The organism is Dyella silvatica, from assembly GCF_026283955.1.
GTDB lineage: Bacteria > Pseudomonadota > Gammaproteobacteria > Xanthomonadales > Rhodanobacteraceae > Dyella_C > Dyella_C silvatica.
In genome coordinates, this window is sequence record NZ_JAPDPE010000015.1 from 1 (window position 1) to 57671 (window position 57671).

Genomic DNA, 57671 nt, shown 5'->3' on the forward strand with positions numbered 1-57671 from the left:
CATGGCACCGGAACCAGCCTGGGCGATCCGATCGAGATCGCGGGATTGAGCAAGGCGTTCGGCCACTGGACCCAGGACAAGCAGTACTGCGCGATCGGCTCGGCCAAATCGAATATCGGTCACTGCGAGAGCGCGGCGGGCATCGCCGGCGTCACCAAGGTGCTGCTGCAGCTGAAGCACCGGCAGTTGGCGCCGAGCCTGCACTCCAGCGTATTGAACCCGAACATCGACTTTGCCGGCACGCCGTTCGTGGTGCAGCAGACGCTGTCGCCGTGGGAGCGACCGGTGGTCGTAACGGATGGCGTCAGCAAGACCTACCCGCGTGCCGCGGGCATCTCCTCGTTCGGTGCGGGCGGGGCGACTGCGCATGTAGTGATCGAGGAATACGAAGCACCGGCACGAGCTCATGTGACGAGCCAAGGCCCGGCCCTGGTGGTGTTGTCGGCGCGCAGCGAGGAACGGCTGCGTGAACAGGTAGCGCAGCTGGCTGCGTTCCTGGAAGGGCATGAAATTGATGCAACGCTGCATCTCGATGAGCTGGCCTACACACTGCAGGTCGGCCGCGAGGCGATGGACGAGCGTCTGGGTATCGTGGTTCACACGCTGGACGAACTGCGCGCCGCGCTGGCCGGTTATCTGGATGGCGAGACCAGCGGCGAGCAAGAGATCTACCGCGGCCAGGTGAAGCGGACCAAGGACGTACTCAGGTCGCTGGCTGGCGACCCGGGGATGGATACCTTGCTGTCCGGCTGGGTCGCGCAAGGCCAGCACGGCAAGTTGCTGGACCTGTGGGTGAAGGGCCTGCCGGTGGCGTGGGCGATGCTGTACGGCGCGTTGCGGCCGCGACGGATCAGCCTGCCGACGTATCCGTTCGCGCGCGAGCGCTACTGGCTCGATACCCGTTCGCAACACGTGGCGGCGTCCGCTGCCGCGGTGCTGCATCCGCTGCTGCACCGGAACACTTCCGATGTGGCCGGCCTGCGCTTTACCACGCGGCTTTCAGGCCACGAGTTCTATCTGGCCGATCATCTGGTGCGTGGAACGTGCGTCCTGCCGGGGGCCGCGCAGATGGAGATGGCGCGTTGCGCTGCGCGTGAAGCGCTCGGCGACGACCACGGCTTGCAGCTGCGGGATATGGCGTGGACGCGCCCGGTGACCGTGGGCGCGGATGGCCTCGATCTGCATATCGCGCTCTATCCGCAAGCCTCCAGCGAGCTGCCGTTCGAGATCTATAGCGACGGCGGCCACGGCGAGGCGGTGGTGTACAGCCGCGGCACGCTGGCGGTCACCGAGTTGCCGATGGCGGCAACGCACGATTTGTCTGCGCTGCGTGGCGATTGCTCGGCCGTCCATCTGGCGGCGGAGCAGTGCTATGCGCTGTTCGGGCAGATGGGCCTGGACTATGGGCCGACCTTCCAGGGGCTGGCGGAACTGTGGGTGGGGCCGAGACAAGTGCTGGCGCGCATTGCGCTGCCAGCCACCGCGCCGCGGGAGGGTTATGGGCTGCATCCCAGCCTGCTCGATGCGGCCTTGCAGGCCACTGTCGGTATGCAAGTCGATACGGCGACCGGCAAGGCCGACACCACGCCGGTGCTGCCGTTTGCGCTGGACGTGCTGGAGATGCTGCGTCCATGCACGCCTTCGATGTGGGCGGTAGTGCGCCCAAGCAGCGGTAGCAACGCCGGTGACGCCGTGCGCCGGCTCGATGTGGATCTGTGCGACGAGCAAGGTGCGGTATGCGTGCGTCTGCGCGGTTTCAGTCTGCGACCGATGCTGGGAGCGCCGGCGGTAGCCAAGCCGTCGTCCGCGGCGCCGATCCAGACACTTATGTTTCAGCCCGCATGGCATTCGCGCCCGGCCGCGAAGGGTGCGAACCCTGGCTATGCCAGGCATGTGGTGCTGTTGGGTGTGGATACGCATATCGCACACGTGCTGCCGGATGCGATCTGCGTGCGGCTGCCGACTGGACCCGATGCTGCTAAGGGCTATATGGAAGCCGCGGGCGTCCTGCTGGAACAGCTGCAGAACTGGAACGGCCAGAGCGGAACCTTGTTGCTGCAGGTCGTCGTTCCCGATCGCGGTGTGCAACAGACCCTGCGTGGCCTTGGCGGCATGTTGCGTACAGCGCAACTGGAAAACCCGCGCATCGCCGGCCAGATCATCAGCGTCGAGCCGGGCCAGGATGTCGCCCAGGCGCTACTGGACAACCGCGGCGACGACGCGCAGCAGGTGCGCTACATCAACGGCGAGCGGCAGCTGGCGGGATGGGATGCGCATGAGGATGTCGCCGAGGCACCTATGCCGTGGAAGGCACAAGGTGTCTACCTGATCACCGGTGGTGCCGGTGGGCTAGGCCTGATCTTCGCGCGAGAGATCGCGCGGCGGGTTCGCAACCCGGTGCTGATCCTGAGCGGCCGTTCGGCGCTGAGCGAAAGCATTAAGGCCAACCTCCGCGAGCTCGAAACACTGGGTGCGGTGGTGCGCTATCACGCGGTGGATGTCACCGACGCGACGGCGCTAACGGCGCTGGTGCACGGTATTCCGGAGGAGTTCGAAGGCCTCGACGGCATCATCCACAGCGCCGGCGTGCTACGCGATGGCTATCTGGCCGGCAAGACGCAGCAGCAGTTGCGCGACGTGCTGGGCGCCAAGGTGGCCGGCACACTGAATCTGGACGAAGCCAGCCGCGACATGCCGCTGGATTGCTTTATCACCTTCTCGTCGATTGCCGGCGCGCTCGGCAATATCGGGCAGGCCGACTACGCCGCGGGCAATGCCTTCATGGATGCGTTCGCGCACTACCGCGGCGAGCTGGTAGCCAAGGGGCAGCGCCGCGGGCGCACGCTGTCGGTGAACTGGCCGTTGTGGGACGAGGGAGGCATGCAGGTGGACGCCGCGACGCGCGCCATGCTGGTGCGACAGTTGGGCATGCATGCCTTGGCGACCGATAGCGGCGTTGCGGCGCTGCGCCGGGCATGGGCCGGCACGCAGCACCAGGCGCTGGTGATGGCGGGCGATGCCGCGCGCATCCGCCAGGTGCTTTCGGGTCAGCCGGAGGCAGCGGAGGCCCAGGCGCCTCGGGATGAAGCCGCCGCTGTGGCGCAGCCGTCGTCGGACCAGCTTGTGCGCGAACTGGTCGGCGTGGCTGCGGCACTGATCAAGGTCAAGCCGCAAGACATCGACGACGAGACGTCCCTGAGCGAGTACGGCTTCGATTCGATCACCTTCACCGAATTCGCCAATGCGCTGAACCAGCGGTATGGGTTGGAGCTGAAGCCGACGGTCTTCTTTGAATACCCGCTGCTGGCAGGGCTGGCTGAGCATCTGGCGCGCGCGTACCCGGCGATCGCCGGCGCAGCTGCCAGCGAAACCAGCGTAACCAGCGTAACCGCGCGCGTCGCGACGGCGGCCATAACGACGCCGGTGGTGGAGTCCACGCCGGTCATGGCATCCCAGCGTCGCGCCGCGCGGGCGTGGGGTCGCCCGGTGGAGTCCGGCAAGCAAGTGCCTGTGCCTGTCATCGAGGAGGCACCGACCGTCGTGGCGCCGCCGATACCAGCAGGGATACCGCGCGTGTCGCGCGACGCGGCGTTGCCGCTATCGTTCGCGCAACAGCGCCTGTGGTTCCTCGACCAGTACGAGTCCCGCCGCGAGATCTATAACCTGGCCGCCGCCGCGCGCCTGACGGGGCGGCTCAACGTGGACGCGCTGGCGCGCACGCTGAATGCAATCGTGCGTCGCCATGAAGCGCTGCGCACCACGTTTGCGCTGGCGGGGGACGAGCCGGTACAGCGCATCGCGGCAGCGCCATCGCTGGCGCTGCCGGTGATGGACCTGAGCCACCTGCCACCCGCGCAACGCGAAGCGGAGGCGCGCCTGCGCTTGCAGGAAGCGGCGGTCGCTCCCTTCGAGCTGTCGACAGGGCCGCTGATCCGCCCGAGTCTGCTCAAACTGGCCGACGACGAGCATGTCCTGCTGCTGGCGATGCACCACATCGTGTCGGATGGATGGTCGATGGGCGTGGTGGTGCGCGAGATGGCGGCCCTGTACGCCGCCTTTGTCGAAGGGCGGCCGTCGCCGCTGCCGGAGCTGCCGATCCAGTACGCCGACTTTGCGCACTGGCAGCGGGCCTGGCTGCAGGGCGAGGTGCTGGAGCGCCAGTTGAATTACTGGAAGCGGCAACTGGCGGACAGCCCGAGCCTGCTGGCGCTGCCGACCGACCGGCCGCGTCCGCCGCAGGCCAGCCACGCTGGTGCGACGGTGCCGTTCGCGATACCGGCGGCACTGGTGACGCAACTGCAGTCGCTGGGCCGGGCTACGCAGAGCACGCTGTTTATGGCACTGAGCGCGGCCTTTAATGTGCTGCTGGCGCGCTATTCAGGGCAGAGCGATATCTGCATCGGCACGCCGATCGCCAACCGCAATCGCGCGGATATCGAAGGCCTGATCGGCTTCTTCGTCAATACGCTGGTGTTGCGCACGCAAGTGGATCTGCAACGCGGCTTCACCGAGCTGCTCGGGCAGGTACGCCAGCACATGCTGGAGGCCTATGCCCACCAGGATGTGCCGTTCGAGCAGTTGGTGGAAGCGCTGCAGACGGAACGCCATACCAGCTACACGCCGCTGTTCCAGGTGATGCTGGTATTGCAGAACATGCCGACGGACGAGCAGTTGCTGCCGGGGCTGTCGCTAAGCTTGAAGGAAAGCGAGAGCGTCACCTCGAAGTTCGACCTGACGCTGACTCTTGCGAAGGGGCGGAATGGCCTGGAGGGTTGCTTCGAGTACAGCACGGAGCTGTTCGACGCCGGCACGATCGAGCGGATGGCCGGCCACTTCAGCCGCTTGTTGCAGGCGATCGCGGCCGCGCCGGAACGCCCGGTGGGCGAGCTGGCGATGCTGGGCGAAGCCGAGCGTCAGCAACTGCTGTATGCGTTCAACGAGACGGGCATGGTGGCTCCGCCTAGTACGCCTGACGCGCGCATGCTGCACGAGCTGTTTGAAGCGCAGGCGACGCGGACGCCGCACGCTGTCGCCGTGACCTACGAGGACGCGTCGCTGTCCTACGCGGAACTCAACGCGCGGGCCAACCGCCTGGCACGCCATCTGCGCGGCCTGGGCGTGGGACCGGACGTGCTGGTGGGCCTGTGCGTGCCGCGCTCGGTGGACATGATCGTGGGCCTGCTCGCCGTACTGAAGGCCGGCGGCGCCTATGTGCCGCTCGACCCGGCGTATCCGGCCGACCGCCTGAGCTACACCCTGGCCGACAGCGCGCCGGTGGCGGTGCTGGTCAACGGCTGGGAAAACCTGCCGCCGGCGGTACAGGACATGCTGCTGGCCGCGGCAGCGCCGGTGCTGGATCTGCGCAGCGGCGCACAGGCGTGGGCGAAGGCGGACTCCAGCAATCTCGACGCCGCATCGATCGGCCTGCAAGCGCATCACCTCGCCTACATCATTTATACCTCCGGCTCCACCGGCCAACCCAAGGGCGTGATGGTGGCGCATGGCAATGTGATGCGGCTGCTGTCGTCCACCGATCATTGGTACGGCTTCGGGCCGCACGACGTGTGGACCTTGTTCCACTCGTTCGCCTTCGATTTCTCGGTGTGGGAAATCTGGGGCGCGCTCGCCTATGGCGGCAAGCTGGTGGTGGTGCCGCAGGCGGTGACGCGTTCGCCGTCGGAGTTCTATGACTTGCTATGCGAGCAGGGCGTGACCGTGCTCAACCAGACGCCGAGCGCGTTCCGGCAGTTGATCGCCGCGCAGGGCGAGCAGGGCAAGGCGCATCGTTTGCGTTACGTGGTGTTCGGCGGCGAGGCGCTGGAGCTGAGCGCGCTCAAGCCCTGGTACGAGCGGCCGGTGAACGCCGCTACGCGCCTGGTCAATATGTACGGCATCACCGAAACGACTGTGCACGTGACCTATCTGGCGCTGGAGCCGTCGGATGCGTATCGCGTCGGCCCCAGCCCGATCGGCCGGCAGATTCCCGACCTGCAACTGTATGTGCTGGACGCGCATCGCCAGCCGGCGCCGATCGGCGTGGCGGGCGAGCTCTATGTGGGCGGCGCGGGCGTGGCGCGCGGCTATCTCAACCGGCCGGAACTCACGGCCGAGCGCTTTATCGTCCATCCGTTCGTTGATGATCCGCAGGCGAAGCTCTACAAGACCGGCGACGTCGGCCGCTGGCTGGCGGATGGCAGCGTCGAGTACCTCGGCCGCAACGACGAGCAGGTCAAGATTCGCGGCTTCCGCATCGAGCTGGGCGAGATCGAGGCGCGCGTCGCCGATCATCCGGCGGTACGCGAGGCGCTGGTGCTGGTGCGTGAAGACCAGCCCGGCGACAAGCGGCTGGTGGCCTACGTGGTGGCGCGCGACGGGCGGGCCATGCCCGACGAGGCGCAGTTGCGCGCCGCGGTGGGTAAGCACTTGCCTGAGTACATGGTGCCGAACCATTTCGTGGTGCTCGACAGCTTTCCGCTGACGGCCAACGGCAAGCTCGACCGCAAGGCACTGCCGGCGCCGGATACGACGCGCAGCGAGGCGGCCTATGTCGCGCCGCGCACGCCGGTGGAGGAAGTGATTGCCGGTATCTGGGCGGAAGTGTTGAAGCTGGACAAGGTCAGCGTCCACGACGACTTTTTCGCCCTGGGCGGCCACTCCTTGCTCGCCATTGCGATGATCGAGCGGATGCGCCGCGTGGAGCTGTCGGTGGATATCCGCCAGTTCTTCGCCGAGCCCACCGTGGCGGCGCTGGCCGTGGCGTCGAACAAGGGCGGCAGCGAGATCGCGGTGCCGGCCAACGGAATTCCGGTCGGCTGCACGCGGATCACGCCGGACATGGTGACCCTGGTGCAGCTCAGCGACGAAGAGCTTGCCGCTATCGCTGAACATGTGCCGGGCGGTGCGGCGAATATCCAGGACATTTATCCGCTGGCGCCGGTGCAGGAGGGCCTGCTGTTCCATCACCGCATGGCGGAAGAGCGCGATGCGTACCTGATGGAGATGCTGTGGGCGTTCGACACGCGCGGCCTGCTCGACCGATTTGTGGCGGCGCTGGAGACGGTGATTGCGCGGCATGACGCCTTGCGCACGGCCATGCATTGGGAAGGCCTGGCCGAACCGGTGCAGGTGGTGTGGCGACAGGCACCGCTGCCGCTCGAAGAGGTCAGCCTGGACCAGAGCGGCGATGTGGCGGCGCAACTGAGCGAGCGTTACAACCCGCTGAACTATCGCCTGGATGTGCGGCAGGCGCCGCTGATCCGCTGCTTCGTGGCGGAGGATGCGCAGCAGGGCCGCTGGCTGATGCAGGTGATGCTGCATCACCTGATCGACGACAACACCTCGCTCAAACTGCTGATGGGCGAGTTGAAGGCCATCCTCGAAGGGCAGGGCGGCACGCTGCCCGAACCGCTGCCGTACCGCAACTTCGTGGCTCAGGCTCGACTTGGTGTAAGCCAGGCGGAGCATGAGGCGTTCTTCCGCCCGATGCTGGCGCATGTCGACGAGCCCACCGCACCGTTCGGCCTGCTGGATGTGCAGGGTGACGGCACGGAGATCGCCGAGGCACAGCTCAAGGTCGAGACCTTGCTGGGGCGGCGCCTGCGGCAGCAGGCGCGCAAGCTCGGCGTGAGCACGGCCAGCCTGATGCATCTGGCGTGGGCGCAGGTGCTGTCGCGCCTCTCGGGGCGGCAGGACGTGGTGTTCGGTACGGTGCTGTTCGGCCGCATGCAGAGCGGCGAAGGTGCGGACCGCGTGCTGGGTATCTTCATCAATACCTTGCCGGTGTGCATTCCCATCGGCACGAAGCCGGTGCTCGACGGCGTGCGCGATACGCACGCGACCCTGACCCGGCTGCTGCGACACGAGCACGCGTCGCTGGCGCTGGCGCAGCGCGCCAGTGGCGTGGCGGCGCCGACGCCGCTGTTCTCGTCGCTGCTCAACTATCGCCACAACGCCGGTGCCGATGCGTCCGCCATCGACGTGCTGGAGGGCCTGCGGCCGATCAAGGTAAAGGAACGCACCAACTATCCGTGCCTGGTGTCGATCGACGATTCGGGCGACGGCTTCGGTATCGCGGTGCAAATCCCGGGCGAGGAGCGCGCGCGGCGGGTGTGCCAGTACATGCATACCGTGCTTGGGGAACTGGCCGACGCGCTGGAGAACCAGCCGGAGGCCTCGATCGACAGCCTGGAGGTGATGCCGGTCGCCGAGCGGCAGTTGCTATTGGATGATTGGAACGCTGCGACGGTGGTGGCGTCGTCAACCGCGACGCCGGCCATCCAGGCTTTGTTCGAAGCGCAGGTCGCGCGCACGCCGGATAGCGTGGCGCTCATGCATCGCGGCACCGCGCTGAGCTATGCCGAGTTGAACCGGCGTGCCAATCGCCTGGCGCACCATCTGCGGCGACTGGGCGTCGGTCCGGATGTGCTGGTGGGTGTATGCATGGCGCGCACGCCCGACCTGGTGGTGAGCCTGCTCGCGGTGCTGAAGGCGGGCGGTGCCTATGTGCCGCTGGACCCGGCCTATCCGGCGGGGCGCATCGCCACGATGCTGCTCGATGCGCAGCCGCGAGTGCTGCTGACGCAGGAAGCATTGCAGCTGGAGTTGCCCGTGGTGGACGGGATGACGGTGATTCGTGTCGATGCCGCCGGCGCGTTGTGGACCGGCGAGCGCGACGACCATCCTTCATCCGTTACCCGTGGCGATCACCTGGCTTATGTGATCTACACGTCGGGCTCGACCGGCAAACCCAAGGGGGTGGGGATTCAGCACCGCAACGCGGTGGCCTTTATCGATTGGGCTCAGGCCACCTTTGACCGCGACAGTTTGAGCAAGGTGCTGGCCTCGACCTCGGTCTGCTTCGACCTGTCCATCTTCGAGCTGTTCGTGCCACTCAGTCAGGGCGGTGCCGCCTGGCTGGTCGACAACATCCTCGACTTCATGGAACACGCCGACGCGTTGCCGGTGACGCTGGTAAACACGGTGCCTTCGGCCATGGCGGAAGTACTGCGCGGCCGCGGGCTGCCGGCGTCGGTGAAGGTGGTGAACCTGGCCGGCGAGGCGTTGGCGAACACGCTGGCGCAGGCGTTGTATCAGCAGCCGTCGGTGGAGCAGGTCTACAACCTGTACGGTCCGTCGGAAGACACGACGTATTCGACCTTCACCCTGGTGGTGAAGGGATCGACCACGCCGGTGTCGATCGGTCGACCGATTGCCGGCACGCAGACCTACATCCTCGATGCGCAGTGGGAGCCGGTGCCGCTGGGCGTGGCCGGCGAGCTGTTCATTGCCGGTGACGGCCTGGCGCGCGGCTATCTGCAACGGCCGGAACTGACAGCGGAGAAGTTTGTCCCGAACCCCTTCAGTGCCGTGCCGGGTGCATGCATGTACCGCACCGGCGATCTGGTCCGCTACCGGGCGGATGGCGAGATCGAGTACCTGGGCCGTATCGATCACCAGGTGAAGGTGCGCGGCTTCCGCATCGAGCTGGGCGAGATCGAGTCCGCGCTGCAGGCGCTGGCCAGCGAAGTGGTGGTGCTGGCGCGCGAGGACCATGCGGGCGACAAGCGTCTGGTGGCTTATCTGGTCGCGCACGAAGGGCAGACGTTGCCTGACGAGGCCGGTCTGCGGGCGCTGCTGTCGCAGACGCTGCCCGAGTACATGGTGCCGAGCTATTTCATCGTGCTGGAACGGATGCCGCTGACGCCGAACGGCAAGGTCAACCGCGGCGTGCTGCCGGCGCCGGACATGACACGCAGCGAGGCGGGTTATGTCGCCCCGCGCACGCCCGCGGAAGAAATCATGGCGGGCCTGTGGGCGGAAGTACTGAAGCGGGATCGGGTCGGCATGCACGACGACTTTTTCGCACTGGGAGGTCACTCGCTGTTGGCAACGCAGCTGGTGTCACGCGTGCAACGTGCCTGGCGCGTCGAACTGCCATTGCGTGCCTTATTCGACGCACCCACGGTGGCGGCATTGACGCGTCGGGTGGCCGATGCCGATAGCGGGGCCGGCGCGCCGCCGCTGCAGCCGGTAGGACGCGATACGCCATTGGCGTTGTCGTTCGCCCAGACGCGCCTGTGGTTTCTCGATCAGCTCGATCGCCAGAGCGCGCTGTACAACATCCCGCTGACGTTGCGTCTGTCCGGCGATCTGGATATCGATGCGCTGGGCCGTACGCTCGATGAGATCCTGCTACGCCACGAGGCGCTGCGCACACGATTTGCTGAGCAGGACGGCTCGCCCGTGCAGATCGTGATGCCGGCCACGGCCTTGCTGCTGGCCGTGAGCGATCTCTCCGAGCTGCCATCGAGGGAACGGCAGGTGGAAGCGCACCGCCTGTTGATGGAAGAAACGCAGACGCCGTTTGACCTGGAGTCCGATCTGCTGATCCGCGGCGCACTGCTGCGACTCGATGCGCAGGAGCACATCCTGCTGCTGACCATGCACCATATCGTGTCGGATGGCTGGTCGATGGGCGTGGTGGTGCGCGAGATGGCGGCGTTGTACCAGGCCTTTACCGAAGGCCGGCCGTCGCCGTTGCCGGCGTTGCCGATCCAGTACGCCGACTTTGCGCACTGGCAGCGTGAGTGGCTGCGCGGCGAGGTGCTGGAGCGACAGCTGAGTTACTGGAAACGGCAGCTGGCCGATAGCCCGAGTCTGCTGGCCTTGCCCACGGACCGGCCGCGGCCGGCGCAGTCGAGCCATGTCGGCGCGACGCTGCCGTTCGCGGTGCCGGCGGCGTTGGTGTCAGGCCTGCAGGCGCTCGGCCGACGGACCCAGAGCACGCTGTTCATGACGCTGTGCGCGGCCTTCAACGTGCTGCTGGCCCGCTATTCGGGGCAGAGCGACATCTGCATCGGCACGCCAATCGCCAACCGCAACCGCGCCGACATCGAAGACTTGATCGGGTTCTTCGTCAACACGCTGGTGCTACGTACCCAGGTGGATCTGACGCTCGACTTCGATGGCTTGCTGCAGCAAGTGCGACAGCACACGCTGGATGCGTATGCGCACCAGGACGTGCCGTTCGAGCAGCTGGTCGAAGCGTTGCAGCCGGAACGCCACACCAGCTACACGCCGTTGTTCCAGGTGATGCTGGCGCTGCAGAACATGCCGATAGGCGAGCTGACCCTGCCGGGCGTGTCGATGAACCTGCTGGAAAGCAACGGCGTCACCGCCAAGTTCGACCTCATGCTGACCCTGACCGAGGGCAGGGAGGGCTTGCAGGGCTGCTTCGAGTACAGCACCGAGCTGTTCGATGTGCGCACGATCGAACGCATGGCGGGGCACTTCACCCGTCTACTGCAGGCAATCGTGGCCGAGCCGGGCCGCCCGCTTGGCCAGCTGGCGATGCTGGACCAAGCCGAGCGTCACCAACTGCTGTCTGCGTTCAACGACACCGCTACGGTTTATCCGGAGCTGGAGCCCAACACGCAGACGCTGCATGAGTTGTTCGAAGCCCAGGCGTCGCGGACGCCCGAGCAGGTGGCCGTGGTGTACGAAGGCGAGTCGCTGACCTATGCGGAACTCAACCTTCGGGCCAACCGTCTGGCGCGTCATCTGCGTACGCTGGGCGTCGGTCCGGATGTATTGGTGGGGTTGTGCGTGGAACGGTCGGTGGCGATGATCGTCGGCCTGCTAGGTGTGTTGAAGGCCGGCGGTGCCTATGTGCCGCTCGATCCGAGTCACCCTTCGGATCGCCTGGCAGCCATCGTGGACGATGCGAAGCCGGCGGTGATCCTGACGCAACAGCCTGTGCGCGATGCGCTGCCAGCGGCACCAGGTTCACCGGTGTTCTGTCTGGATAGCGACGCGGATGCATTGGCTGCTTACAGCGACAGCCATCTGGATCACCACGCCCAACCGCACAACCTGGCCTATGTGATCTACACCTCGGGCTCGACTGGCATGCCCAAGGGCGTCATGGTCGAACACCGTTCCATTCTGAACCTGTGGTCGAGCCTGGAGCGCGTGGCCTTTGCCGCATGCGGACAAGCGGCGAGGGTGGGTCTGAATGCATCGGTGACGTTCGATGCGTCGGTGCAATCGCTGACCCAATTGCTGTCGGGACGGACGCTGGTTATTTTTCCGCAATCCTTGCGCACGGAGAGCGCCGCGCTCCTCGCCTATATCCGGCAGCAGCAACTAGCGGCTTTCGACTGCACGCCGGTGCAACTGGAGATGCTGGTTGATGCGGGATTGCTGGCGTCACCTGGCCACGAAGCGGCACTGAAAACCATCTTGGTGGGTGGCGAGGCGCTGTCGTTGTCGCTTTGGCAGCGCTTGCGGCAGGCGAGCGGGATCGATTTCTACAACGTCTACGGCCCGACCGAATGCACGGTGGATGCGACCGCTTGTGCGTTGCGTGACGCTGGCGACTGGCCAAGCATCGGCGGGCCGCTCGGCAATATGCGCGTGTACATTCTCGATCAGCACGGGGAGCCGGTGCCGGTGGGGGTGGCAGGTGAGATCTACATTGGCGGTGACGGTGTGGCGCGCGGATATCTGAACCGTCCGGAGCTGACGACGGAGCGTTTCCTGCCGGATCCCTTCCTCGCCGACCCGCAGGCGCGGATCTATAAGACTGGCGATCTGGGGCGTTGGCACACCGACGGAAGCATTGAATATCTTGGGCGTAACGATTTCCAGGTAAAGATCCGTGGTTTCCGCATCGAGCTCGGCGAGATCGAGGCGAAGTTGACCGCGTGCAGTGGAGTACGCCAGGCGCTGGTGCTGGCGCGCGAGGACAGCGTCGGCGATAAGCGGCTGGTGGCGTACCTGGTGGCGCACGAAGGGCAGGGCTTGCCCACGGAGGCACAACTACGCGCGACTCTCTCGCAGACGTTGCCCGAGTACATGGTGCCAAGCCACGTCGTGGCACTCGAACGCATGCCGCTGACAGCCAATGGCAAGGTCAACCGCGCTGCGCTGCCGGCGCCCGACATGACGCGCAGCGAAACGGGATACGTTGCGCCGCGCACGCCGATCGAAGCGACCATGGCGGGCCTGTGGGCCGAGGTGTTGAAGCTCGACCGGGTCGGCGTCCATGACGACTTCTTTGCGCTGGGCGGACATTCGCTGCTGGCGGTGCAACTGGTTTCGCAGTTGCGCAAGCGCGCCGGGATCGAGATGGAGCTGCGTCATCTGTTCTCGCATCCGACCCTTGGCGCCTTGGCGGCCTTTATCGATTCGAGCAAGGTTTCGTCGCGGCATCCAAACCTCGTTCCCATTCGCACGCACGGGCGATCGACACCGCTGTTCCTGATCCATCCGATTGGCGGCGAAGTGCAATACGCCTTCGACCTGACCAGGCACCTGGATGCCGACCAGCCGGTCTACGCACTGGCGGCCAGCGGCATCGCCGCCGGCGAAACGCCGCATGCAAGCATCTGGAGGCCATGCGCCACGTGCAAGCGTCTGGTCCGTACCTGGTGGCGGGCTGGTCGCTGGGCGGCATGATCGCGTACGAGATCGCCAGCCAGTTGCTGGCCGCGGGCGAGGAGGTGGGCTTTGTCGGCATGATCGACACCGGCAGCAGTCCGCACCTGCGGGAGGAACTGCTGGCGAGCGAAGCCGACTTCGACGAATGCCACGCGCTGATGCGCTGGATCGCCGATCTGCAATCGCCAGGCGGCGACGTGCGGCAGCATCCCGCACATGCCGAACTGATGACCTGTGCCGAACGCGGCGATGTCGACGCCATGATCGCGGTGTCCCAGCGCGAAGCCCTGCTGCCGGCGCACCTGGACATGGCGCTGATGAAGCGCGTGCTGGCGGTCTACCGCGCGGGCGCCACGGCGGCGGTGGAGTACGAGGCGCCGCCTACGGCCACGACGGTGACTTACTTCGCCGCCGATCGCGGCGAAGGCGAGGACGTGTCGTTCGGCTGGGGCGAACTGCTTGGGGAGCGCCTGGAAGTGATGCGCATCGGCGGCAGCCATGCGTCGATCGTCAAGGCGCCGCGCATCGAGAAACTGGCGCGCGAGATCGCGCGGCGACTCAGGCGCCGCTCGCCAAGCGCCGAATTGTCGTCGGTGTAGCAGGGTGTTGAGAGGCTGTTTCTCAACAGCCTGCTAGCCACCATCACACAGGTTTCAGGACAACACACTTGCACTGAGGGGAAGTCATCATGAATTCGAACATCGAAGCCGCCGAACTGAACATGGAAGAAGCGGACGAACTCAAGTACTCGCGCACGGTCGAGGATCTGCCGGGCCCGAAGGGGATTCCATTCTTTGGGAATCAGCTGCAGATGCTCGGCAGCCAGTGGCACGTGACGTTGTCGAACTACATCCGCGAGTTCGGGCCCATTTATCGCATGAACGAGCTGAAGGTGGGCGGTGTGTTCACTGCGGAAGGTGAGGACTGGCGCAAGCAGCGCAAGCTGGTCACGGGCGGACTGAGTGTCGAGGTGATCCGGAATTTCTTTCCCACCATGGGCATGATGACCCAGCGCATGGTGGACCGCTGGAAAGCCACCCTGGCCGACGGCAAGCGCGTCGACCTGCGCCGCGACTTGAAGGCCTTGGCACTGGACATCATCGTCGGCATCGCGATGGGCTATGACCTCAACGTGGTCAGCGACGACAGCCACCCGTTGCAGCACGACCTGGACAGCCTGATGCGCCGCCTCGCCAGCCGGGGCACGTCGCTATACCCCTATTGGCGTCGTTTCCGCCTGCCGGTGGACCGCGCGGCCGATCAGTCTGCCCATGATGTGGAACAGACCGTGCTGAGGCTGATCGGGGAGACACGCGAGCGAATGAAGCAGCGGCCGCAGCTGCGCGAAGATCCCACCAACATGCTTGAGGCCATGATCGTCGCCAGCGAAGACCCCGAGTCGGATTTCAGTGACCAGGACCTCGTCAGCAATGCCATCGCCAGCGTGGTCGGCGGCATCGACACCACGGCCAATTCCATCGCGTGGATGATCAACCTGCTGGCGCAGAACCCCGAGACGGCCAGCAAGCTCACCGCCGAAGTCGATGCGGTATTGGGCGATGCGCGGATGTCGCGCGAGTGGGAGCAGATGAAACTGTTGCCGTACCTCGACGCCGCGCACAGCGAAACCCAGCGGCTGCGCTCGTCCACACCTTTTCTGGGCCTGATCGCCAAAGCCGACTGCGTGGTGGCCGACACTTTCCTGCCGAAGGGTATGGTGATCTTCGTGCCGACGACTTTCGGCGACGGGCTCGACGAGACACAGTTCCCACAGCATGAGCAGTTCCAGCCGGAGCGCTGGATCTTCGAGCACAAACCGCAGAAGGACGAAGACCCTGCGCGCAAGGTGTTTCCGTTCGGCGGCGGTCAGCGCCTGTGCCCCGGCCGCTTCCTGGCGTTGATCGAGGTCAAGGTGGTGGTGTCGGCGATCATGCGCAACTTCGAGCTGGAGTTCGACACCACGGCACCGCCGGTGCAGCAGGTGATGACCTTCTTCATGGGCCCGAGCGCCGTGCCAGTGCGGCTCAGGTCGCGGACCTGATGGCGATGGATACGGCCTTGAAGTCGAATGACGGCGCTACCTATTTCCAGGTGGGCAGGAAAATCCTCAGCGTCTCCGCGCCATTGATGGGGGCGATGCTGGGTAACCTGATCATGATGCTGATCGATCGCATCTGTCTGGCCAGATATTCGACCGACACGCTGGAGGCGTCGGGGCCGGCCATCCATACGGCGATGGCGATCGTTACTTTCTTCACCGGGTTCGCCGGGTTCTCGCGATCGTGCGTGGCGCAGGCGTTCGGCCGATCGGGGCAGCGGCAGGCCGCCTATCAGGCCGCGCTCGGCATCCTGGTGGGCGCTGCGCTGGCGCTCATCCTGTGCCTCATGGCACCGCTCATGGAGTGGATTCCGTCACTGAGCAATCGGCCTCCGCCGATTACCCGGCTGGAGTCGCAGTTCTTGTTCTGGTCGGCGTTCTTCGGTGCCGCCATGACTTTGAACATGGCGCTTTCGGCTTACTTCAGCGGCATCGGCCGGACCCGCGTGACGCTGGTTGTCGGGCTGATCGGCCAGGCCGTGGTCATCTTCATGATCGTCGGCCTGGTATTCGGCAAGTACGGTTTGCCGGAGCTCGGTATGCGGGGCTCGGCGATCGGAACCTTGATCGGCACGCTGACGATGACGGTTTGCTACGTGGCCTGCATGCCGCGCGAGGTCTGGAGGGATCTGGGTGGCTTGCTGTTCCGGCGTGGAAGGCGCATCGGCGGTGAGTTGATCCCGCGTATCAGAAAAGGGCTCGCCATCGGCAGCTCCACCGGGCTTACCAATCTCGGCAGCGCGGCCTTCGTGTGGATCGTCGCCGGCCTGGGCGCTGCCGGGCTCGCGGCCAACAACGTCAACCTGACAGTGAACTACCTGGGCGGCGTGCCGCTGATCGGCCTGGGCATCGGGTGCGGCGTGCTGTGCGGAAATGCCATCGGCGAAGGCGACTACCCACAGGTAACGCGGATCCTCTTCGTGACGATGGGGATCGAGCTGTCGTATCTCGCGGTCATCTCGTTTCTCCAGATCGTGACGCCCCTGTTCCTGCTCAACCCGTTCGGGCTGATCGACAAGGGGGAGGAGATTCAGCGGGTATCCGTCGCGACAGTGCGAGTGCTATGGCTTTATTCGCTCGCGTTCGCGTTCTCCATGACCGGAGGCATGGTGTTGGAGAGCTTCGGCCTGACGAGGTTTCTGTTCCTCACCAGGGTCGTGCTGATGTGGGCGATCAGTATTCCCACTACCTACGTGCTGATGACCGGCCACATCGGAGACGCGAGCTTCCTCCCGACATGCTGGGTGGTCGGGTCGATATTCGAAGGGGCGATCGGCGCGATGTACTTCTGGCGGATCAGGATGGCGGTGAGGCATCGGCAGAACGGGATTCTGTTGGCGCAAGAGGCCGCTTTGTGATGCCGAAGACAGACCACCACGGCATCAGAAGCACCGTTGCGAGAAAAGGCGTGACCGGTCGTCCCGTGAAGCGCGTCCTTGCGATAAATTTTTGAACATAACGTCGTTTATTTCATTCACCGGGGGCAATCGTATGACGGGAAACCGAGATGATTTTTCGCAATCAGTAAAGACTGTCTTGGCCGGTCGTGCGGGCTGGAAATGCTCGTTTCCGCAATGCAATCGCTCCACGGCGGGGCCGGCTGTTGAATCTCATGATAAATGGATAAAAAACGGAGTCGCAGCTCACATCACCGCCGCTGCGCCTGGAGGACCGCGATATGATGCATCCATATCACCGGATCAACGCAGTGATATCTCGAATGCCATATGGATGTGTCCTACTCATGGAAGCTTGATCGATAAGGAGCAAGCCGCTTATACGGTCGAAGAAATAAAGAGCTGGAAGATCGAAGCTGAAAGTCGTGCCGCACGCGAGCTAGAGCGCAGCAGCGCCACACATCCATCGCAGGCGACCTCCCCGTACTCGTCCAAAGATATCGCAACACTAGCAAGCTACAGCGGGGTTATGTCTTATCAAGTGATTGAGCTTATAAGAGGCGAACGGTTTGGGAGTTTCGTCAGACACGATGTGACGAATCCGCTCTACCAGATTCTCGAGATGAAGGGCAATCCACGCTACAAGTTCCAGAATTCCGCCCTTGAAAAGCTTCGACAAAATCTGGCCTCAGAAGTAGAGGCATTCTTTACGCATTTTGGCCAACAAAGTGCAGGCCTACCTTCAGGTTACGAGTACATTAATGTTTCAGAATTCAGTAGGAACGACCCAGAGAGTCGCTCTTACTGGGAGGAACAGATATACGAGACCCAGAGGTTGGCGCAGGGATTGTGCTCCACCGCAATGCGGTTGCTTGAAATCAAAGAGAACAATTAATCGCACAACTTCAGGCGGTCAATGCTGCTTGAGAGACAACATGCTGTAGTACGAGGGTGAGCGGCCGCAAACCGATTGAGATAGCCAGATGAGCGTCTCGACAGCCATTCGAATGAATGACTCTTTCTGGCTGATTTCGGGCTTTGGGCAGGGCGATTAGCCCGTGTTATCGGGGGTGGGGCAGTCGCCTGCCTCAGACCAAGCAGACATCCTCGTCGCTACAGACTGCCCGCCGGGTGAATGGATTAACCCGACGCACCGAGCGAAGGCTTGTCTGAATTCAACGTATTACGGCGCCCTTGGCGACCGCAGGTCGCGCATGTATAACGGCCCCCTGGATCTGCATATTCGATAGTTAACTGACAGGAGTCGCTCTCCATGCAACTTGATGGTTTAACAACGCCAGAGAAGATCGACCAAAAGGTCGCTTCTTTCTGTCGCCGCCTCAGCAGCCAAGCTCCGTTTTACGTCAACGTAGAGCCTGAGCTTTGGTCGCGGCAAAGCACCTGCGAAATGAACGTCCAGAAGCTCATAGAGCAAATTGGCGGATCTCCGGTGATCGGTTACAAGATCTGGTACTTAAAGAACAAGTACATTGAGGCGGAGCGCCACGTAATTCACTTTCTTGACGGCGCCTACCGTGATCCAACGTTCAACACTGATGGAGAAATGACTGTCCTCTTCGTTCCCGACAAGAACTCAATAACCGGATATGACGCCCGTCCGCTGAAGGTTCGAGAAGGTTTTACTCAGCGCGCTCGCCAGTTCGTTGCAATCAAGGATCAGGAAGAGAAGTTCGCTGTACAGCTGAGCAATGAAGACTCGTGGGATCGAATGCTTACTTATGAACGTTGGCTCGCAGGCGAGCGAATGGCGAACATGTGGCTGGAGCCAGTCAGCTAACAAATCATTCAAGCCGACGCTGCTTCGCGGCGCTGGCTTAACTCAAGTGTTCGGTGTCCGCTCCGTGGCCGCAAGCCGTCGTTCTAACGAAGACTCGAACCCGATGATTTGCTCTTCGGTAAATCGCTTCTTCACTTCCAATCTCCATCGGCTGAGAGATTGGACTCCAAATAGCGGCGCAACTCAAAACCGGGAGGACGTCGGCGCTGACGACAGTCGCTGATGCGCGTCGCAGATTAGAGAGGGTTATCTGGGGTATGGCAAAGGCCGTCTCGACCCAATACACGTTTTCCGTTGGCTCTCTACGTCTTTGCGTATCGCCGCGGGTGGTTTTTTTACTTCAGCTGGCATGTAACCCGATCTAAATCACTATTTAGACGCGCGTGTGTTCGATCCCATATCGCATTGCGTCTGCGAGAATATCAATGTCTATATTTTTTAGTGTTCGGAACTTGATACAGTACCCAGTCACTTTTGCCTGGCCGATATTTTTCCCATATTTCTCGGCTAAGTACTTTTTGTCTTTTATGCCCATAATGTAGACAGAGATGCCAGTTGTGTTTGCACTGATGCCAATCTGATAAAACTCTCTGGTTTTTTCATCGGCATACTTTATAGTCTGCGCCCCGTAACCTATATTTGGATTAGAAACAACCTGGCCATTTTCATCTTTGCCATCGAGAAACCATAATTTACAGGCAGGCATGATTCCAAGAATGATGTCATGCAGATCTTGCATATCACTTCGCCTTGGCTCTGGCTGAGCTGCGATATAGTCCTTGATTTGGCTGCGTACGTTCATGCGAGAATCTCTGCCTGGTCATCTGTCCGAAGAATTCGAACATCCAAGAGGGTACTCCAATTAAGGGAGAGGCATTTTCACTGGCAGTTTAATTAGTCACCTGGGCTACTCCCGAGATTACGGCACTTCCAGCCGATAATTTCCGCCAAGGGGCTGGCTATGGGAAAGAGATCGCTCCGCATAACTTCAAAACGACGTTTAAGAGTACGAAGCGATTAGGGAGCGTTATCGGGGGTGGCTGATTCCTTACCTGAGCCGGGATAAGCCGGCGGCATCGCGAAGGCGGTGGCATCCATATCCGGTGCAGACGTTGGATATCCAACGAGATAGTACGCATGGATCGCATTCGCCGTTCTGACGGCTCGGCAATGCCGAGCATTGCTATTGGCTCGCTAGCGCGCGTTGGATGTCGACATCCCAGATGGCCGGCTGGCCGAGACGCTGACCAATGAGCTGAGCAAGGGCATGAATCTTGGGAGATCCCCGACGAGACGCTTTGTAGACAGCAGAAATCACACTGCCTGTAGGCACATACGGCGAAAGGATGGAGATCAGGCGCCCGTCAATCAATGCATCTGCCACCTGAAACGTCGGCATGATGGCGATTCCCAGGCCGGCCAGCAGCGCGTCCTCGAGCTGATAGCCGCTGTTGGTGCGCAGGCGGCGACGTATGGCGAACCGCTGTAAGACACCATCCACGGGCAGGCTCCAGTGCATGCCTGGCTGGCGGAAGCTGTACATCAATCCCTGGTGCGCGTTGAGCTCGCGAGGATGAAGGGGCGTGCCGTTTTGCGCTAGATACGCTGGGCTGGCACAGATGACATGGCGGTTCTCCGTGATGGTTTTCGCCACCAGGGTGGAATCCTGCACGACCCCCATACGAATGGCTAAATCGTAGTTCTCATCCATCATGTTGACGTAATCGTCGCTGCCTTCAACGTCGAGGCGGATATCAGGGTAGGTCGCGGCGAACTCCGTGAGAATGGATGCCAGGTACCGCTGGCCAAAGACAATCGGCGTCGCGATACGCAATGGGCCACTGAAGCCATCGTGGGCGGCCTCGAGCGTTTCCTCTGCTATCTGCACTTCGTCCAGGATGCGGACCGCACTGTCGTAAAAGCGTTGGCCGGCGTCGGTCACCTTCAAACGCGTACCCCGCTCGATCAAAGGCGCCCGGAGGCGAGTCTCCAGGCCGTGGATGCGCTCGCTGACCACCGATTTGGCCGTACCCAGACGTTTGGCGGCCTCCGTCAGGCTTCCTGCATCGACGACCGCGATAAACGTACTCATCTCTAGAAATTTATTCATCGGTGCTCTTCATCGGCCTTCGACTCGGCGGTCAGTCAATAGTGTGCTGCTTTGCGTTCGGATTCGCCGAACAGCGGTGTCGTGCATCTCTGGCTATGCCCGCCTCGACGCGGTTCTTAGATTGGCAACACAGCGCAGCCGCGCTTTTCGATGGAGGACACTATGAAAAACGCAGACGAACATTTTGACGGCTCCCGTCGCCGTATGCTTGGCCAAACGCTCGCACTTTCGGCGGCCGCGGTCGCTGCGGGTATCGGCCTTCCGGGCCATGCGAATGCAACGTCCTTGAAAAAGGCCCGAGGCAATGCACCTGGCGGGTCCAGTCGCGACTACGATGTCATTGTCGTGGGCGCCGGTTCCGCCGGTGCGGTTTTGGCGGCACGTTTGAGCGAAGACCCCGATCGTCGTGTGTTGCTGCTTGAGGCCGGCAATAACTATGCCCCGAATGCTTATCCGGATTTGGTGAGTAAGTCGGACCTGGTGGGTGCCAACCTGGATCCAAGGTTTGAGTGGGGGTACAAGAGCGAACCTTCGTACGTCGGCCACCCGATCCATGCGATCCGTGGCAAGGTTGTCGGCGGTAGCTCCGCTATCAATGGCGCGGTGGCTGTACGTGCGCGGCCCGAAGACTTCAGGCGCTGGAATCTACCTGGCTGGGGTTACAGCGACCTCTTGCCTGATTTCAAGCGCCTCGAGAGTCGCACCGGGGGTGCGGATGCCATTCATGGCCGCAGCGGACCATTCCCGGTTCATCAGCTGATACGTAGTGATGTCACGCCATTACAACGCGCATTCATGGATGCGACGGTTGCCAATGGCTACAAGACCATCGCAGATTTCGACGGCGCAGACGCTAACGGCGTTGGCCCATATCCCATGAACATAGTCAACGGCGTGCGCGTCAATACTGGCATGGCGTACCTCACGGATGCCGTTCGCTCCCGCAGAAATCTCACCATCCATTCCGACGGCTTGGTGGATCGCGTGATGTTTGAAGGCAAACGCGCCGTCGCTGTGCGCCTGGCCAACGGGCAGATCGTTTATGGAAGCCACATCGTGCTTTCCGCCGGCGTTTTCGGCAGCCCGGCCATCCTGATGCGCTCAGGTATCGGTCCTGGGGAACAGTCGCGTCGGCTGGGTGTGCCAGTGAAGGCCGATCTCCCGGTAGGCTTGCGCCTTACGGAGCACCCGTTTTACTTCAACGCCTATGCGGTGAAGCCCGAGTTGGCCGGGGCACAATCGCCGGTTATTGGCGCTAAGCTCTGGACGCGGACATCGACTGCGACGCCGGGTGACCTGGATCTACACATCACGGCCACGCATCTGTTTCCGCACGATCAAAGTCCCACCAAGCTTGGCTTTGTACTTGCCGTGGCGCTCACTCGGCCCCTGTCCCAAGGCATGTTCTGGATCGACAGCCTCGACCCGGGCGCCATGCCCCGCATCGACTACAACTTCCTATCGGCGCCGCAAGACCGAGAGCGGCTTCTCGAGGGCGTCAAGCTTGCTCGAAAAATTGGCAAGACGTCGCCTTTCAGCCAGTTCGTCCACAGCGAACTCAATCCGGGGCCGCAGGCGGAGACCGATGAGGCCATTCTGGCGTCTATCCGCAACACGCTGGACTCCTACGAGCATGCATCGGCCACCGCACCCATGGGGCGGGAGAGCGATCCTGGGACCGTCGTAGATCTCTCCGGCCGAGTGCTCGGCCTGGTGGGCCTCAGCGTCATGGATTCCTCGGTCTTCCCGGACGTGCCGTCTGTCGCCACCAACGTTACGACGATTGCATTCGCCGAGCACTTTGCCGCGGCATTCCGCGCGTAACTCGCGACCTTCGCACTCGTCGAAAACCCATTACCCGGCATGAACCCCCATGCCGGGTCTACATGAGAGGAATGACCCCATGAGTGATACACACTCCTTATTTGCGTCTAAAGATGCCTGGAGCGGACAGATCTACAGCAATGGCTGGAAAGCTGCCGGCCTGGGACGCGAACCGGTGCTCGACAAAGCGACTGGCCAGGTCATGGGTCAGTCCGGTGTTGCTTCCATGGAAGACGTGCACGCGGCAACGGTGGCGGCACGTAAGGCCCAAAAGGCGTGGGCGCGTCTCCCGGCACCGAAGCGCGGCGACATCGTTCGTGAGTTTTCGCGCCTACTGCTCGTGCACGGCGACGAGATTGCCGCCGACCTTGTGCGCGAAAGCGGATCCATTCGCGCGAAGGGCCGGTGGGAAGTGCACATGGCAGCCCGTGAGATCCTCGAAGGCGCCGCATTGGCCAGCCTGCCGTCTGGAGTGCTCGCTGCGTCGGCGGAAGAGGGGCGTCGTAGCGTGGCACGCCGCATTCCGGTAGGTGTTGTCGGAATCATTACGCCGTGGAACTCGCCGCTACTGCTGGCTGTGCGCGCGGTCGCCCCCGCGCTCACCATGGGCAACGCCGTCATTCTTAAGCCGGACTTGCAGGCTCCTATCGCGGGCGGCTATGCCCTCGCACGCCTACTCGAACTGGCGGGCCTTCCAGACGGACTATTTCATGTGCTGCCGGGAGCGGCGGTTACCGGCGATGCGCTAGTTCGCGAGCCCGGCGTGGATATGATTTCGTTTACGGGCTCCACTCGGGTTGGCAAACAGATCGGTTCGATTGCGGGTGGCCTGTTAAAGCGCGTGTCGCTTGAGCTCGGCGGCAACAATCCTTTGATCGTTCTGGAGGACGCTGACGTCGAGCGCGCGGCGAGTGCCGCCGCTTGGGGTTCCTTCTTTCATCAGGGCCAGATCTGCCTGACGACCGGGCGTCACCTTGTGCATGAAAGCATCGCGGAAGCGTACGTGCTGGCGCTTGTTCGCCATGCCAAGCAGCTTGTGGTGGGCAATCCCTCTGATGCCGAAACTCAGATCGGTCCTGTCGTGAATGAGCGCCAAGCAACGAGCGTGGACCGCATCGTTAGCGAAACGCTGGCCAAGGGCGCCACCCTTCATGCAGGCGGTTCGCGCGAAGGCCTGTTTTTTACCCCGACGGTGATTAGTGGCGTCGAACCAGGCATGCCTGCGTTTGATGAGGAAATTTTCGGTCCGGTCGCTGCGATTACCGTCTTCAAGACCGACGAAGAGGCCGCCGCGCTGGCTAACCGTAGCGAGTACGGGCTCTGCGCTGCGGTCATTTCCCCGAATCTCGCTCGCGCGCAAGCCATCGCGGACGAACTTCATAGCGGCGTGATCCATATCAATGACCAGACCGTGCTGCACGAGGTCTACGGCCCGATTGGTGGCGTAGGCGACTCAGGCAATGGTTTCAACCACAGCACACTGACCAACGCCGATCAATTCTCTGAGTGGCAGTGGATCACCACACGCTCCGTCGTTCCCGACTACCCGTTCTGATCCATCGCCGTCTCCCGGGACCGCCCCGACCCGGGAGACATGAAGGACTAGTATGACCAACAATCCAGGGCCGATCCCGAAAGGGGCCTTCCGAGTCTGGCACGCCCCCTGGCAATAAGGAGATGAGGCGAAGAGAACGCGCCTGCCGATGGGCGCGCTTCACTCTTGGCGTGACGATAGCCATGCTGGCTTGCGGTGCGGGCATCAGGGTAGGGCGATTAGCCCGTGTTATCGGGGGTATGCAGAGTCGGTGCCAATGAATCGATCGATCTGCGCTCGCGTCGCCGTGCACGGTCGGCACGATCACGATCACGAGGTCGGCGAAGCCGAGCACGAAGCCGAGCACGCCGAGGCTCGCCGGCCGCTCGCCGTCCGGGAGCAACGCGGCGCCGATCGTGATCCAGAACGGCACGGCCGCGGTGAGCAACGCGACGAGGCCGGACGCGATGCGGTCGGAGGCGATCATCGACAGCGCGCTGCCGCCGACGAACGACGAACAGCAGGCTGCCCGAGATCGCGAGATCGAGCCAAGTCTGGCGTGGCGCGAACCCGCCGCCGCGCGCGCGACCACGCGAGCAGAATCGCGCCGGCGAACGCCATGCGCGCGCCGCTGGTCAAAAACGCCGTGAGCCCGCCGTGCATGGCGACGCGCTGGCCGAGGAACACCGAGCCACCAACGAGGTACATCGCGGCGAACGCGAGGATGATCTGGACGCGGGACGGCGTCACCGCAATGGGGCGAGCACGAGGTTGCGGGCGATCACGATGCGCTGGATCTCGCTCGTGCCCTCGTAGATGCGGGTGACGCGCACGTCGCGCAGTGCGCGCTCGACGGGAAAGTCGCGCACGTAGCCGTTGCCGCCGTGGATCTGGAGCGCGGCGTCGCACACCTTCCACGCGTGCTCGGTCGCGAACAGCTTGGCCATCGCCGACGCCTGCGAGTACGGCTTGCGCGTTTGCTTGAGCGCGGCGGCGCGCAACGTCATCAGCGACGCCGCGTCGAGCCAGGTCGCGGCGTCGGCGAGCATCGCGCCGATCGCCTGGTGCTCGATGATCGGCTGACCGAACGTCCGGCGCTCGCTGGCGTAGCGCAGGGCGGCCTCGAACGCGCCGCGCGCGATGCCGATCGCCTGCGACGCGATGCCGATCCGGCCGCCGTCGAGGGTGAGCATGGCAAGCGCGAACCCGCCGCCGACCGCGCCGAGCACGGCGTCGTCGCCGACCTCGACGCGATCGAAGACGAGCTGTGCGGTCGATGTGGCGCGCAGGCCGAGCTTGTCCTCGAGCCGCGCGACGGTGATCCCGGGCGCATCGCCGGGGACGACGAACGCGGTGATGCCGCGGCCTGGTCCGCCGGGCGCGGCGGGCGGCTGCGTGATCGCCCATACGACGAGGCAGCTAGCGCGATCGCCGGCGGTGATCCACTGCTTGGTGCCGGAAATCTGCCAGCCGTGCGCAGTCCGGGTCGCGAATGTCCGCATCGCGGACGCATCGGAGCCGGCGTCGGGCTCGCTGAGCGCGAGCGCGCCGATCGCCGCGTCGCCGGAGATCAGGCGCGGCACCCAGCGCGCAGCGAGCGCGGGGCTGCCGCGGGTCGCGATCAGCTCGCCGACCATGTTGGTGAGCGAGCACAGCACCGCGACCGAGGCGTCGCCGCGGGCGAGCTCCTGCATCGCGAGCGAGTACGCGATCGCGCCGGCGTTTGTGCCGCCGAACGCCTCGGGGACGGTGATGCCGAGCAGGCCGAGCGCGCCGAGCGCGCGCAATTCCGTGGACGGAAATTCGCCATTCGCGTCGCGTGCGGCGGCGTGCGGCGCGAGCACGCGATCGGCGAATTCGCGCGCCGTGCGCTGGATCAACTGCTGAGCTTCGGTCGGCGTGAAGTCCATGTATTTATTGTGGCATCGCGCGCAATTGATCTTGCAATAGGTACTTCTGGATCTTGCCGGTCGCGGTGAGCGGCATCTCGCCGACGACGTGCACGCGATCGGGCCAGTACTGCGCCGACATCCCGGCCGCGCGCAGGTGATCGCGGACGTCGCTGAGCGACGGCGCGTGACCGCGCGCGACAATCACCGCGCACACCCGCTCGCCGACCTGCGGATCCGGATCGGCGACGAGCGCGACCATCGCGACCTGCGGGTGGGCGGCGAGCGCGGCCTCGACCTCGAGCACCGGCACCTTGTAGCCATTGCGCACGATCACGTCCTTGATCCGACCGACGATGCGGATGCCGCCGCGGCCGTCGTCGCGTACGAGATCGCCGGTGTCGAACCAGCCGTCGGTGTCGACCACCGCCGCGTACAGCTCGGGGCGCTGGAAGTAACCGAGGCACTGGTTCGCGCCGCGCACGCGGAGGCGGCCGCTGCCGTCGTCGGCGCGGTCGGCGATCTGGACCTCCATCCACGCGCACGGCCGACCATCGCTATGCGCCGGCCAGTCCGGCGGATCGTCGGGCGCGGTGAACGTGGCGCCGCCGATCTCGGTCATCCCCCACAGCGCCTGGACGCGGACGTCGAGCACTTCGCGCACGGCGCCGATCAGGTGTGGCGGCACGGCGGCCGAGCCGGTGACGATCACACGCAGGCTCGCGAGCGAGCGCGGCTTGTGCCGGTACGCATCGACGAGGCCGCTCACGTAGTTGGGGATCGCGTAGATGAAGCTGATGCGGTGCTTCTCGATCATCGCGAGGCCGCGATCGGGGTCGCCGAGATCGGCGAACACCGCAGTCGCGCCGGCGTGAAGCGGGACGAGGAAGTTGTAGAGAAAGCCGATCATGCCGGTCATGCCCGACGGCGAGTGGACGACGTCGGCGGCGGTAATCCCGGCGCTCTCGCTGACCGCGCGCACGATCGCGTACAGCGTGTTGTACGCGTGCACGACGCCCTTGGGCTCGCCGGTGGTGCCGGAGGTGTACATGACGAGGAAGACCTCGTCGGCGGCGGGGGCGCGGCGATCGAGCTCGGCGGCGGGGAGCGGTGGCGCGGCGGCGAGCCAGGCGGCGAAGTCGAGCTCGTCGGGGTGGCCGCCGTCGAGGTCGATGAAGATCCGGTGGCGAAGCGCGGGCAAGCTCGGCGCGAGCTCGCGTAGCAAGTCGCGGTGCGAGAACCGCATCCACGTCGCCGGGCCGACGTACGCCACGGCCTCGGTGCGCGCGAGGATGAATTCGACCTCGCGCCGGCGGTAATCGGCCGGGATCGGCGCGACCACGGCGCCGATCCGCGCGCACGCGAGCGCAGTCGCGGTGAACTGCCACCACGTCGGCAGCTGGAGCGCGACGATGTCCTCGCGGCCGACGCCGAGCGCGATCAGGGCGGCGGCGATGTGATCGACCTCCCGCGCGAGCTCGCCGTAGGTGATCGCGACCTCGTCCTTGGCGAACGCGCGCGCGGCGATCACGGCCGGCTGATCGGGCGTGCGCGCGGCGGCGGCGCGCAGATCGTCGACGAAGGTGGTGTCGCGCCACCAACCGTTAGTGCGGTAGCGGGCGCCGTGGTGGTGGGCGGGCGTATTGACGAAGCGGGCGGTCATGTCGGGGCGGCTCCTGCGTCGCGCTCGCGGATCAGCTGATCGCAGTGCGCGGTGACTTGCTCGAGAGTGTTGAACATCTCCGCGATCTCGATCTGCACGCCGAGATCGCTGGCGATCCGGTTGGCGGCATGGACCGCGCGGATCGAATCACCGCCCAGGCTGATGAAGTCGTCGCTTGGCTCGATGGTGGGGACGTTGAGGATCTGCATCCAGTACTTGGCGATCGTGTCCTGCGTGGTCATGGCGCGGTGCTCCGGGTCCGAGTGTCGATGAGGGTGCGGATCCTCGCGCCGAGCGTGGTGACGTGCGGCGGCGCGATCATCGACAGATGATCTCCGCCGGCGACTTCGACGTGTAAGGCGCCGCGGTCGCGCCACGCGTGATCGAGATGGGAGGTCGGGCTGCCCGGGAGCGCGTCGGCGGCCGAGAAGAAGTCGATCGCGCCGCCCCACACCGGCGCGGTGTACGCGCGCAGGGCGCGGATGTTGTTCTCCCACACCGCGACGTGGCGACGGCCGTGCGCGAGGCTGGTGAACGGCAGGGCGACGCCGGCGGCGTGCGCGGTGTCGAGCGTGATCTGGAGTTGCTCGTCGAGCGGGCGGCCGCGCAAGGCGTCGGCGGCGAGCCAGCGCCGGGTCTCGAGGTGGAACACGAGCAGGTCGGCGGAATCGAGCTCGATAACGGGGAGCGCGCCGGGGCCGGGCGAGTCGAGGAGGGCACACAGGGCGACGGAGTCGCCGGCGGCGGTGAGCTGACGCGCCATCTCGTACGCAACCGTGCCGCCGAATGACGCGCCGACGAGGAGGAACGGGCCGCCGGGGTGGACGCTGCGCGCGAGCGCGAGGTAGTGGCTGGCCATCGCTTCGATCGAGGCGTGCGGCGGCTCGTCACTGTCGAGGCCGCGCGCGTTGAAGCCGTACATCGCGCGCTCGCCATCGATCGCGCGTGCGAGGTCGCGGTAGGTGAGCGCGCTGCCGCCGCCGCCGTGGATGAAGTAGATGGGTGACTTGGGGCCAGCTTGCAGGCGGATCAGGCAGCTCGCGGCGGTGTCGTCGGCGAGCCGGGCGGCGAGCTCGCTCACGCTCGCGGCCTCGGCGAGCGACTTGAGCGCTACCGGCCGGCCGAGCACGGCCTCGAGCCGCGACCGCAGTGCGACGAGGAGGAGCGAGCTGCCGCCGAGCGCGAAGAAGTTGTCGTGCGCGCCGACCCGATCGACGCCGAGCACTTCGGCCCAGATCCGCGCGATCGCCTGCGCGAGCTCGCCGTCGGGCGCGACGTAGCCACCGCCGCGCTCGTCGCGGTTCGCCGACGGCGCGGGCAGGGCGGCGCGATCGATCTTGCCGTTCGGCGTCACCGGCATGTGGTCGAGGGCGACGATCGCGCTCGGCAGCATGTAGCGCGGGAGGACGGCGGCGAGCCGATCGCGGAGGTGATCGACATCGACGGGTGGGGCGACGTACGCGACGAGGCGCGGATCGCCGGTGTCGTGGCGCACCATCGCGATCGCCGCGGTGACATCGGGGTGGGCGAGCAGCTCGGCCTCGAGCTCGCCGAGCTCGATCCGGAACCCGCGCAGCTTGACCTGGTGATCGGCGCGGCCGTGAAACTCGATCGTACCGTCGGCGCGCCACGCCGCGAGGTCGCCGGTCTTGTACAGGCGCTCACCGGGCGCGAGCGGATCGTCGACGAAGCGCTCGGCGGTGAGCTCGGGGCGATTCCAGTAGCCGCGCGCGACGCCGGGGCCGCCGATGAAGATCTCGCCGCGCACGCCGATCGGCGCCGGCTGGCGCGCGCGATCGAGGATCCGGATCGTGGTGTTGGCGACCGGGCGGCCGATCGGGATCGACGTCGCGCCGGGCTCGACGGCGCGCACGGGGTGCCAGGTCGCGAGCGTGGTGGCCTCGGTCGGCCCGTAGACGTGGAGCAGGCGGCGCGGCCCGACGGCGAGCACGCGGCGCACCGCGGCGACGTCGCACACCTCGCCGCCGAACAAAAGGTGATCGACGGTGCGGAACGCGTCGGGCGCGAGTGCGGCGAGCTGATGAAAGAGGGCGGTGGTGATGAGCAGCACGGTGAGCCCGCTCGCGACGATCTCGCGCGTGAACAGCTCGGGCGACAGCACGACGTCGGGCGCGAGGCCGTGCAGGCGCGCGCCGTTGAGCAGGGCGCCCCAGATCTCGAACGTCGCGGCGTCGAACGACGTGTTCGAGACGTGGCCGACGACGTCGCGCGCGGTGAGCTGGAGGTAGTCGGTGGCGAGCACGAGACGGGCGATCGCGCGCTGCTCGATGCACGTGCCCTTGGGCCGGCCGGTCGATCCCGACGTGTACATCACGTGCGCGAGGTCGCGGTTGGTCGTGGTGATCGGCGGGTTGGCGCTGGAATGCGCGGTGAGGTCGGCGGCGGTGAGCCAGTCGCGGCTGATCACGACCTTCGCGCGCACGTCGTCGGTCATGTACGCGAGGCGCTCGGCGGGGTAGGCCGGATCGAGCGGCACGTACGCCGCGCCGGCCTTGATCGTGGCGAGCACGGCGACGATGAAGTCGACCGAGCGGCCGAGGCACACGCCGACGCGATCCTCGCGGGTCACACCGAGCGAGATCAGGTGGTGGGCGAGCTGGTTGGCGCGCGCGTTGAGCGCGGCGTAAGTGAGCTCGGTGTTGGCGAACGTGAGGGCGAGTGCGTCCGGTGTGCGGACGACCTGGGCTTCGAACAGGGCGTGGAGGGAGAGATCGTCGGGGAACGGCGAGATCGCCTCGCCGAACGCGCGCAGGGTGGCGTGCTCGCGGGCGTCGATCATTGGGGTTTGATCGAGCGCGCGATCGGGGTCGGCGATCAGTTGGCCGAGCAAGATCTCGAAGTGCGCGGCCATGCGCTCGATCGTCGGGCGATCGAACAAGTCGGTGTTGTACTCCCACGTGGTCGCGAGGCCGTCGTCGGTGAGGTGGGCGAACAGGGTCAGCTCGAACTTCGCCATCCCGGGGTGGACGTCGAGCGGGCGCGCGGTGAGCCCGGGCACGCCGAGGTCGGCGGCCTGCGCGGTCTTGACCGCGAACATGACCTGGAAGATCGGCGTGGTGCGCGGATCGCGATCGGGCTTGAGCGCGTCGACGACGCGATCGAACGGCAGGGTCTGGTGCGCGTACGCGGCGAGGCAGGTCTCGCGCACACGCGCGACGAGCTGGCGGAACGTGAGCTCGCCGGCGGTGTCGACGCGGAGGGCGAGCGTGTTGACGAACAGGCCGATGAGGGGCTCGAGCTCGCCGCGATCGCGGCCGGCGATAGGCGAGCCGATCACGACGTCGGGCTGGCCTGTGTAGCGAGCGAGCAGGGCGCCGTACGCGGCGAGCAGGGTCATGAACTCGCTCACCGATTCGCGCTGCGCGAACGCGCGGGTGGCGAGCGCGATCGACGCCGGAAGGACGCGATCGATCACGGCGCCGCGCCCGGTGCGCGCGGCCGGGCGTGGCCGGTCGAGCGGGAGCTCGATCACCGGCGGCGCACCGGCGAGCTGTGCGCGCCAGTAGGCGAGATCGTCGGCGAGCCGCGCACCGGTGAGCTGCGCGCGCTGCCAGGCGGCGAAGTCGGCGTACTGGATCGCGAGCGGCGCGAGGGCCTCGCCGCGGTACGCCGCGCCGAGCTCGCGGAGGGCGACCCCGATCGACCAGCCGTCGCACACAATGTGGTGCATGGTGAACAGGAGGACGTGGTCGTTCGCAGAGACGCGGAGCACGCGGACGCGGATCAGCGGGCCGGTCGCGAGGTCGAATGGCTGCTGCGCCTCGTGGGCGGCGCGCGCGGCGAGCGCCGACTCGTCGACAGTCTCGACCGCAAGCGTCACGCCGGTCGCGTCCGGCGCGATGACCTGCCGCGGCTCGCCGTCGAGCTCGACATACCGGGTGCGCAGGACGTCGTGGCGGTCGATCACGCGGCGGAGCGCGGCGGTGAGCGCGGCGAGGTCGAGCGCGCCGGTGAGGCGAAGGAACCACGGCACGTTGTACGTGAAGCCGCCGGGCTCGAGCTGCGCGAGGTACCACATGCGCTGCTGCTCGAACGACAGCGGGAGCGCGCCGGCGCGATCGACGCGCGGGATCGCGCGATCCTCGGTCGGCGAGATCGTCGCGATTGTCGCCGCGAGGTCGCGGATCGTCGGCGCGTCGAACAGCGCGCGGAAGGGCAGCTCGATCGCGAGCGCCGCGCGCAGCCGCGATACGACCTGGAGGGCGAGCAGGGAGTGGCCGCCGGCCGCGAAGAAGCTCTCGATCACGCTGATCCGCTCGATTCCAAGCACGGCCGCCCACACCGCGGCGACCTGCGCCTCGAGCGCGGTGTTTGGCGCGACGTAGTAGCCGCCGTCGCGCTCGTCGCGGTTCGCCGACGGCGCGGGCAGGCTGGCGCGATCGATCTTGCCGTTCGGCGTCACCGGCATGTGATCGAGAGCGACGATCGCGCTCGGCAGCATGTAGCTCGGCAGCACGCCGGCGAGCTTGCCGCGCAGCGCGTCGACGTCGAGCTGGGTGCCGTCGCGCGGCACGACGTAGGCGATCAGCCGCGGCTCGCCGCCGTCGCGGCGCACGATCACGGTCTGCGCAGCGAGCGGCGTGGCGGCGGCGAGCTGGGCCTCGATCTCGCCGAGCTCGATGCGGAAGCCGCGAATCTTCACCTGGAAGTCGTTCCGGCCCAGGTATTCGATCGCCCCGTCGGGCAACCAGCGACCCAGGTCGCCGGTCTTGTAGACACGCCCCCCTGGCTGGAACGGATCGTCCAGGAAGCGCTCGGCGGTCAAGTCCGCGCGATGCAGATAGCCGCGTGCCACACCGGCTCCACCTAGATACAGCTCGCCAGGCACACCCATCGGCACCAGCTGGCGATGCTTGTCCAGAATGTAGATCTGCGTGTTGGCGATCGGCTGACCGATCGGCACCACCCCCTCATGCACATCTGTACGGCAGACCCACGAGGTCACCTCGATCGCTGCCTCGGTCGGACCGTACAGGTTGTGCAGCTCCACCGCCGGCAGCTTGGCGAAGAAGCGCGTCTGCAGCGCATAGGGCAAGGCTTCGCCGCTGCATAGCACACGACGCAGACTCCGGCAGCGTTCGACCGGCGCATGCTCCAGGAAGACCTGCAGCATGGACGGCACGAAGTGCACGGTGGTGATCCGCTCTCGCTCGATGATCTCTGCCAGGTACTGCGGGTCCATATGCCCGCCCGGCTGTGCCATGACCAGCCGGGCACCGGACAGCAAGGGCAGCAGCAGCTCCCATACCGACACGTCGAAGCCGAACGGCGTTTTCTGCAGGATGCGGTCGTCGTCGCCCAGTTGGTACGCATCGCGCCCCCATAGCAGGCGATTGACCACACCGGCATGTTCGTTCATCACTCCCTTGGGCTGGCCGGTGGAGCCGGAGGTGTAGATCACGTAGGCCAGGTGCTTGGCGGTCAAGCCGAGATCCTGTTTGGCCAGCGGCGTAGCCGGGTAGTCGGTGAGCAAGGCGGCTTCGGTATCCAGACGCAGCACCGGCATGGCCATCGTCGGCAAGCGTGCTTCCAGCTGCGCCTGGATCAGCACCACGGACGGTGCGCTGTGTTCCAGCATGTAAGCCAGGCGATCGGCGGGATAGCTTGGGTCCAACGGCACATACGCGCCGCCGGCTTTAAGAATGCCCAGGATGCCGATCACCATCGCCAGTGAGCGTTCCACGCACAGGCCTACTCGGCTGTCCGGGCCAACGCCCTGCGTGCGCAGGTAATGCGCCAGTTGATTGGCTTGTGCGTCCAACTCACGATAGGTCAGTGCACGGTCTTCGTACGTCAGCGCGATCGCGTCCGAGCTGCGTGCGACTTGTGCTTCGATCAGCTCATGCAAACAGACGTCGCGCGGATACTCATGCTCGGTCGCATTGAGCGTATGCAAAAGATGATGCCGTTCGGAGTCGGCGAGCAGCGATGGCGCCGCGGGCGGCTGATCGGGTGCGGCGAGCAGCGCGGCGAGCAGGGTGTCGAAGCCGTCTGCCATGCGCTCGATCGTCGCGGCGTCGAACAGATCGCGGTTGTACTCCCACGTCGTCTCCAGCACGTCGCCGGTGGTTACGAACAGCGACAGATCGCACCGCGCCATGCCGGGGTGGAGATTGAGCGTGCGCACGGTGAGCCCGGGGATCGCGAGCAGATCGCCAACGGTGGGAAGGACCGTGAACATGACCTGGTAGATCGGCGTGTGGCTCGGCGTGCGTTCGGGGGCGAGCGCGGCGACCAGTTGATCGAACGCGAGATCCTGGTGCGCGAACGCGGCGAGGCAGGTCTCGCGCACGCGGTGCACGAGGTCGCGGAAGCTGGGTGCGTCGGCGTCGACGCGGATCGCGAGCGTGTTGACGAACATGCCGATCACGCCGTCGAGCACGGGGTCGTCGCGGCCGGCGATCGGAGTGCCGATCACGACGTCAGGTTGGCCGGCGTAGCGCGCGAGCAGCGCGGCGAACGCGGCGAGCAGGGTCATGAACTCGGTGGCGGCTTCGCGCTGGGCGAGCGCGTGCACGCCGGCGAGCAGCGCGGGCGCGTGGCTGCGGGTGATCGCGGCGCCGCGCGTGGTCTGCACGGCGGGCCGCGGGCGATCGGTCGGTAGTTCGATCAGCGCCGGCGCGCCGGCGAGCTGCGCGGTCCAGTATGCGAGCTGCGCGGCATCGGGCGCGGCGGCGCGCTGCCAGGCCGCGAAGTCGGCGTACTGCACGGCGATGGCGGGCAGCGCGTGATGCTGGTAGGCGGCGCCGAGCTCGCGGGCGAGGATCGCGAGCGACCAGCCGTCGAACACCAGATGGTGCGCGGTCACGATCAGCATGTGATCGTCGTCGGCGACGCGCAGCAGGCGTGCGCGCACCAGCGGCCCGGCGGCGAGATCGAATGGCCGGCGGGCCTCGGCGATCGCGGCGAGATCGGGGGCGTCGGTAGGTTCGGCGACCAGTGCGATCGGCGACACGCTGGCGTCGGCAATCTGGCGAGGCTCGCCAGCGACGTCGACGAACCGCGTGCGCAGCGCGGCGTGGCGCGCGATCACGCGATCGATCGCGGTGGCGAGCGCGGGCACGTCGAGCGCGCCGCGCAGGCGCACGAACCACGGCACGTTGTACGTGAAGCCGTCGGGCTCGAGCTGGGCCAGGATGTACAGGCGCTGCTGCGCGAGCGACAGCGGCTGCGGCTGGCCGGCGTCCACCGGCGCGATCGCGCGCTGTGCCTTCGATGCGGCGGCGCCCTCGATGCGGCGCGCCAGCTCGGCGATCGTCGGCGCCTCGAACAGCGCGCGGACGGGCAGATCGATCGCGAGCGCCGCGCGCAGCCGCGATACGACCTGGGTGGCGAGCAGCGAGTGGCCGCCGGCCTCGAAGAAGTTTTCGATCACGCTGATCCGCTCGATTCCAAGCACGGCCGCCCACACCGCGGCGACCTGCGCCTCGAGCGCGGTGTTTGGCGCGACGTATTCGCTGTGATCATCGTCGGGCCTGGGCAGCGCCTTGCGATCGACCTTGCGGTTCGGCGACAGCGGGATCGCGGGCAGGACCACGATCGCCGCCGGGATCATGTAGTCGGGCAGGCGGGCGCGCAGGTGATCTTTGATCGCCGCGGTCGTCGGCGCCGCGTCGGCGCACGTCACGTAACCGACGAGGCGCGGCACGCTGCCGTCGTGGCGGACGATCACCGCTGCCTCGCGGACCGCGGGGTGGCTGCCGAGCGCGGCCTCGATCTCGCCGAGCTCGATGCGGTAGCCGCGCAGCTTGACCTGATCGTCGGCGCGGCCGAGGAACACGAGCTCGCCGGTCGCGAGGTACTTCGCGCGATCGCCGGTCTTGTACATGCGCTCGCCGGCGCTGGCAAACGGATCATCGACGAAGCGCTCGGCGGTGAGTTCTTCGCGGCCGAGGTAGCCGCGCGCGACACCGGTGCCGGCGATCCACGCCTCGCCGGGCACGCCGATCGGCACCGGCTGACGATCGGCGTCGAGGACGTAGATCCGCACGTTGGCGATCGGCCGGCCGATCGACGGCAGCGTATCCCACGTCGATGGTGCACCGGTGAGCGGGAGCTCGCTCGCGAGGTGGGTCTCGGTCGGCCCGTACTGGTTGTACAGCCGGCACGCCGGGAGCTGGGTGAACAGCGCGGCGATCGCCGGCGTGATCCGGAGCTGCTCGCCGGCGGTGATCACCTCGCGGAGCGCGAGACCCGCCGCGGATCGGCCGTGCGCGGCCTCGGCGAGCTGATGCAAGGCGACAAACGGCAGGAACAGGCGCTCGACGCGCGCGGCGGCGAGCCGGCGGAGCAAGGCGTCGGGATCGCGGCGCTCGTCCTCACTCGCAAGCACGAGGCAGCCGCCGTTGGCCCAGGTCGCGAACAGCTCCTGAAACGACACGTCGAAGCTCGGCGACGCGAACTGCAAGGTGCGCATCGGCTCGGGCGAGCGCGCGGCCTGCCACGTGATCAAGTTGAGCACCGCGCGGTGCGGCATCGCCACGCCTTTGGGCTTGCCGGTCGATCCGGACGTGTAGATCACGTACGCGAGGTCGTCGGCGCTCGCCGTCTGGCGCTCGAACACGCGATCGATCAGGCGATCGATCGGCGGCGGGGCCTCGACGAGCAGGATCTCGGCGGCGCTCGCCGCCAGGCTGGCCACGACGGCCGATTCGCTGATCAAGACCCGCGCCGCGCAATCGCGGACCATGAACGCGAGCCGGTCGGCGGGGTACGACGGATCGAGCGGCACGTATGCCGCGCCGGCTTTGAGCACGGCGAGCACCATCGTCGGGAACGCCACGCCGCGCGACAGCGCGAGCGCGACGCGCGCGCCGGGCCCGCAGCCGCGCGCGCGCAGGATCGCGGCCCAGCGCTCGGCGCGCTGATCGAGCTCGCGGTACGTGACCGGCTCGTCGCCGGCGAGCACCGCGATCGCGTCCGGCGTGCGGCGGGCCTGTGCGTCGAACAGCTCGGCCACGTGCGCGACCCGCGGCGACGGCGTATGCGTGCGGTTCCACGCGTAGATCACGCGATCGCGCTCGGCGGCGCCGAGCAAGGGCAACGCAGCGAGCCGATCGTCGGGCCGCGTAACCGCGGCCTCGAGCAGGATGCGGTAGTGATCGATCATGCGCTCGACGGTCGGCGCGTCGAACAGGTCGGTGTTGTACTCGACCCAGCCGGCGAGCTCGCCGTCCTGCAGCTCCCACGACACCGTGAGATCGAATGTCGCTGTGCCGGCGTCGAGCAGTGTCGGCGCGAGTGTCGACTCGCCGAGCTCGACGTGCGGAAACGACGTTTGCAGGCCGAACATGACCTCGAAGATCGGCGTGCGGCTGAGGTCGCGCGTCGGCTTGATTGCGTCGACGAGCTGCTCGAACGGCACGTCCTGGTGCGCGTATGCGTCGAGGCACACCGCGCGCACGCGCTGGACGAGGTCGCGAAAGCTGCGCTCGCCGTCGACGTCGACGCGGAGCACGAGGGTGTTGGCGAAGAAGCCGACCAGGCCCTCGAGTTCGTGGCGGTTGCGGCCGGCGATCGGCGCGCCGGTCACGACGTCGGACTGGCCGGTGTAGCGCCAGAGCAGAGCGTCGAACGCGGCGAGCAATGTGATGTACAAGGTCGCGCGCTCGCGACGACCGAAGTCGATAAGCGAGGTGACCAGGCCGCGCGGCAGGCGCGGAAACAGCCGGGCGCCGCGCCCCGAGCGGGTCGCGGGCCGCGGGCGATCCGACGGCAGATCGAGGCCGTCGGGGATGCCGGCGAGCTGCGCGCGCCAGTACGCGAGCTGCGGCGCGAGCGCATCGGCGGTCATCCAGCCGCGCTGCCACAGCGCGAAGTCCGGATACGTCACCGCGAGTGCGGGCAGACTAGCGCCCGCGCCACGGTAGAACGCCGCCGCTTCGCCGATGAGGATGCCGACCGACCACTGATCGCACACGCTGTGATGCGCGACGACGATCAGGGCGTGATCGCCGCTGTCGATCGCGAGCAGGCGCACGCGGACGAGCGGCCCGGCCGCGAGGTCGAACGCGCGCTGCGCCATGTCGCGCGCCACCACGGCCACGTCCGCTTCGCGGACCTCGTCGATCGGCATTGCGAGCACGAAGTCGTCGTCGACGACCTGCCGCGCCTCGCCGAGCACGTCGGTGAAGTGTGTGCGCAGGGCGGCATGGCGGTTCACCACCGCCTGCAGCGCGTCGCGCAGCGCCGCACGGTCGAGGCGACCGCGCAGGCGAAACATCACGCTCACGTTGTACGCCGCGCTCCCCGGCTCGAGCTGCTCGATGAACCAAAGCCGCTGTTGCATGAACGACAGCGGGACCACCGTGTCCGGCGCGTGGGCGGCGAGGGCCGGCGGCACGAAGCGCGGGGAGTGGGCGCGGCTCACGCCTGGGCGTGCTTCGGGGCGTGCTCCGGGGCGTGCTCGCGGCCATCGAACGCCGCGTCGAGCGCGTCGAAGAACGCGATCCACAGCGACCACATCTCGCGCGCAGCCTCGTGGATCTTGTGGATCTCGATCTCCGACAGCTCGGAAACGATCGCCTCCTGTGCGCTCTCGATGTGGCCGGGCTCCTGCTGTGCGTGGATCGTCACCCACGGTAGCTGCTTCGCGCCGGTCACCCGGCGCACCGACACGCCGATGCCCGACACCATCGCGAGGTCGGCGACCTCGGTGCCGTACAGAAAGCCCAGGCCGGTCCAGCAGTCGGTCGCGGCCTCGCTGTAGCGCTGGACCAGGCGCTCGGTCGCGGGCAGCGGCGCGGCGGCGTTGACTGCCTCGGCCGGAAAGCCGACCGCGGTCATCGTGTCGACGTACACCCGCTCGTGGGCGCGGTCGGGCTTGCCCTCACCGAGCTCCTCCCACAGTATTTTGGATACGGCGGTCTTCATCTCGATGTCGCGCAGGTTCGAGACCAGGCGCGACAGGAAGGTCGGGAAGAAGTGGAGTGGGTGCCACCATTGACCGAGGAAGCGTGCGACCTGGCCACGATCGAGATCGGGGCTTTGCTTCACCCGCGCGAAGAACCGATGGTTGATGAGCTCGGCGCGAAGAGTGTCTTTCATCAGCGCCTGTCGAATCGTTGGGATCATTGCTGCTTCTCCTTCTCGAAAGCGTGAAATGAACAAAGTAGTCAGGGCTTGTCCGCGACGACCACGCCCCATGCGAACTCGCCCTGATCGATCGCGACTTGGATCTCCTGGCACGACGCGGCAAAGCCGAGCATCCAGTCGCGCGCGGCCGGGTTGGCGGTCTCGGCGGCGCGCGCGGTCGCCACCTTGCCGAGCACCTGGTACGTGCGCGCAAGGTGCGGCGACAGCTCGCGCGCAAGCCGGACCCGGAAGCCGGCCTGCTCGAGCGCTTGCTGGTAGCCGACGAGCGAGTAGCCCGAGGTCCAGCGCACGCGGTCATACACGTGCTTGCGCGCGCGCTGGCCGATCTCGAGCGTGGGCTGCAGGAAGTCGGAGATCGCGAGCCGACCGCCAGGTGCGAGCACGCGGAACATTTCGGCGTGGCTGCGTGGTTTGTCGGGGATCAAAAACAACGCGTCCTGGCTCACCACGTGGGTGAACTGGCCATCTTCGTACGGCAGCTGGGTCGCGCTGCCGTGACGAAAGCTCACGCGCTTGGCGACCGCCGGCGGCAGCTCGTCGCACTTTTGCGCAGCGAACTTGACCCGCTCGAGGCTGAGGTCGAGGCCCTCGCACTGGCACGCGAACCGGCGGGCGAGGGCGAACACGAAGTTGCCGCAGCCGCAGCCGACGTCGAGCACGCGCGATGTCGCCGTGATCTCGGCGTCGTCGCCGAGCAGGCGCGACGTGGCGTCGGCGGCGGCGTGGTAGTCGGTCGTGTTGCCGTCGGCGAAATAGCCCGTGTGCAGGACGCCTTCGCTGTCCCAGAAACTCAGGTAGTTCTGCGTGCTCGCGTCGAAGAACTGCTCGACGTCGCGCTCGGTGAAGGTGGGGGTGGCAATGGCGGTGGCGGTGGCGGTGGCGGTGATCATGCGTGCCTCAAGATGGGAGAGAGGATCAGGTGACCGCGGTCGGATCGACGGCCGCGAGGTGATCGGGCAAGCCACCGGCCGCGCACGCGCCACCGTCGACGAGCTGCACCGTGCCAGTGATGAAGCCGGCGCGATCGCTGGCGAGGAAGGCGGCGAGTGCGGCGAATTCGGCGGGATCGCCGATCCGGCCGAGCGGGATGTGGCTGGCCTGCGCGCGCACGCTGGCCTCGTGATCGCCCGCGTAGCGCGGCGCGAGCTGGGCGGCGAGCCGCTCGACTGGCCCGGTGCGCAGGTACGCCGGCGCGAGCACGTTCACCGTCACGCCCGATGCGCCGAGCTCGGCGACCAGGCCTTGCGCGAATCGCACCAGCCCCGCGCGCGCCACGCCGGAGAGTGTGTAGTCCTTGACCGTGCGGACCACGGTCTCTGACGCGATGATCAGCAAGCGCCCCCAGCCGCGCGCGCGAAGGTGCGGCAGTGCGGCCAGCGCGAGCTGGATCGCCGGGAATAAGGACGTCTGCGCCGCGTCGCGGTAGGCGTCGATCGCGAAACGCAGCGGCGGCCCCGACGGCGGCCCGCCATTGTTGGTCACCACGATGTCGAGCCGACCCAGCTCCGCCGCCACGCCATCCACCCACGCGCTAATCGCGTCGTCGTCACGCACATCGACCTGCGCGCTCAGCACGCGGCCTTTGCCCAGCGCGCGCAAGTTGCGCTCCGCCGCAGCGAGCCGGTCGGCGTTGCGCCCGCAGATCGCTACATGCGCGCCTTCGTGCAGCAGCTCGTGCGCGATCGCATAGCCGAGCCCCGCCGAGCCGCCGGCGATCAGCGCGACTCTATCTTGCAGACCGAGGTCCACGTTCGCTCCGAGGCAGGGGTTGAGGATGAGAGTGGGTGTGGTCGGAATCGACGCGGTCACTGGAGGTCGCGTGGTCGCGGGAATGGGAATCCGCGTTGGCATGCGTGGGCGCGGCGTCAGCAGGTGCGTGCGTGGTTCTGCGGGTAAGTGGGTATCCGTACTTCCGCATGAGTGGCCATGGGTAGCTCATCGAGCCATTTGCTGTCATCGGGCCGGATCACCGTCGGGCCGGAGCGGAAGCGATCAGGATTGCCGGTTACCGTATGGTTCGGTTGCAACTCGGCGACCCGACCGCGCAGCGGCAGCGTGCTTGGATCGCCGCCGACCAGCTCGACGAGGGTGCGCAGCACGGGAGCCGGCTCACGGATGAAGTCTTCATAGCGCACGAACAGCGAGCGCTCCGGGTAACGTGCGACGAGCGCACGCGACGCGAGGTTGAAAGTGAGCCAGTACGCCGTGCTGCGAAATGCCGACAGCGTGTAGGCGTAGTCCTTTTGCCGCATCCACGAGTGCGCGGTCGCACGCGGATCGCGCACGAGGTGCACGTAGTACGCCTCGATGCCCTCGACATGCTCGAGCAACGCCGCCTCGCCGGGGATCTTCGTGCTGTCGACGATCACCTCGCAGCCGGTCGCCTCGACGATCGAGCGGTACGTGCGCGCCATCGCCTGGGCGTGCTGCCGACGATCTTCCGCAGCGATGCCATCGCGCAAGGCGCGCCAGGTGTGCCGAGTGCGAATGCTCCGCGCCTGCCGCGCGCACACTTCGCGCGCGTGGGCCTCGCGCGCGTGAGCCGCTGGCTGCTCGCGCTCGAGCACGCGCGACCAGATCGGACACGCGACCAGATCGCGCCCGCAGCCGCACTTGGTGTTCGAGCCCTTGCCGTACGCGTTCTTCCACAGGAAGTGGAGCTCGCCGACGTGGAAGAAGCCTTCGACCTCGTTGAGCAAATTGCCAATGATCGTGCTGCCGTTACGGCACCAACCATTGATCGATAACACCTTGATCGTCATGCTTTGATCGTCATGTTCAGGTGAGGGCAGCGATCGAGAAGTGGGTGGGCAGGTGGATGGCGAGCGCGGTCGTGATCTCGCCGCGCACGGCGAGGCCGTCGCGCGCGAACGTGCCCTCGGGCGGGCGGTCGAACGCGATCGTCGAGCGCTGGCTGTCGAAGATCGTCGCGCCGGCGTAGAAGTCGCCGACGATCGCCTGGCCGGCGTTGATCATCCGCGTGCGCACGATGCGGATGCCCAGGCTGGCGAGCCCAGTGAGTACGTCCTGGCGCGGGAACAGGTACTGGAAATAATCGGCGGGGTTCATCACGATGCCATCGGCCGAGCCGCCCATCTGCTCAACGTGCTCGCATGCGGCGAGCAGCGAGGTGACCGGGTCGGCGAGCGCGGGCAGGCGCCGGAGGTCGGGCATCTCGAGCAGGCCGCGCATATGATCGCCGCCCTTGCCGAGCGCGAGCGATTGATTCTCGGCGGTGCCAAGGCGGACGAGCAGGCGAAAGTCAATGAAGGTGGCGAGTGCGACCGGATCGGCGAGCAGGGCCTCGGGGATCTGCACCCACGCGCGGGTCGGTTGGAGCGCGACCTTGCCGCACTGAAAGTCGAAGCCGGCCTCGAGGCGGAGCGCTTCGTCGCGCACGCGCTTGGCGGCCTCGGCGGGGTGGGTCTCGAAGAAGTACGTGGCCTCGGGGCCATCGGCTTTCGCGATCTTGAACAGCGCACGCATCGCGATCCGTGGCCGGCGCCGGAAGCCGGGAAAGCTGTCGGTGATCGTAACCGGGAAGTCGACGCGCGCCGACGTGCCGGCCTCGGCGTACGCCGAAGCGAACGCCTGGCCCGGGGTGGGGCCGGCGGGCTCGGCGGACGGCGCGATGGCGGGCGCGGCCGGCGATGAAGAAGAGTGGGGCGAATACATGGTGGCCTCGGGCGCGTGGGTTATTTGACTTCGGCGGTCTCGACGACGTCGGCCGATCGCGGCGCGAGGTCGGCGTGCGGGGACGCGCGGCGTTGCATGACCTTGCGGATCGCGCGGATCAGATCGTCGCAGTCGGCGCGGGTCAGGGTCGGCGACATCGGGATGTCGATTGCGTGCGATAGGTGCTGCGCTGTCGCCGGCAACAGGGCGCGGATCTCGGCCGGGCTCTTGCCGCGGAACAGGAACCGCCAGTTCCAGAAACAGCGCACGTTGGGATCGTTGGCCGACGCGAGGGCGCGCGCGTCCACGCCTTCGCTGCACAGCGCGGCGGCGACCTGCACCACCTGATCATTACTGTCGTGCGGGAGGCGGAAGATCAGCGAGTCGCCCAGGTAGCCGCCCGGCATGACCGGCTGGCGCACACCGATGCGCTCGAGGTCCGCGATCTGATCGACGACATAGTCGTAATTGCTGCGCAAGATCTCGAGTCGGCGCGGCAAGCGCGCCATTTCCGCGTGGGCGAGCGCGGCGCGGATCTCGTCCATGCGGAAGCTAAAGAGTGGGTAGTCGAGATCGCAGATCTCGGGCGGCGGGCCCGCGAAGTGACGCTTGAAACGCCCTTCATAGGCACCGGAGAGCACCACCGCCTTGGCGAACTGCGTGGCATCGCGGCACACGAGAAAGCCACCTTCGCCGGTGTTCAATGACTTATCCGATTGTGTGCTGAATGCCCCGGCGTCACCGAACGTGCCGGTGTGCTTGCCGCCGGCGACGAGGCCGAGCGAGGGTACCGCGTCCTCGACGACCGGGATCTGCCACTTGTTGGCGACGGCGAGGATCGCGGGCATGTCGCTCGCGAAGCCGCGCATGTGGACGACCACGATCGCGCGCACCGCCGGCGACATCTTGCGCTCGAGATCGGCGACGTCGAAGTGCAGGTTGTGATCGCACTCGATCAGGAGCGGCCGGCCGCCGGCGAGCAAGATCGCGCTCGGTGTCGCCGCGAACGTAAAGCCCGGGCACGCGACGAGCGCCCCCGGCTCGAGCTCGAGCGACATCAGGCCCAGGGCGATCGCCGCCGTGCCGCTCGACACCGCGAGCGCGTGCGGCACGCCGAGGTAGCGGCGGAGCGCCGCCTCGAAGCGGCCGGTCTCGGTATCGTTGTACGCCCGATAGTCATATCGGAAATACAGCCGATTCGCCAACGCCTGGCGTGGCGCACCCAGGTCCTCATCGTCGACGAAGACATTGCCCTTGTCATAGGTTGGCCAAGGGAATGTTCGAACCGATTTGTCCATACGCTCTCCTGCAAGGGCGGCACGCTCTCCTGCAAGGGCAGCGCAACTTGACAAACGGTCGCGCCCGACCTTGTGGTTGAGTTCGACAATAGCGGAAGCGAAAGTGAAGATTGAGTGAATAGGAGGTGACGGAGGTGCGCGGAAAAGGTGATTGCTCAGTTAACGGCGGCGAGCAACAGCATCGCAAAAGCATTTCTGGCTCCGTTTGGTTTGAGGACGAGATGCTTGTTGCCGTGTCGCAAAAATCACGCCCAGCCTTGAGAAGCCATTTACGTAATTTTACATAATATACATTATGCGCAATTAAGGAGGCTCCTGATGGGGCGCGGCAACCCGTATCCAGTGTGGCCGGAAGTCCTCACATTCGTGCTGTTGTTGTCGTCTGTCTGAGGCCTAGAAACCGCCCCTGCTGCAGCCAACAATGTGCCCCCAATGCGCCAACAAATTGCCCCTAATTCACCGATTGACGAATAACCTGCCTCCTAATTGCAGCTTCTGCGAATAAGCCACCCCCAATTTCCAGTGATTGCAGCCATGAAACTTGGACCGCAACGACCGACATGTCTGCCGCAGCGTTTGATGCATCGCATCCGCACAGTTCATGTCTCCTGGGCTCAGATAACTGTGCATTGGGACGAACGTAGGCAGAAAACTCTGCACTACGGCCGCCTGTTGCTCAGAAAACTATGTTCTCCGACCAGCAGCTATTCGCCGTCTGAGTGCCCCGTACATGCGAGCCTACATGTAGGCGAAGTGATTGGTGCCAGGATGATTGGTGAATTTCATTTCATGTGGGACTGTATGGAGTGAATTACGTGTTGAATCTTCACCGAGAGGATTGCCTCGCGGGCTTCGTACTTCTCGATCAAGACGCCTGCGAGCTTGCCGGAAAATGGCGTTGCTCTGCCTAAATCAGAAGGGCTGACCATCTTGCCGAGATCTATGAGGGGCCCGCCGCTCATTCCGCGAGGCGCGTACGAGTTGACTTTGTTGCCGTCTCTATCGAGCGATTGGCTCTTGTGTTCGATTGCAATGTGGTCGTTACCAGAGAGCCCAATCTCTATGTAAAGGTCCGGCATTTGCTTTCCGGTCGACGCGTAGCTTGCGAACTTCGGGCGGAGTGCTTTCGTTTTTGGATTTGCCTTCTTGTTTTTTGAACGGGGAAAACCCAGGGCAGCGTATACCCTCCCGACGGTGTTGACGCGGTTGAGGGAAACATCAGCCTCCTTAATCGATTTGGCATCTCCAATAGAGCTAAAGAATTCGTCGCTCACTACGGACCAAGCGAAGTCATAATGATCGTCTTCTCGGCGACCGTTTTGCGGAATGCTGCAGATGAAGTCGAGATCAAGTGGAATCAGTTCGCCACTTCCACCCAGGAAAAGATCCGTGTTACGGAGTTCATCGATGACGTGAGCCGCTGTTACAAGGTAGTTTCTGCCGGACAACTCCATCAGGAATGACGTCCCAATAAATGTAGGCTTCCCGTTTCTGTCCGAACCATAGATCGGCCAAATTGTCCCGCGATACTTCTCTCGTGCAGCGATACGGCCATCATGAAGCTGATCACGCACAACTTCCAACAACGTTTTAATCACAGCTGGCTCCATGCGTGTCGCTATTAAGTGTGGACAATGCCTGCTTGGGGCGCGGTCGGCAGAGACGTTTCGCAGAGATTGCCGATCAGTTCGATGAGGCCGCGTTCGTTTTTGTTCGGAAGTTAAGTGAGAATGCAGTCCAGGGTGGGCCGGACTAGCCCTTCTCGCATCCCATCGATCGGGCTTTGGCTGCTCTGCCCGTCCTGAGTCGTTTGCTGTTGAATCTGACTTCCGCTAGCAGTGACCTGGCCAAGGCCCTGCTTTCGGAACTAGTTCTGTCATTCAGCCATTCGCACGACTTGAAAAATACTCAGATGAGTAGTCGATAGTCATAGGGCGCGGGTCCGAAAGCATCAAGGTAGTGTCCGACACGTGCTATCGCGCTCGCGGAATCTAGTGTGGCCGGAAGCCGCGAGTAATAGTCAAAAGTATTCCAGTTCATTTTCGAAAGACCAAGAATCTCGCCGGCGACTTGGATGAGGTCAGACTGCCCAAGATATCTCTTGATTGACAGCGGCGTTGGAATTCGCCGCTTCCCTTGGTAGTACTTCCACCTCGGATTCTGCGAACTTGGCGCGGATCCGTGAACCCATAAAAGCGCCGTGTTGGCATCTTGAATCACTATTGCTCCACGGGGCACAGGAAAGCGATCTAGCTGATGATGTCCGTCGCGGATCTGGGAAGCAAGATAACGAAGAGACTCCTCCATGTTCACTTCAATCAGCTCTATGTTCTTAACGCCTTCCAGCCCCTGAACGAAGCCCTTCTGCTCCTCATGAGTGAATGGGGTCCGCTTGTGTACGACAACACGGCGGGGCAATTCGAGTCTGGACTCATAAAATAGTTGCCGAATAGTCTCGCCCGTCCGGCGAGCATCCTCTTCTGACATGTATGGATTACGGCCCCGCATGATCGGATCCTGAATTCGCCCCAAGCGAAATTGCAGACCCTCACCTCGACCACTGTAGAGATGGCTGCATCCTAAGAGAATGTGATTTCCATTTTGCGCAGTCGCATCTGTGCTATATCCGATCCCGACAAACGCGGTCTCGTTGTCGAGACTCTCGAGACGCCAGGGTGTTCGCAGAGCCTTTGCGTAGAGCGCCAGTGACAGCCACCAGCGAACGCGACAGGGCTGAGTTGACGATGTCGTCTCCTCTCTGACGAACTGCGTGCTTTGGCCATGACGCGCAGCATATGCCTTGATGTAATCGTGCAAGTTGAACCTTTCAGTTCCCGTGTTAACGACTTTAAAAGGTGTCCATCGGGCCGGGACATAGACAGCAGCTATTGCCCCGGGTTTAGTCATGCGAATGGTATCTAGACATCGGCAGATTCGTTGTGCCAATTCTTTTGCGGCAGACAGGTCATCCCCCTGCACTACGTCGTCCAAGTCCTTCCAGAGAATGTCGCCAGGTAGCGGGAGGGCGATCGGCAAACCAAAAGCATTCGTAAAGCCCGGAAAATCTTCAAGATAGTCTTTCTCTGTTGACTCTGGCCTGGCTTGTACTTGCAGTGTCCCTAGGAATCGTTTCAGTGCAGGCGCATCAGTGCGTGGACACACAGCCGCCACGTCCAATCCCGCAGATAGCCCCGATGCCGTCAGTGGATAATCCCACGGGCGATTCATGACTAAGCCCTTAAGGGGGCTGAGATTGGGCACCTCCCGTTGGCCGGTGCGCGCGCAAAAAATGAGGTTGGCGTCCTTGGCTACTGCGCCAGCCTGCTTTGCGTGCCGGGCAACCGCGGGATCGATGGCGCGAGAAGACTTTTGATGCAGGCCGGCAAAGATCGGAACTCGCCCAAGCTGAAAGCTAGCGCCGCAAGCTTTCAGCTCGATTTTGGCAAGACGGTTCACCCACCGGTCGACGTCTTCGCTAAATTTATCATTGTGCTGGTAGCCATATGCGGCGCTGGCCAGCGTTTTGCCGATCTCCTGGTCTGCGGGCTGCCCAGTTGAATCCATGGCGACAACATCAGGCATGAACGTGACGTGCGGCTTACTAGCGAGCCATCGAAGTCGCGCTGATAGAGCTCGGTGGAGCCTATACGCTTGATCCGCATGTCGGACCGTTTTGTATTCGCGTGCCTCCCAGACCTTTCGTGAGCCGTCGCAAGGCTCCTGAAGAAACGTCGCCACTGAACGCGTGAACGCCATGCGCAACAAGGCTTGAATTCGACCGTCACGCTCAATGTCTCGGTCGGACAGCTGTACTGCCACTGGGTCAGCGCGCAAATATTTGCCGAAGACGTCTTTAAGAAGACGGGCCTCGCCGAGCGCGAAGGCACCTCCACCCGCTACCACCGCAACTGCATCACGACCGGTCAACATCGATTCTAGCCAAGACCGCCGATCTACATCATTAGGATAGTCGACGTCTAGCTTGAGTACTTGAGCTGGACACTGTAAGGGGTAAGCGTTGCTCTTTATTAGCGATGTGACGGGAAGATCTTCCAAAGAGAACGGCGTTCGACCTGGACTCTCTTCGATATTGGCCTCGATTGCAGTCTTTGCGTCCCTAAGAAGACTCCCTTCGAGAGTCCTAAGGCTAATCTGAGACAGCAACTCATCAAAACCCGCCGAATGCACGTAGAACGCATGGCGTCCATGTGTGCTCGCTTCATCCAGCAGCTGGCTAATTGAGGCCGGTGCCTCGGCGTCTATCCCACACCAATATAGACGACCAGAGCCTGTCGCACACAATCCGTTTCGAAGTGCGGCCATAAGGGACTCGTCCCGGCCACTGTAACCCACGACCACTAGGTCGCGGTCAGCTAGTTCTTGAACCAGTCCGCGCCTCAAGGACAGATCCTGCTGTTTAAGCTCTTCTGTGGTGTTCTTCAGTTCGTCGTAGCGAAAGTCGCCGTGCAACGATATGACGCGCACTTCAGCAGAGGCCTGCGGCCGAAGGGCTCTGTGCGCGGAATCAATACCGATCTCAATGCATACATTGTTGGCGGTCAGCATGGCGCGAGCAGCCAGGCCGTCAAAGTTCGTTGTCCAAACGGTGCCAATCAGACCTTGTTTGGCCAAAAGAGCGAGAAGCTTGTATCCAATGTGGGGTTTCGCTTGCTCGACGTATCGCTGGAAGAATTTTTGCCGATCCTGTGCTGTTGGATAGCACGCCTCCGCGTAGAAGCTGTACTCGTCGGGGCTTCTTTCGGGAGGAAAGCTGCCCCGCTGATCGAGCCAAGTCTGAATACGCTTGCGGGTTCCTGGTAGCGACAACTCGCCTACCACATCACGAAGCTTTGGGTTGTTCGAAACAAAAATGTCCTGCTTCCATTCCCAGATACAACGCTGAGCGGAAGGCATGCCGGAGCTAATCGACGCGCCCGCACCGAGCAGAATGCTAAGCGGCCGCGACTGATTCACCGCAATGGAGCGAACTAGCGCATCTGCAGTGAGATGATGTTCTTTTGAGCGCATAAACATGTTGTTTCTCAGATCTCCATTCATTGAAACACCGCTTTTCGCATTGACTTCAAAACTCAAACGACACGCGAACGATACCCGTCATACACGAAAGCCACCATCGCAATACCAATCATTCACGCTAAGAGCCGCATACAGCGCCGTCTTCCATGAGTTAGGAAACAGCGATTGTTCTACGGCGGCTTGAGCGTGGAGCTCCGCTTTTATCGATGCTGCGTCCTTTTGGATGTGGATGGAAAGCATCGCGCCGATATTGGTGAGTTCCTCCCCTGCCTCGATCGCGTACCGACTTCCGAGCTCGTAAGCATCAAAATGGTTTTGCACTCGTGATATCGCGTCAGCCGTCCATCCTTCTGGGCAGGCTACGAAAAACTCGATAGATGGCTCAGCTCCTTCCACCAGCCTGGCATGCAGCCAGCGCTCAGTGAAGAAGAAGTTTGGATCGAAGTAAGGATGTAAAGTCTGGTCCCCTGCAGCGACGGCAACATTTGCTGACTTGCAGGACTGGCAGTCTCTGCAGGCGGGGACCAGATTCTCCGGTAGTACGGAATAGGATGGGAATTTTGCCTTGGGAAGATAGTGATCGAGCGTTCGTGCGTGGCCAAACCCGCAGTATGGACACTTCTTTGCAGGAGCTCGCGCGATCAACTCGTCGTAGTATCGCCGAGACGGCTTGGACTTCACTACCATCTGAAGTTCATAGAGGTCGTTAAAATCCTTGCGGGTCGCTGCCCCAGTAACTACGTCGTGTGGCTGGTACGTTTGATGAGGGATGCTGTACAGGCCTTGGTTTACTGCGAGTTGCTCGTAGTACGTAGCGGTCCGCGGTGTCGTGGGGGAAATCGCCTGTAAACGGGCACGCGAGGCGGCGTCGCTAACCGTGGAAACACAGCTGTCGAACACTTTCGATGCAACCAGGGGCGGCTTACTCATGCGCCTCATGACGTACCAGCTCCTGATTGGTCTTTTTCGGCCATGAGGGCGCGAAGAATCAGTCGCCCCTCCAGTCCGATCTGATTACCGAATTCGCCAGCCGCCTCATCAAGGGTTTGTGCGTTCTTCGACGCAAGCTCCAAAAGCGCATGAAAACCGGACTTCGCCACTTCTAGACCGAAGACTTCGCGGGTTAATACGCCGACGTTCTCGCCAAAAGTCTCCGCCTCGGGGCGAGTTACGCTAGTTGTTCGCCGCATGCGCCATAGTTTCCAGACGCAAGAGCGAGGTACCTCCTGGAGAACAACCGGCGAATGACTAGCCACGATAGCAACACCGTTGCGTTCGGTCAGTAGCTCCGAAAGCGCCCTAATGAATGCAGAGAGTAGTGGCGGGTGTAAGTGACTCTCTGGCTCATCGATAATGACAAGAGTCTTCTCCTCAACGGCTTCCACTAGGCGAGAAATTGAAAGTAAGACGATGGCGTGCCCTGAGCTCATCTTCTCAGCCGCGCGCCACGCTGCCTGCTGAACGTGCGACGCCTCCAGCGAACCGAGTTCCGATAAGTTCATTTCTTCAAAATTTGGATCTGATTCCAACATCTGTATTGCGGAGAGCCACCGCCTTTTACGAGCGGACTGCCCCAAGCAGATGGCGACGCTTCTGGATAGTTCCTGCCGAAGATCCGTCAAGGACTTCAATGTGTCGCCGCTATCGGTTTTCAGGCCAATGTAGAGATAGCTGGGTCCCTTTGCTCGATCACTCGCCACTCGGGGCGGAACAAATGGATCAAACGCACTGAAAGAGATAGATACGACACTGCTGAAATAGGTGTCATCGATCTCAAAAAGTTGAAATGCTGATCGAGTGAAGAAGTGCTCTGTAGATGTGCTTTCAGCGCCGTCAGTGGCTTTTACGGATGCTCGTATCATGGCGTTCAGGAGCGTGGTCTTTCCCACTCCGTTACGCCCGATCAATACATGAATGTTGGTTGGCGGCTGCGACAGTGGGTCAACTTTAAAGCTGAGCTCAATTCCCGCGCTTTCCGGTGATTCGTCGCGCTTAAACACGAAATCGAATTCAGTGAGCATGACGCCGCCACTAAGAATTCGCCGGTACTGTGCCTCGATCACAGAGAGGCTTACATATCGCATGAGTGATGTACTTAGCGATTTTTCGTTCGCGACTTGCCGAAAAAGCGATGCGTCTGCAGCCACATCCCTCATTAGCGCGAGGAACGAACGAGCGCCTTCGACCCCTAACAGCTCCACGGTCTTTGAGTAGTACTCAGGGTCCTGACCTAATGAAAAACAGTCGTCGGGAATCCGCGTGGCGTCGACTTGAAGCGTGGGCAAAAGCGCCTGAGATACCCATCCGCCAGTCAGGCCCGCGCGCCCAATTTTGACGTCACCAAGCTCGTGCGACGCGCCCTGGTCGTCAATGATCGTTACGGCAAACGTGGCCTTGAATCCGAAATCATCCCAGTTGTTCTCTTTGAGGATCACCGAGTTGCGATAGACGCTGAATACCGACGTCTGGGCAATATGGATGCTTAAGGATCCAAGATGTATGGGCATGGCAAATCCGTTGCGTTAAGAGTCGTAAAAGAGTTGCGGACTTCCGCGAGCGCTAACCACAGGGCAGTGGTGTTTTAACCTGTATCGGCAAACAGGTAAAGAAATAAACAGGTGCGTTTTTATTGAAAATGAGGCCCGTTTGTCGCGCCAGCTAACGGAGCCAATGGAGTGCTATCGGGTCGGTCACGCAAAACGTGTGTCCGTGCCCCGAGAACGCAATACGGATGCGATCGCAGCGCCCGCGACACGTGAGCTGGCGCAGCGATCCTTACTGCTTAAGGGTCAATGGATGGCCACAGGCTTTGAATAAGTCTTGCATTCTCGTCCAAGAGCTTGATGGTCTTTTCCCTACGCCGCTTGATCGTGTAGAGCCTCCCTGAGAAAAGATCGATGAACTCGATCTGACGGGGCGCAATATCGATCCCATTCTGCTCCAGCAGCCAGTGGGCGATCTCCAGCGTCATCTTCGCGGCCTTCCGATCGAAGCCGCTGTCACGCTGACCCGCTTTTGCCCGCAATGCGGCGGGGCCCTACGCCCGCACCGCCACCCAGCCCATCGATCCATGCCCCCTCCTCGGCCATATAGCCCAGAGTCTATTCTGATGCGCAAGGCCAAAAAAAAGGCAAACAGCTATTAAATCAATGAACTACGAGCCAAAGTGCCGGTTTTTGTACGAATCCCGGCTGACCCTCCAGAGGCGCTGCGAAATTCACACACCTCAGGCTGATCAAGGTCGTCGGGCGGCAGCCAATGTTGGCGGTTACCTCAAGGGTGCAGTCTGGTATGCCCCATGGCGCACCTTCTAAAGCCTTATCCCGTTGAGCTCCAGACAAAGATCGGTTGCGTGCGAATATTCAACATAATCCACGTAGATAATATTTATTATCCTGTCAAAAGTATTCGGGTTGCTCATTATCCGCATGGATCTGGGTAGGTCTTCATTGGCCACCTTGGCGTAGAACCAGACGGCGGTGACAGGGGTTAGCGTCCAGGACAATAGGAAGAGGTCACACGGCACTTCTCTTTTATAAAGACAGCGCCCGTTGAACCCCATGAATTTATCCCCCTGATCTTGCTTCATCTTGTCCAGGTCAGTGGTATTCGCATAGTTGTCCAGCACAGTCAGATCGCCGTTTTCCGGGTCCTCGCTGTGCCAGTCCCGGTAGGTAAAGATGCCGTCGGCCTTGTAATCCAGAGAGTACCTTTCATCGCATACCACCAGCACCCCGCCGTTGCGCCCGGCCAGGTCTTTCAAGGGGCGCTGCGCCAAGCGTACGCCCTCCTGTTTTGCGCAAAGCCAAACACCGAGTTTGCTTCTGACCTGCTGCACTAAGGCTTGGTAGGCCCAGGTGTCGAACGCGGAGAAATGGGACATCTTGAGAATGACCAATTCCTTGCCGGGCTCGCGCATAAAGCGCGCAACATCATTGAGGATATCGGTGATCGATGCGCCAACAATCATGCTGATGCCATGGTAAGTCACGAAGCTATAGCTTCCATCCGCGGCTTTCCGGGCCAGCGGCCGGATGTCGAAGTACCTCACCCCCTCTTTGAGCTGGTCGTATATGGACAGATCCTGGGTTTTACCGACGATGCTTATGCCGCCCAGGTACATGCCCGCATCGTGCGATCCTGGGATAACCAGTTCGCGCAAGGTCCTTTCCTTGATGAGCTCATAGCCGGAGGTCATCCAGATGCTTCGGTTGGACGGACTAATATCGGTCCATGTATTGGGAATGCTGCGCCTCCATGTGTCCAGCATGGAGTGCTTGGGATTATCGATCAGATCGTTGACCGACTGAAAGGATCGGTTGTAATACCTGCCGTTGACTATCAAGATCAGCGACTTCAGTTTCCACCTGTCGCTGTTGTCGAACCAGTGCGTGATCGGGCGCTGCCAGAGACCCACATAATTCAGATCGGAAAGATGGATGGGTCCGCGCCCGCGAAACATCTTGGCCACGTCAATATCGACATTGATCAGCTGTCCGGCGGACAGGCCATGCGCCACCAACTGCCTTCTGGAGTAGGAATTGGCCAAATTGAAATTGATGTGAATATCGTCATCCGTTCCAGCAAACCATTCGTCCGCCAAGGTGATTTCCACGCTCAACGAAGTGACCAGGACATCGGGCACGGCCGTGTTTGCGTGGCTGTTTATCGACGAGCGGACAGCCTCGGTCTGCCATATCTGGTGCCGCGGACGCAGCGGCGAGTAATGGCTGAAAGCGACTTGCCGATGGTTCGCGACAGGAACCACTAGCAAGGCATCGGGCCGATCAGGCATCAGATAGCCTTCCGCGGAAAGCAGCCAGGCTTGACGATCCGGGGCCTGGCTGCCGGGAGTGGCCAGTTTGAGCCCGTCGCCCGCGTCCTCCAGCACAAAATCGCCGGCAGTCGATTTGAGCTGGCCTCCATGGTAAGTCCACAACTGGTGGGGGGGTACGGGCGCTGGTACGTTCCGGTAGACGCCGCCATCACGGTCCACCGCCCAGGCCGTGCCGTCTACGGCGATGCTGATCCATGAGGCCGTGCCTGGAACTGACGCCCACGGCGCAACGTCATCATGAGTGTATTGATGCAGCTTGCTGACGCCATCCACGCCCCACACCATGCCGGCAGAGCCCACCGCGACCTGCTTGAGTGCCCCCGGGATCAAGGTCCATTTCTCGCCGTCGCGCCGGAACACCTTGCCGGCTGAGTTGCAACCCCATAGAGAGCCATCTGCGCCCGCGGCGATATTGGAAAGGTTTCCGGCGATCTGTATCCAGGGGTGGCTGTCATCGCCACTGTAGCGATAGACGTTGCCGCCGCCATCGAGACCCCAGACCTGCCGGGCGGACGCCACAGAAATCTGCGCCATGCCGGCGGAGATGTGCGTCCATTTCTCGCCGTCGCGGCGGTATACGCCGCCCAGCGAGTCGACGCCCCAAACGCAGTCGTCGACTCCCACGCTGACGCTGGACAGACGGCCGTCCACCTGCACCCAAGGCGAAGCATCCTCACCGCTGTGCTGAAAAATATCGCCGGCGGCATTGACTCCCCATGCGCACTCCGCGTGGCCCGCGGAAATCTGCTGCAGGCTTCCCGGCAGGCGCATCCAACTACTGCTGCCTGCCGACACGGGTTGAAGACATACCGATCCTCCGGCGGTAAGCGGGGTGACGGCGCTCAGCACACAATCGGTAGCGAGATTGCGCAGCAGGAAGGTGTTGCCTTCCTCGCTTTCCAGCCGGTTTTCAGTAACGTCGGGCTCCATGACACAAGGGATCAGATACCACTCCGGTGTGGCCGGCGGCACGCCCAGGACCACTGAGCCTCCGATGGCGCCATCGGCGCAGTGAAGGCCGACCCTGCCGCCTGCGATGAGGATATGCCCGCGCCGGTCAACAACCCAGGCCTGACTGGGTCGCACGGAATCGCCCGGCGTGACGGCGGCAATGGCGGCGCCGCGCTCCATGCCGGCAGCCTGGATGACATGACCATTCGCTTTGCAGACCAGGGCGCCGTTCCGGTACTTCCACAACTGGTCGTATCTGGCCAAGCGCGGCTGGACGGTGAGCGCGGCGTCGTTGCCAAGCTTGCCTGCGACGGACAGCGCGCCCTGAGTTCTGGTGTGGCATATCCAGTAATACTGATCGATGTCGTCGTCGTAGCTCAGCCCCCCGTGGACACGGAAATGCTGGAACAGCGGCTCTGCATTGGATGCGGCCCGGTTTGCCAGCTGCGTAAGGAATCCGCGCGTGTCGAGGGTGAATACGGCAGGGTGCCCCACCTCTTGCAGGTAAAACGTTCCGTCCCCCTGCGTGACAGGAACGAATCGTGCCGCATGATCAAGATTCGGTGTCGTTACCAGGCAATGGCCTTTCTGCTGAATATAATCGTGGATGTTGGACAGGTAGTATCCCGACGAAGAAAACACGTAGCCGGCGTCAGGATCGGCAAGATCGACGGGCATTATCAGCCATGACGTCGCCTCGCGGCTTCCGTCCATATAGACATAGCCATCCTGCCAGCGTATGGCGTTATAGATGATCTTCACGCCGCGTCGCGTCACGCCGCCATCGGCACGAATGGCAACGGCTCTTTTTCCTGCAAACAGCATGGCTTCCCTTCCCTAGTCGAGTGAATGGACCGGATCATCTACTACTGCAGACCTCTTTTGAAGTCCCGGCCTGAAAAATGAGATGGAGGGATAGACGCCCCTGTGATGGTGGTGTGAAGCGGTCGGCCGCAAGGGCGCGTTGGTGCCCTGGAACTCATCCGGGGCGTAATCCAACTTTGGGATCAAGTGCCGAATTTTCTGCAGAACCTTGCTCTTGTGGTAGCTATGCACTTGTGGGCTGACTTTAGTAGCACGCTGACACATTTGCTCGGCGTTCGAGTCATGCCGCTTTCGCGGCAAAGCGACTGCATCTCGATGTGCTCGTTCGGTAGCCTCCTGTTCAAGCAGTCTCGTGCAGCAAGCGATAACAAAAGGAAAAGGGGGGGGGGCTCAACGGGCGCGATCAATGAGCCCTCCCCTTGTTGGTTGTCTGCGCTTGTCGACGCGTCGTTTCTAGTTAATACAGTTTTGGATCTGCCACTTCGTGAACGAGGTGGTCAGAAGTGCCAGTCCGGTGTATGGCCCGAACGAGGTCAATGCGGAGTTGCGCGTGACGGTCGTGTTGTAGGGTGCCCACATAAGGTTTTGCAGACTTGGCCTATCCGCTTTGTTGCCCTGAGCATTCGCCAACAAGTACACGATGGAAACGATGGGATAGCCCGAGCCCTGTGCTTTGGCGTAGGACTGTGGTGTGACGAGCACGATGCATTGGGTGGTTGGCGACGGCGTAATCGCGGCGTAATTGGGTCGGCCCGAGGCCGGGTCGGTGCCATTCATCACCTGGTTGTAGACGATATCCGCTGTACTGATCGTGTAGAAGCCGTTGCCCTGGCTGGCGAAATCGACGACGGGATCGAACCCATTGACGGTGGCGTAGAGGCCCAGAACATTGATCACATCAGCGGTCCCGGCATAGCCAAGCGTACCGTCCGTGCTGAGTATCGTGTTCACGACATTTTGATCACCGCTCCGAGCTATCCACGTGCTGGGAAGCGACGGTGTGCCCGACCATGAAGGAAAATAAAGCGAGACAACCTTGGTGAACAGCGGGTCGGCGATGAAATGTTGTTGCTGTGTTCCGGGACATACCGTGGCCAAGTGATTGCTCAGTCCAAAGGTGGTGCCACTGCTATCGGAGTCATAGACAATCTGGATGGGTCCAGATAGCCCCGCCGGCACGGTCGCTGCGAGCTGAGGATCGGACCAGTCGGTAATCTGGCCGGAAAATAGTTTGCAAAGCTGGGCATCGGTGAGGTTGAGCGACTGCATATTTCCTTTGGTGAAGGTAATCGCAATCGATTCAGCGGCCATGGGAAACTGGATAGGGTTTGAGGACGCGTGATTGGTGATGTAGTTGCCGTATTCCACCACGGTCAGTGGGGCATCGGACACGACAAAACTAGGCCATAGGAGGTCGGTACGTCCGAGCGCTTGTGCTCCGAAACCCTTGGTTATCGTCGTTATCGTCGTGCCATTGATGCATGGAGCCTGGACGCTGACAGGGGGCATGGTTGCTCCACCCCCAGTGAGTATTTGCTTTCCCAGGCCGCTGCCGTTCATGCAATACGACGTCTGCGGATTGCCGGTTTGTGTGGAGTAAATGCCAAGCAAAGAAGAGCTGCTCGGACTCGTTTGCATCTGGTTGTCTGTGGTCCCTAGCAGGCCCAAGGCTGGTGCAGTCGCTCCGCCCCCGACTAACGCGGTGCCCGCATAAGCCAGTGGCGTGTGCGCGGACATACCCAACGATACGACGAGCGCGAGGGCATGGACGGTCCGCGCTCCAAAGCGTGTTGAAGTCATGATCTTGGTCTCCCCGGCGTGCCTCCGAATGGAGGGTCATGACGTTGTAGGACCATGCCATGACTCTCTCACGTCGGGCTGGAGACAGGAGGAATGAATGCTTGATGACAAGACACAGTGGAGGTGCGCCAAGGCTTATTTTGGATCGAGCCAAAGCTCATCCAGGGGCGGTGCACCTACACGCCTGTCACGATCTCGGAGTGCGGAGTGCGGAGTGCGGAGCCGAGGTGGTGCCATGGCGGGCTCGCCGGTCCTTGTGCCCATGGCGAGGATCGGTGGAAGAGCAAAAAACCAAGCCCCTAAGCCCACCCCGGTTTCGGCCCGGGATAACCGCTTCACTCGATATATTTTTACATCGCGTTTCTCCATCTTAAAATAAG

Annotated in this window: 28 protein-coding genes; 9 read left to right on the forward strand and 19 right to left on the reverse strand. The window is 63.6% G+C overall.

Annotated features, from left to right (window positions below; genetic code table 11):
* From OUZ52_RS04985 to OUZ52_RS05010, 6 genes are all read left to right on the forward strand, one after another.
* Nucleotides 1-13458, forward strand: a 13458-nt coding sequence (locus tag OUZ52_RS04985) for a non-ribosomal peptide synthetase (RefSeq protein ID WP_266157221.1), incomplete at its 5' end; no start/stop codon positions are given.
* On the forward strand, nt 13398-14039 hold the full coding sequence (locus tag OUZ52_RS04990) for a thioesterase domain-containing protein (RefSeq protein WP_266157222.1): 642 nt from the start codon (nt 13398-13400) through the stop codon (nt 14037-14039). The genes OUZ52_RS04985 and OUZ52_RS04990, both read left to right, overlap by 61 nt.
* Before the next feature lie 89 nt (nt 14040-14128).
* The gene (locus OUZ52_RS04995) at nt 14129-15481 is read left to right on the forward strand and encodes a cytochrome P450 (RefSeq protein ID WP_266157223.1); all 1353 of its coding nucleotides are present in this window, start codon (nt 14129-14131) and stop codon (nt 15479-15481) included.
* 17 nt (nt 15482-15498) lie between these two features.
* Nucleotides 15499-16896, forward strand: coding sequence for an MATE family efflux transporter (locus OUZ52_RS05000; protein ID WP_266157224.1), 1398 nt, complete (start codon nt 15499-15501; stop codon nt 16894-16896).
* Between the two features lie 133 nt (nt 16897-17029).
* Nucleotides 17030-17830 carry a hypothetical protein gene (locus OUZ52_RS05005; protein WP_266157225.1) on the forward strand — a complete coding sequence of 267 codons (801 nt, stop codon included), beginning with the start codon at nt 17030-17032 and terminating at the stop codon, nt 17828-17830.
* A 378-nt stretch (nt 17831-18208) separates the two neighbouring features.
* Nucleotides 18209-18733 (forward strand): hypothetical protein, encoded by a 525-nt coding sequence (locus tag OUZ52_RS05010; protein ID WP_266157226.1) that lies wholly within the window; start codon nt 18209-18211, stop codon nt 18731-18733.
* Between the two features lie 373 nt (nt 18734-19106).
* Here the strand turns inward: OUZ52_RS05010 and OUZ52_RS05015 are convergent, their stop codons facing one another.
* Nucleotides 19107-19535, reverse strand: coding sequence for a DUF1801 domain-containing protein (locus OUZ52_RS05015; protein ID WP_266157227.1), 429 nt, complete (start codon nt 19533-19535; stop codon nt 19107-19109).
* Between the two features lie 381 nt (nt 19536-19916).
* Entirely contained in the window at nt 19917-20843 is a 927-nt protein-coding gene (locus OUZ52_RS05020) for a LysR family transcriptional regulator (RefSeq protein WP_266157228.1), read from the reverse strand.
* A gap of 162 nt (nt 20844-21005) precedes the next feature.
* On the opposite strand from OUZ52_RS05020, the gene OUZ52_RS05025 reads away from it, so the two are divergent.
* The 3 genes from OUZ52_RS05025 to OUZ52_RS05035 all read left to right on the forward strand — a co-directional run bounded on the left by OUZ52_RS05025 (nt 21006) and on the right by OUZ52_RS05035 (nt 24851).
* Complete coding sequence (locus OUZ52_RS05025) at nt 21006-22667, forward strand: GMC family oxidoreductase (protein WP_266157229.1); 1662 nt, start codon at nt 21006-21008, stop codon at nt 22665-22667.
* 49 nt (nt 22668-22716) lie between these two features.
* Nucleotides 22717-24222: a benzaldehyde dehydrogenase gene (locus OUZ52_RS05030; protein WP_266157230.1), complete on the forward strand. Its 1506-nt coding sequence runs from the start codon at nt 22717-22719 to the stop codon at nt 24220-24222.
* Between the two features lie 395 nt (nt 24223-24617).
* On the forward strand, nt 24618-24851 hold the full coding sequence (locus tag OUZ52_RS05035) for a hypothetical protein (RefSeq protein ID WP_266157231.1): 234 nt from the start codon (nt 24618-24620) through the stop codon (nt 24849-24851).
* A 96-nt stretch (nt 24852-24947) separates the two neighbouring features.
* On the opposite strand, the gene OUZ52_RS05040 is transcribed toward OUZ52_RS05035, so the two are convergent.
* From OUZ52_RS05040 to OUZ52_RS05120, 17 genes are all read right to left on the reverse strand, one after another.
* Nucleotides 24948-26111, reverse strand: coding sequence for an acyl-CoA dehydrogenase family protein (locus tag OUZ52_RS05040; protein WP_266157232.1), 1164 nt, complete (start codon nt 26109-26111; stop codon nt 24948-24950).
* A gap of 4 nt (nt 26112-26115) precedes the next feature.
* Nucleotides 26116-27753, reverse strand: coding sequence for an AMP-binding protein (locus OUZ52_RS05045; RefSeq protein WP_266157233.1), 1638 nt, complete (start codon nt 27751-27753; stop codon nt 26116-26118).
* On the reverse strand, nt 27750-27995 hold the full coding sequence (locus OUZ52_RS05050) for a phosphopantetheine-binding protein (protein ID WP_266157234.1): 246 nt from the start codon (nt 27993-27995) through the stop codon (nt 27750-27752). Before OUZ52_RS05050 ends, OUZ52_RS05045 begins: the two co-directional genes overlap by 4 nt.
* Nucleotides 27992-38143 carry a non-ribosomal peptide synthetase gene (locus tag OUZ52_RS05055; protein ID WP_266157235.1) on the reverse strand — a complete coding sequence of 3384 codons (10152 nt, stop codon included), beginning with the start codon at nt 38141-38143 and terminating at the stop codon, nt 27992-27994. The genes OUZ52_RS05050 and OUZ52_RS05055 overlap by 4 nt, the downstream gene beginning before the upstream one ends.
* The gene (locus OUZ52_RS05060) at nt 38140-38847 is read right to left on the reverse strand and encodes an iron-containing redox enzyme family protein (RefSeq protein ID WP_266157236.1); all 708 of its coding nucleotides are present in this window, start codon (nt 38845-38847) and stop codon (nt 38140-38142) included. The genes OUZ52_RS05055 and OUZ52_RS05060 overlap by 4 nt, the downstream gene beginning before the upstream one ends.
* A gap of 41 nt (nt 38848-38888) precedes the next feature.
* Entirely contained in the window at nt 38889-39758 is an 870-nt protein-coding gene (locus tag OUZ52_RS05065; RefSeq protein WP_266157237.1) for a class I SAM-dependent methyltransferase, read from the reverse strand.
* A gap of 25 nt (nt 39759-39783) precedes the next feature.
* Complete coding sequence (locus OUZ52_RS05070; protein ID WP_266157238.1) at nt 39784-40617, reverse strand: SDR family oxidoreductase; 834 nt, start codon at nt 40615-40617, stop codon at nt 39784-39786.
* A gap of 116 nt (nt 40618-40733) precedes the next feature.
* Entirely contained in the window at nt 40734-41630 is an 897-nt protein-coding gene (locus OUZ52_RS05075) for a sulfotransferase (RefSeq protein ID WP_266157239.1), read from the reverse strand.
* Between the two features lie 16 nt (nt 41631-41646).
* Entirely contained in the window at nt 41647-42543 is an 897-nt protein-coding gene (locus OUZ52_RS05080; RefSeq protein WP_266157240.1) for a family 3 encapsulin nanocompartment shell protein, read from the reverse strand.
* A gap of 20 nt (nt 42544-42563) precedes the next feature.
* Nucleotides 42564-43841 (reverse strand): DegT/DnrJ/EryC1/StrS family aminotransferase, encoded by a 1278-nt coding sequence (locus OUZ52_RS05085; RefSeq protein ID WP_266157241.1) that lies wholly within the window; start codon nt 43839-43841, stop codon nt 42564-42566.
* 782 nt (nt 43842-44623) lie between these two features.
* Nucleotides 44624-45439 (reverse strand): hypothetical protein, encoded by an 816-nt coding sequence (locus OUZ52_RS05090; protein WP_266157242.1) that lies wholly within the window; start codon nt 45437-45439, stop codon nt 44624-44626.
* Nucleotides 45440-45749: 310 nt separating this feature from the next.
* Nucleotides 45750-48935: an SIR2 family protein gene (locus tag OUZ52_RS05095; protein WP_266157243.1), complete on the reverse strand. Its 3186-nt coding sequence runs from the start codon at nt 48933-48935 to the stop codon at nt 45750-45752.
* 21 nt (nt 48936-48956) lie between these two features.
* Complete coding sequence (locus tag OUZ52_RS05100) at nt 48957-49808, reverse strand: HNH endonuclease (protein WP_266157244.1); 852 nt, start codon at nt 49806-49808, stop codon at nt 48957-48959.
* 5 nt (nt 49809-49813) lie between these two features.
* Nucleotides 49814-51385: an AAA family ATPase gene (locus OUZ52_RS05105; RefSeq protein WP_266157245.1), complete on the reverse strand. Its 1572-nt coding sequence runs from the start codon at nt 51383-51385 to the stop codon at nt 49814-49816.
* Nucleotides 51386-51660: 275 nt separating this feature from the next.
* Complete coding sequence (locus tag OUZ52_RS05110; protein WP_266157246.1) at nt 51661-51849, reverse strand: hypothetical protein; 189 nt, start codon at nt 51847-51849, stop codon at nt 51661-51663.
* A gap of 339 nt (nt 51850-52188) precedes the next feature.
* Nucleotides 52189-55491, reverse strand: a complete 3303-nt coding sequence (locus OUZ52_RS05115; protein ID WP_266157247.1) for a phosphatidylinositol-specific phospholipase C domain-containing protein — start codon at nt 55489-55491, stop codon at nt 52189-52191.
* A 453-nt stretch (nt 55492-55944) separates the two neighbouring features.
* Nucleotides 55945-57291, reverse strand: coding sequence for a substrate-binding domain-containing protein (locus OUZ52_RS05120; protein ID WP_266157248.1), 1347 nt, complete (start codon nt 57289-57291; stop codon nt 55945-55947).
* Between the last annotated feature and the right edge of the window lie 380 nt (nt 57292-57671).

Coding starts and splice junctions, on each gene's coding strand:
- OUZ52_RS05050 (WP_266157234.1), bottom strand. CDS start 27,995: ATGACCACGCAGGACACGATCGCCAAGTACTGGATGCAGATCCTCAAC.
- OUZ52_RS05060 (WP_266157236.1), bottom strand. CDS start 38,847: ATGATCCCAACGATTCGACAGGCGCTGATGAAAGACACTCTTCGCGCC.
- OUZ52_RS05120 (WP_266157248.1), bottom strand. CDS start 57,291: ATGACTTCAACACGCTTTGGAGCGCGGACCGTCCATGCCCTCGCGCTC.
- OUZ52_RS05045 (WP_266157233.1), bottom strand. CDS start 27,753: ATGACCGCCCGCTTCGTCAATACGCCCGCCCACCACCACGGCGCCCGC.
- OUZ52_RS05020 (WP_266157228.1), bottom strand. CDS start 20,843: ATGAATAAATTTCTAGAGATGAGTACGTTTATCGCGGTCGTCGATGCA.
- OUZ52_RS05015 (WP_266157227.1), bottom strand. CDS start 19,535: ATGAACGTACGCAGCCAAATCAAGGACTATATCGCAGCTCAGCCAGAG.
- OUZ52_RS05115 (WP_266157247.1), bottom strand. CDS start 55,491: ATGCTGTTTGCAGGAAAAAGAGCCGTTGCCATTCGTGCCGATGGCGGC.
- OUZ52_RS05100 (WP_266157244.1), bottom strand. CDS start 49,808: ATGAGTAAGCCGCCCCTGGTTGCATCGAAAGTGTTCGACAGCTGTGTT.
- OUZ52_RS05110 (WP_266157246.1), bottom strand. CDS start 51,849: ATGACGCTGGAGATCGCCCACTGGCTGCTGGAGCAGAATGGGATCGAT.
- OUZ52_RS05065 (WP_266157237.1), bottom strand. CDS start 39,758: ATGATCACCGCCACCGCCACCGCCACCGCCATTGCCACCCCCACCTTC.
- OUZ52_RS05030 (WP_266157230.1), top strand. CDS start 22,717: ATGCCGGGTCTACATGAGAGGAATGACCCCATGAGTGATACACACTCC.
- OUZ52_RS04990 (WP_266157222.1), top strand. CDS start 13,398: ATGCGCCACGTGCAAGCGTCTGGTCCGTACCTGGTGGCGGGCTGGTCG.
- OUZ52_RS05005 (WP_266157225.1), top strand. CDS start 17,030: ATGACGGGAAACCGAGATGATTTTTCGCAATCAGTAAAGACTGTCTTG.
- OUZ52_RS04995 (WP_266157223.1), top strand. CDS start 14,129: ATGAATTCGAACATCGAAGCCGCCGAACTGAACATGGAAGAAGCGGAC.
- OUZ52_RS05075 (WP_266157239.1), bottom strand. CDS start 41,630: ATGACGATCAAGGTGTTATCGATCAATGGTTGGTGCCGTAACGGCAGC.
- OUZ52_RS05085 (WP_266157241.1), bottom strand. CDS start 43,841: ATGGACAAATCGGTTCGAACATTCCCTTGGCCAACCTATGACAAGGGC.
- OUZ52_RS05025 (WP_266157229.1), top strand. CDS start 21,006: ATGAAAAACGCAGACGAACATTTTGACGGCTCCCGTCGCCGTATGCTT.
- OUZ52_RS05080 (WP_266157240.1), bottom strand. CDS start 42,543: ATGTATTCGCCCCACTCTTCTTCATCGCCGGCCGCGCCCGCCATCGCG.
- OUZ52_RS05010 (WP_266157226.1), top strand. CDS start 18,209: ATGCAACTTGATGGTTTAACAACGCCAGAGAAGATCGACCAAAAGGTC.
- OUZ52_RS05040 (WP_266157232.1), bottom strand. CDS start 26,111: ATGGACTTCACGCCGACCGAAGCTCAGCAGTTGATCCAGCGCACGGCG.
- OUZ52_RS05105 (WP_266157245.1), bottom strand. CDS start 51,385: ATGCCCATACATCTTGGATCCTTAAGCATCCATATTGCCCAGACGTCG.